At 67.8% G+C, this 56849-nt stretch carries 48 protein-coding genes (1 of these 48 running past the window's edge); 16 read left to right on the top strand and 32 right to left on the bottom strand.

Annotated elements, in window-relative coordinates:
* Positions 1-344, top strand: the final stretch of a protein-coding gene (locus LGR64_RS00240) for a TRAP transporter large permease (protein ID WP_013800418.1). It extends 943 nt beyond the left edge of the window; 344 of the gene's 1287 nt are visible here — the last part of the coding sequence; the start codon falls outside the window, past its left edge; its stop codon occupies positions 342-344.
* A 136-nt stretch (positions 345-480) separates the two neighbouring features.
* Here LGR64_RS00240 and LGR64_RS00235 read toward each other — a convergent pair whose 3' ends face one another.
* On the bottom strand, positions 481-1281 hold the full coding sequence (locus tag LGR64_RS00235) for an IclR family transcriptional regulator (RefSeq protein ID WP_097205597.1): 801 nt from the start codon (positions 1279-1281) through the stop codon (positions 481-483).
* Positions 1282-1446: 165 nt separating this feature from the next.
* On the opposite strand from LGR64_RS00235, the gene LGR64_RS00230 reads away from it, so the two are divergent.
* From LGR64_RS00230 to LGR64_RS00220, 3 genes are all read left to right on the top strand, one after another.
* Entirely contained in the window at positions 1447-3099 is a 1653-nt protein-coding gene (locus LGR64_RS00230; RefSeq protein ID WP_141829003.1) for a GMC family oxidoreductase, read from the top strand.
* Between the two features lie 48 nt (positions 3100-3147).
* Positions 3148-4476: an MFS transporter gene (locus LGR64_RS00225; RefSeq protein WP_016450054.1), complete on the top strand. Its 1329-nt coding sequence runs from the start codon at positions 3148-3150 to the stop codon at positions 4474-4476.
* Between the two features lie 181 nt (positions 4477-4657).
* Positions 4658-5518 carry a hypothetical protein gene (locus LGR64_RS00220; RefSeq protein ID WP_141829005.1) on the top strand — a complete coding sequence of 287 codons (861 nt, stop codon included), beginning with the start codon at positions 4658-4660 and terminating at the stop codon, positions 5516-5518.
* 22 nt (positions 5519-5540) lie between these two features.
* Here the strand turns inward: LGR64_RS00220 and LGR64_RS00215 are convergent, their stop codons facing one another.
* Complete coding sequence (locus tag LGR64_RS00215; RefSeq protein ID WP_141829008.1) at positions 5541-6506, bottom strand: LysR family transcriptional regulator; 966 nt, start codon at positions 6504-6506, stop codon at positions 5541-5543.
* Positions 6507-6635: 129 nt separating this feature from the next.
* Here LGR64_RS00215 and LGR64_RS00210 point away from each other — a divergent pair, with 129 nt between their 5' ends.
* Complete coding sequence (locus LGR64_RS00210; protein WP_043820249.1) at positions 6636-7814, top strand: MFS transporter; 1179 nt, start codon at positions 6636-6638, stop codon at positions 7812-7814.
* A 3-nt stretch (positions 7815-7817) separates the two neighbouring features.
* Here LGR64_RS00210 and uvrA read toward each other — a convergent pair whose 3' ends face one another.
* The 3 genes from uvrA to LGR64_RS00195 all read right to left on the bottom strand — a co-directional run bounded on the left by uvrA (position 7818) and on the right by LGR64_RS00195 (position 17286).
* Positions 7818-13775, bottom strand: coding sequence for an excinuclease ABC subunit UvrA (gene uvrA, locus LGR64_RS00205; protein WP_141829010.1), 5958 nt, complete (start codon positions 13773-13775; stop codon positions 7818-7820).
* Between the two features lie 433 nt (positions 13776-14208).
* Complete coding sequence (locus LGR64_RS00200; RefSeq protein WP_141829012.1) at positions 14209-15198, bottom strand: porin; 990 nt, start codon at positions 15196-15198, stop codon at positions 14209-14211.
* A gap of 405 nt (positions 15199-15603) precedes the next feature.
* Entirely contained in the window at positions 15604-17286 is a 1683-nt protein-coding gene (locus LGR64_RS00195) for an MFS transporter (protein WP_034397371.1), read from the bottom strand.
* Positions 17287-17589: 303 nt separating this feature from the next.
* Between LGR64_RS00195 and LGR64_RS00190 the strand changes: the two genes are divergently transcribed.
* From LGR64_RS00190 to LGR64_RS00180, 3 genes are all read left to right on the top strand, one after another.
* Positions 17590-17898, top strand: coding sequence for a DUF485 domain-containing protein (locus LGR64_RS00190; RefSeq protein ID WP_013800408.1), 309 nt, complete (start codon positions 17590-17592; stop codon positions 17896-17898).
* On the top strand, positions 17895-19628 hold the full coding sequence (locus LGR64_RS00185) for a cation acetate symporter (protein WP_012207754.1): 1734 nt from the start codon (positions 17895-17897) through the stop codon (positions 19626-19628). Before LGR64_RS00190 ends, LGR64_RS00185 begins: the two co-directional genes overlap by 4 nt.
* A gap of 217 nt (positions 19629-19845) precedes the next feature.
* Positions 19846-20481 (top strand): YbhB/YbcL family Raf kinase inhibitor-like protein, encoded by a 636-nt coding sequence (locus tag LGR64_RS00180; RefSeq protein ID WP_141829014.1) that lies wholly within the window; start codon positions 19846-19848, stop codon positions 20479-20481.
* 21 nt (positions 20482-20502) lie between these two features.
* On the opposite strand, the gene LGR64_RS00175 is transcribed toward LGR64_RS00180, so the two are convergent.
* The 7 genes from LGR64_RS00175 to LGR64_RS00145 form a co-directional block, all read right to left on the bottom strand.
* Complete coding sequence (locus tag LGR64_RS00175) at positions 20503-21156, bottom strand: 3'-5' exonuclease (protein WP_141829016.1); 654 nt, start codon at positions 21154-21156, stop codon at positions 20503-20505.
* Positions 21153-23006, bottom strand: a complete 1854-nt coding sequence (locus tag LGR64_RS00170) for a DUF294 nucleotidyltransferase-like domain-containing protein (protein WP_034397377.1) — start codon at positions 23004-23006, stop codon at positions 21153-21155. The genes LGR64_RS00175 and LGR64_RS00170 overlap by 4 nt, the downstream gene beginning before the upstream one ends.
* The gene (locus LGR64_RS00165) at positions 23007-23642 is read right to left on the bottom strand and encodes a DsbA family protein (RefSeq protein ID WP_141829018.1); all 636 of its coding nucleotides are present in this window, start codon (positions 23640-23642) and stop codon (positions 23007-23009) included. It lies immediately after the preceding gene.
* A gap of 23 nt (positions 23643-23665) precedes the next feature.
* Complete coding sequence (locus LGR64_RS00160) at positions 23666-23917, bottom strand: DUF1289 domain-containing protein (RefSeq protein WP_230356140.1); 252 nt, start codon at positions 23915-23917, stop codon at positions 23666-23668.
* Complete coding sequence (locus tag LGR64_RS00155; RefSeq protein WP_013800403.1) at positions 23917-24420, bottom strand: YbaK/EbsC family protein; 504 nt, start codon at positions 24418-24420, stop codon at positions 23917-23919. The genes LGR64_RS00160 and LGR64_RS00155 overlap by 1 nt, the downstream gene beginning before the upstream one ends.
* Before the next feature lie 2 nt (positions 24421-24422).
* A complete protein-coding gene (locus tag LGR64_RS00150) occupies positions 24423-25364 on the bottom strand; it encodes a hydroxymethylglutaryl-CoA lyase (RefSeq protein ID WP_043820259.1) in 942 nt (313 codons plus the stop codon).
* A gap of 109 nt (positions 25365-25473) precedes the next feature.
* Positions 25474-26382, bottom strand: a complete 909-nt coding sequence (locus LGR64_RS00145) for a LysR family transcriptional regulator (protein WP_012207762.1) — start codon at positions 26380-26382, stop codon at positions 25474-25476.
* 91 nt (positions 26383-26473) lie between these two features.
* Here LGR64_RS00145 and LGR64_RS00140 point away from each other — a divergent pair, with 91 nt between their 5' ends.
* The 3 genes from LGR64_RS00140 (at position 26474) to LGR64_RS00130 (ending at position 29457) form a co-directional block, all read left to right on the top strand.
* On the top strand, positions 26474-27436 hold the full coding sequence (locus tag LGR64_RS00140) for a 3-hydroxyacyl-CoA dehydrogenase family protein (protein WP_141829022.1): 963 nt from the start codon (positions 26474-26476) through the stop codon (positions 27434-27436).
* The gene (locus tag LGR64_RS00135; protein ID WP_141829024.1) at positions 27433-28314 is read left to right on the top strand and encodes a 3-keto-5-aminohexanoate cleavage protein; all 882 of its coding nucleotides are present in this window, start codon (positions 27433-27435) and stop codon (positions 28312-28314) included. The genes LGR64_RS00140 and LGR64_RS00135 overlap by 4 nt, the downstream gene beginning before the upstream one ends.
* A gap of 108 nt (positions 28315-28422) precedes the next feature.
* The gene (locus LGR64_RS00130) at positions 28423-29457 is read left to right on the top strand and encodes a Bug family tripartite tricarboxylate transporter substrate binding protein (protein ID WP_141829026.1); all 1035 of its coding nucleotides are present in this window, start codon (positions 28423-28425) and stop codon (positions 29455-29457) included.
* Between the two features lie 9 nt (positions 29458-29466).
* Here the strand turns inward: LGR64_RS00130 and LGR64_RS00125 are convergent, their stop codons facing one another.
* The 5 genes from LGR64_RS00125 to LGR64_RS00105 form a co-directional block, all read right to left on the bottom strand.
* Positions 29467-30387 carry a 2-hydroxyacid dehydrogenase gene (locus LGR64_RS00125; RefSeq protein WP_141829028.1) on the bottom strand — a complete coding sequence of 307 codons (921 nt, stop codon included), beginning with the start codon at positions 30385-30387 and terminating at the stop codon, positions 29467-29469.
* A gap of 70 nt (positions 30388-30457) precedes the next feature.
* Positions 30458-32476: an acetyl/propionyl/methylcrotonyl-CoA carboxylase subunit alpha gene (locus LGR64_RS00120; protein WP_065346949.1), complete on the bottom strand. Its 2019-nt coding sequence runs from the start codon at positions 32474-32476 to the stop codon at positions 30458-30460.
* Positions 32477-32527: 51 nt separating this feature from the next.
* Complete coding sequence (locus LGR64_RS00115; RefSeq protein ID WP_043820273.1) at positions 32528-33277, bottom strand: DUF4126 domain-containing protein; 750 nt, start codon at positions 33275-33277, stop codon at positions 32528-32530.
* A 66-nt stretch (positions 33278-33343) separates the two neighbouring features.
* Positions 33344-34129, bottom strand: a complete 786-nt coding sequence (locus LGR64_RS00110) for an enoyl-CoA hydratase/isomerase family protein (RefSeq protein WP_141829030.1) — start codon at positions 34127-34129, stop codon at positions 33344-33346.
* 34 nt (positions 34130-34163) lie between these two features.
* Positions 34164-35771 (bottom strand): carboxyl transferase domain-containing protein, encoded by a 1608-nt coding sequence (locus tag LGR64_RS00105; protein ID WP_047327945.1) that lies wholly within the window; start codon positions 35769-35771, stop codon positions 34164-34166.
* Positions 35772-35863: 92 nt separating this feature from the next.
* Here LGR64_RS00105 and LGR64_RS00100 point away from each other — a divergent pair, with 92 nt between their 5' ends.
* Positions 35864-37597, top strand: a complete 1734-nt coding sequence (locus LGR64_RS00100) for a Na+/H+ antiporter (RefSeq protein ID WP_013800394.1) — start codon at positions 35864-35866, stop codon at positions 37595-37597.
* 44 nt (positions 37598-37641) lie between these two features.
* On the opposite strand, the gene LGR64_RS00095 is transcribed toward LGR64_RS00100, so the two are convergent.
* Positions 37642-39360: an AMP-binding protein gene (locus tag LGR64_RS00095; RefSeq protein WP_141829032.1), complete on the bottom strand. Its 1719-nt coding sequence runs from the start codon at positions 39358-39360 to the stop codon at positions 37642-37644.
* 136 nt (positions 39361-39496) lie between these two features.
* On the opposite strand from LGR64_RS00095, the gene LGR64_RS00090 reads away from it, so the two are divergent.
* Both LGR64_RS00090 and LGR64_RS00085 read left to right on the top strand, forming a co-directional pair.
* Positions 39497-40573, top strand: a complete 1077-nt coding sequence (locus tag LGR64_RS00090) for an AraC family transcriptional regulator (RefSeq protein WP_088165664.1) — start codon at positions 39497-39499, stop codon at positions 40571-40573.
* Between the two features lie 75 nt (positions 40574-40648).
* Positions 40649-41314 (top strand): glutathione S-transferase family protein, encoded by a 666-nt coding sequence (locus tag LGR64_RS00085; protein ID WP_013800391.1) that lies wholly within the window; start codon positions 40649-40651, stop codon positions 41312-41314.
* A gap of 19 nt (positions 41315-41333) precedes the next feature.
* On the opposite strand, the gene LGR64_RS00080 is transcribed toward LGR64_RS00085, so the two are convergent.
* Together LGR64_RS00080 and LGR64_RS00075 are read right to left on the bottom strand one after the other, a co-directional pair.
* The gene (locus tag LGR64_RS00080; protein WP_012207775.1) at positions 41334-42026 is read right to left on the bottom strand and encodes an HAD family hydrolase; all 693 of its coding nucleotides are present in this window, start codon (positions 42024-42026) and stop codon (positions 41334-41336) included.
* Between the two features lie 99 nt (positions 42027-42125).
* Positions 42126-43181, bottom strand: a complete 1056-nt coding sequence (locus LGR64_RS00075) for a hypothetical protein (protein ID WP_141829033.1) — start codon at positions 43179-43181, stop codon at positions 42126-42128.
* 187 nt (positions 43182-43368) lie between these two features.
* On the opposite strand from LGR64_RS00075, the gene LGR64_RS00070 reads away from it, so the two are divergent.
* Positions 43369-44106 carry a response regulator gene (locus LGR64_RS00070; protein WP_141829035.1) on the top strand — a complete coding sequence of 246 codons (738 nt, stop codon included), beginning with the start codon at positions 43369-43371 and terminating at the stop codon, positions 44104-44106.
* Here the strand turns inward: LGR64_RS00070 and LGR64_RS00065 are convergent.
* The gene (locus LGR64_RS00065) at positions 44076-45947 is read right to left on the bottom strand and encodes a hybrid sensor histidine kinase/response regulator (RefSeq protein WP_141829037.1); all 1872 of its coding nucleotides are present in this window, start codon (positions 45945-45947) and stop codon (positions 44076-44078) included. The two genes, LGR64_RS00070 and LGR64_RS00065, sit on opposite strands and share 31 nt — an antisense overlap.
* Positions 45931-46344 (bottom strand): YchJ family protein, encoded by a 414-nt coding sequence (locus LGR64_RS00060; protein WP_141829039.1) that lies wholly within the window; start codon positions 46342-46344, stop codon positions 45931-45933. Before LGR64_RS00060 ends, LGR64_RS00065 begins: the two co-directional genes overlap by 17 nt.
* Before the next feature lie 166 nt (positions 46345-46510).
* On the opposite strand from LGR64_RS00060, the gene LGR64_RS00055 reads away from it, so the two are divergent.
* Complete coding sequence (locus LGR64_RS00055) at positions 46511-47008, top strand: DUF421 domain-containing protein (protein ID WP_012207780.1); 498 nt, start codon at positions 46511-46513, stop codon at positions 47006-47008.
* A 21-nt stretch (positions 47009-47029) separates the two neighbouring features.
* On the opposite strand, the gene LGR64_RS00050 is transcribed toward LGR64_RS00055, so the two are convergent.
* From LGR64_RS00050 to LGR64_RS00005, 10 genes are all read right to left on the bottom strand, one after another.
* Positions 47030-47821 (bottom strand): alpha/beta fold hydrolase, encoded by a 792-nt coding sequence (locus tag LGR64_RS00050; RefSeq protein ID WP_141829041.1) that lies wholly within the window; start codon positions 47819-47821, stop codon positions 47030-47032.
* Positions 47822-47963: 142 nt separating this feature from the next.
* Positions 47964-49094, bottom strand: a complete 1131-nt coding sequence (locus LGR64_RS00045; protein ID WP_034397414.1) for an acyl-CoA dehydrogenase family protein — start codon at positions 49092-49094, stop codon at positions 47964-47966.
* A gap of 54 nt (positions 49095-49148) precedes the next feature.
* The gene (locus LGR64_RS00040; protein WP_034397416.1) at positions 49149-49811 is read right to left on the bottom strand and encodes an SDR family oxidoreductase; all 663 of its coding nucleotides are present in this window, start codon (positions 49809-49811) and stop codon (positions 49149-49151) included.
* A 28-nt stretch (positions 49812-49839) separates the two neighbouring features.
* On the bottom strand, positions 49840-50463 hold the full coding sequence (locus tag LGR64_RS00035; protein WP_034397418.1) for a pyridoxamine 5'-phosphate oxidase family protein: 624 nt from the start codon (positions 50461-50463) through the stop codon (positions 49840-49842).
* A gap of 165 nt (positions 50464-50628) precedes the next feature.
* Positions 50629-51816 carry an acetyl-CoA C-acyltransferase gene (locus tag LGR64_RS00030; protein WP_013800383.1) on the bottom strand — a complete coding sequence of 396 codons (1188 nt, stop codon included), beginning with the start codon at positions 51814-51816 and terminating at the stop codon, positions 50629-50631.
* Between the two features lie 46 nt (positions 51817-51862).
* A complete protein-coding gene (gene aceK, locus LGR64_RS00025) occupies positions 51863-53650 on the bottom strand; it encodes a bifunctional isocitrate dehydrogenase kinase/phosphatase (protein WP_141829044.1) in 1788 nt (595 codons plus the stop codon).
* Between the two features lie 33 nt (positions 53651-53683).
* Entirely contained in the window at positions 53684-54346 is a 663-nt protein-coding gene (can, locus tag LGR64_RS00020) for a carbonate dehydratase (protein WP_012207787.1), read from the bottom strand.
* Between the two features lie 55 nt (positions 54347-54401).
* The gene (locus LGR64_RS00015) at positions 54402-55589 is read right to left on the bottom strand and encodes an isovaleryl-CoA dehydrogenase (RefSeq protein ID WP_034397421.1); all 1188 of its coding nucleotides are present in this window, start codon (positions 55587-55589) and stop codon (positions 54402-54404) included.
* Positions 55590-55632: 43 nt separating this feature from the next.
* The gene (locus tag LGR64_RS00010) at positions 55633-56091 is read right to left on the bottom strand and encodes a PaaI family thioesterase (RefSeq protein ID WP_141829046.1); all 459 of its coding nucleotides are present in this window, start codon (positions 56089-56091) and stop codon (positions 55633-55635) included.
* A 36-nt stretch (positions 56092-56127) separates the two neighbouring features.
* The gene (locus tag LGR64_RS00005) at positions 56128-56529 is read right to left on the bottom strand and encodes a MerR family transcriptional regulator (RefSeq protein WP_013800379.1); all 402 of its coding nucleotides are present in this window, start codon (positions 56527-56529) and stop codon (positions 56128-56130) included.
* Positions 56530-56849 lie beyond the last annotated feature (320 nt).

Below are 56849 nucleotides of genomic sequence, written 5' to 3'. Positions count from 1 at the left end.
TGTTCCTGGTGGCGGTGAACATCCTGCTGCTGGTGTTCGGCATCTTCATGGAGCCGCTGCCCGGCGTGATGATCCTGGTGCCCATCCTGGCGCCCATTGCGTTCAGCCTGGGCATCGATCCCACGCACTTCGCCATGGTGGTGATCGTGAACCTGACGCTGGGCATGATCACGCCGCCCGTGGGCGGGCTGCTGTTCGTGACCTCGGTGGCCACGCGCGTATCCATCACCGATCTCACGCGCGAGATGCCGCTGTTCCTGCTGGCCCACTTCGTGGTGCTGTGCCTGCTGACCTTCATCCCCGCGCTGTCCACCTGGTTGCCGCATACGCTGGGCTTCCAGTGACGACAAGGGCCTCCGAGTGAGGCCCTTTTTTTTGCCGCCGGGCCGCCCCAAGGCAAAAAGCGGCCCCTGGGGGGGGGCAGCGGACCTTGCGCAGCAAGGGTAGCGTGGGGGCCTTTTTTCTGGGGTGCCCAGCGCCTCAGAAGAGCAGGCCGGCCATGCGCTGGGCCGTTTCCTTCAGGTGCGGCAGGCCCTCCAGCGCCTGCGCCAGCGGCATGCGCGCCTCGGGCGCATGCACGGCCAGCGTGGCGCGGCACTGGCCCTTGGCATCGCGCACGGGCACGGCCACGGCGATCATGCCGCGCATGAATTCCTCGCGATCGCAGGAGTGGCCTTCGCGCACGATGCGCGCGCATTCATCGGCCAGCGCCTCGGGCGTGGTCAGCGTGTTGGCCGTGCAGGCGGTGAGTTCCACGCTGTCCAGAATGGCGGCGCGCCGGGCCGCAGGCATATGGGCCAGGAACAGCTTGCCGCTGGCCGTGGCGTGGATGGGCACCATCGATCCGGCCTCCAGCTGGATGCGCAGCGGCCAGTGGGTCTCGACACGGTCCAGGTAGCGCACGCGCGTGCCGTCCAGCACGGTGAGGTTGCAGGTCTCGCCCAGCCGCGCCACCAGTTGGGACAGCAACTCATGGCGCAGGGCCTGGCGCGGATCGGCTTGCAGGGCGCGCACGGCCAGGCTCAGCAGCTTGGGGCCTGGCGAGAAGCTGCGGTCACCCTCATGGCGCAACAGCCACTGCCGCGCCTCCAGGTGGGAGCACAGGCGCGAAGCCGTGGCCTTGGGCAGGTTGAGCGCGGCTGCGATGTCCATGAGGCCCGGCGGGGCCTCGGCCTGGGTCACGAAATCGAGCACGGCCAGGGAGCGATCGGAGACCGAGTTCGCTTCGTCCTGCCGTGCAGGGGTGGGGTCCGGGGCAGCGCTGGCAAGGGATGGCGGCATGGGGCGGTGTCGTGTCGTGTGGAAGGCCGGAAACGCTTTCGATCATGCCTGATCGCCAGGAGGCGGCAAGGGTTTGCGCGGGGTTGCAGTCCACGGCGGCAACGAATAAGTTTCACTGAAAGGAACAAATAGTTCCTTTAAAAGAAACTCAAAAGGAGCCACCGCATGCCGGACCCCATCGACAGCTATGACTACGTGATCGTGGGAGCAGGCTCGGCAGGCTGCGTGCTGGCCGCGCGCCTGTCCGAGGACCCGGCCACGCGGGTGCTGCTGCTGGAGGCCGGCCCGCCGGACCGCTCGCCCTGGATCCACCTGCCCATCGGCTACGGCAAGACCATGTGGAGCCCCGTCTACAACTGGAAGTTCGAGACCGACCCGGACCCCAACATGAACGGCCGGCGCATCTACTGGCCGCGCGGCCGCACGCTGGGCGGCAGCAGTTCGATCAACGGCCTGATCTACGTGCGCGGCCAGCGCGAGGACTACGACCACTGGGCGGCGCTGGGCAATGCGGGCTGGTCGTATGAGGAGGTGCTGCCCTACTTTGTGAAGTCCGAAGGCAATGCGCGCGGCGCCTTCCCGGGCCATGGCGCGGACGGGCCGCTCAAGGTCTCGGACATCGGCGCACAGCATCCGCTGATCGAGGCCTTCATTGCCGGTGCAGGCCAGGTCGGCGTGCCCCGCACCGAGGACTTCAACGGCCGCGACCAGGAGGGCGCGGGCTACTACCAGCTCACCACCCACAAGGGCCTGCGCTGCAGCACGGCCAAGGCCTATCTGGGCGAGGCCCGGCGCCGCCCCAATCTGCGCATAGAGACCGATGCCATGGCCACGCAGCTGGTGCTGCGCGGCCGGCGCGCCGTCGGCATCCGCTACCGGCAAGGCGGGCAGGAGCGCCAGGCCCAGGCGCGGGCCGAGGTGATTCTGTCGGCAGGAGCCATCCAGTCGCCGCAGCTGCTGCAACTGTCGGGCATAGGCCCGGCCGCGCTGTCGCAGTCCCTGGGGATTCCCGTGGTGCACGATCTGCCGGGCGTGGGCGAGAACCTGCAGGACCATCTTCAGATCCGCCTGGGCTACGAATGCAGCCAGCCCATCACCACCAATGACCAGCTCAATTCCTGGGTGGGCAGGACAAAGCTGGGGCTGGAATGGCTGCTGTTCCGCTCGGGCGCGCTGGCCGTGGGCATCAACCAGGGCGGCTGCTTCATGCGTGCGCTCAGGGACGAGCAGGGCCGGCCCGTGGCGGACACGCCCGACATCCAGTTCCACGTCTCCACGCTTTCGGCCGACATGGCAGGGGGGCAGGTCCATCCGTACTCGGGCTTCACCATGTCGGTCTGCCAGCTGCGGCCCGAGTCACGCGGGCAGTTGCGCATCCGCTCGCGCGATGCCTTCGAGCCGCCTTCCATCCAGCCCAACTACCTGGCCACCGATCTGGACCGCAGCACCAACGTGGCGGCCGTGCGCGCGGCACGCGCCATTGCCGACACGCCGGCCATGCGCCCCTTTGTGAAGCGCGAGGTCAAGCCCGGCCCCGATGCGCACAGCGATGCGGAACTGCTGGAGTTCTGCCGCAACCACGGCGCCACCATCTTCCACCCCAGCGGCACCTGCCGCATGGGCAGCGACGCCCTGGCCGTGGTCGATGCGCGCCTGCGCGTGCACGGCATGGCCGGCCTGCGCGTGGTCGATTGCTCGGTCATGCCCACCCTGGTCTCGGGCAACACCAACGCGCCCGTGGTGATGATGGCCGAGAAGGCCGCCGACATGGTTCGCGAAGACAGGCACGGAGAGACAGGGCAGCTCAAGGTCGCATGACTGCCCGTTCCTGCATCCCGGCAATGCGACAGACAACCAGGAGACAGCATGACGACGGCAACCGATCCCAGGGTCATCCGCAAGGTGGTGACCTCCGCGCTCATCGGCGCAACCATAGAGTGGTATGACTTCTTCCTGTACGGCGTGGTCGCCGGCATCGTGTTCAGCAAGCTGTACTTTCCCAGCGATGATCCGCTGATCTCCACGCTGCTGGCCTACACCACCTTCGCCGTGGGCTTTGTCACGCGGCCGCTGGGCGGGGTGATCTTCGGGCACTTCGGCGACCGCGTGGGACGCAAGAGCATCCTGGTGGTCACGCTGATGATCATGGGCGTGTCCACCTTCCTGATCGGCCTGCTGCCCACGCATGCGCAGATCGGCGTGGCCGCGCCCATCCTGCTGCTGCTGTTGCGCGTGGCCCAGGGCATAGGCCTGGGCGGCGAATGGGGCGGTGCCGTGCTCATGGCCTACGAATACGCGCCCAAGGAAAAGCGGGGCTTCTACGCCTCCCTGCCCCAGGTGGGCCTGGCCATCGGCCTGTTCATGGCCTCGGGCGTGGTGGCCCTGCTGTCCTGGCTGTGTACGGAAGAGCAATTCATGGCCTGGGGCTGGCGCGTCGCGTTCCTGATCTCGGGCCTGATGGTGGCCGTGGGCATGTACATCCGCCTGCATGTGAAGGAGACGCCCGAATTCGCGGCCGTCAAGGCACGCAATGCCGAGACCGCGATTCCCTTCATGGACATGATGCGGCGCTACCCCGGCAATGTGCTCAAGGGCATGGGCGCACGCTATATCGATGGCGTTTTCTTCAATGTCTTCGGCGTGTTCTCGATCAGCTACCTGACCTCCACGCTGCAGATCAGCCGCACCGATGCATTGATCGGCGTGATGGTCGCCGCCGTGGTGATGTGCTTCACGATTCCGCTGTTCGGCCGCCTGTCCGACCGCCTGGGCCGCAGCCGCGTGTATCTGTGGGGATCGCTGATCACCGCAGTCTCGGCCTTCCCGGCCTTCTGGCTCATGGCCCACAGCGGCGGCAATGTGCTGCTGATATGGATTGCCATCGTCGTGCCCTTCGGCATTCTCTACGCGGCGGTCTACGGTCCCGAAGCCGCCCTCTTCTGCGACCTGTTCGACGCCAAGGTGCGCTACACCGGCATTTCCTTCGTCTACCAGTTCTCGGGCATTTTCGCGTCCGGCATCACGCCCATCATTGCGACGGCGCTGGTCAAGACAGCCGGTGGCAGTCCTTGGCTGGTGTGCCTGTATGTGGTGTTTGCGGGCGCGGTATCGGCCTGGTGTGCCTGGGCGATTGGGCGGGATGGGCAAGGTGCCCGTGCCTTTCGGCCCGTGGGCAATGCCAGGGCAGGCCTGTGAATGGATGGAATCCGGGCGCTTTCAAGAAAGTTGAATACGTACGCCGGAAAACACATTTCCGGCGTACGAACCCATTTCAGGGACTCCAGCAAAAAACCACTCAAAACCATCGCACTGTTTCTCTTTGTAAAGACGATGGCTAGAATGCCCATGCATTTTCTTAATCAGACAGAGAGGGACCATGTTCAAGAAAGCATTGGCAGCAGCCATCTTGCTGGGCTGCGGCCTGGCGCACGCATTCATGCCCAGCAATGGCACCTGGGTCGTGACTTCCGAACTCAACGGCAAGCCGGGTCGCGGACTCGCCCTTGATGCGCAGAACGGCACCCTGGTCATGCAGATGTATGCCTACGAGCCCAGCGGGCAGCCGAGCTTCTACATGACGTCGGGCGCCTTGACCAACAACCGTTTTTCAGCGCCGCTGATGCGCTATACGGGTGGCCGCTATCTGGGCAGCGGCCCTCTGTCGGGCACCGAAGACCGCAATATGGGCCAGGTCAGCATGCGCTTCACCAGCGGCGTTTCGGGATTCATCACGCTGCCCGGCGAGCAGGAAGTGGCGATTTCCCGTTTCAACTTCGGTTACCCCGCCGTGGCATCCAGCCTGCGCGGAATCTGGGCGCTGACTTCGTTCGGCAGCGAAGGCGTTTTCTCCGAAGTCGTGAATATGCAGCTGCAGACACCCGCCACGGCGAACGGAAATGGCCTGATGGAAACTGCAGACCGGCTGTTTGGCTGCGAACACCAGATCCGGGGCAATCTGGCGGGCGGCGTGCTGTGCGTGAAGATCACCAGCTCTGGCCAGTTGCTGCGTTCCTACTACTTCGTGTACAGCGTGAACGAGGGTGAAGGCAGTTCCCGCACCAATGGAACCCGCCCCGAACAGGTGATGGTTGTCAAGCGCCTGCTTGACCCGAAGGGCGTGGGCACAGGCATCGTCTACGCGGCCGATGCACCCGTGGACCCAGTGCCCACCGTGCTGCACGACATCATCGAGAACCTGTCCTTCAGCGCCGCACCTCTGCCAGCCGAGCAGGAGTGACGCCCCCGCTGCCGGCTCCCCATCAGGGCAGTGCCGGCAGCTGCTCTGCATGCCGCAGGTCCACATGCTGCTGCAGGAAGTCGAGCACGGCGCGCGTGCGCGGGGGCAGGCGGTCGGGCTTGCCCAGGTAGACGGCGTGTATGGGCTCCAGGTCGCCCGTGTTGAATTCCTCCAGCACGGGCACCAGCCGGCCGGCGAGCACGTCGGCCCAGGCGTGGTACAGCGACAGGCGGGCCAGGCCCGTGCCGTGCAGCGCCAGCTCGCGCATCACGTCGCCGTCGTTGACGCGCACCACCTCCCCGATATCGACGGCCACGCGCTGGCCGTCCACCAGAAATGGCCAGTGCGGTATGGCGCGCTGGTAGCTCCAGCCCAGGCGCACATGGTGGCCCAGCTCGTCTGGATGCAGCGGCCTGCCCATGCGGGCCAGGTACTCCGGTGAGGCCAGGATGACCTGCCGCGTGTGGCCCAGCAGGCGCGCGACCATGTCCGAGGGCGGAAGCTGGCCCCAGCGCACGGCGATGTCCGTGCCGGCCTCGACCAGGTCCACGATCTGGTCCGTGAAGCTCAGTTCCAGGCTCAGCCCGGGATGGCGCTGCAGCAATTGCGGCACCAGGGGCACAAGCAGCATTTTTCCGGTCGATGAGCTGGTGTTGATGCGCACCAGGCCGCGTGGTTCGCTGCGCACGGCCACGCAGGCCTCCAGTTCCTCCAGGTCGGCCAGCACGCGCTTGCCGCGCTCGAACAGCTGGCAGCCTTCGGGCGTGAGATGCAGGCGCCGCGTGCTGCGCTGCAGCAGCTGCACGCCCAGGCGCGCCTCCAGCCGCGACATGCTCTTGCTGACGGCCGAGGGCGAGATGCCCAGGTGGCGCGCAGCGGCCGAGAGGCTGCCGCGCTCGGCCACCAGGATCAGCATTTCCAGCTCGGCAAAGCGGTTGGCATCGGCGCTGCCTGTGTCGGTGGCCGTGAGTGAGGCAAGTGCGGGCATGGCGTCTCCTGAAAAGAGGTTATCTATTCCACACAGGAACAGATCCGTTTCCATTATTCCATCTACACAAAGGTATGTTGCAGTGCGACATTAATGGACATCACACCAAGGATCACAAGGAATCCGTCCATGCCTCTTTCCCTACTCGCCCTGGCGGCCGGTGCCTTTGGCATCGGCACCACGGAATTCATCATCATGGGCCTGCTGACACAGGTCAGCCAGGATCTTCACATCAGCATTCCCACGGCGGGCTCGCTGATTTCGGGCTACGCCATCGGCGTGGCCGTGGGCGCGCCCGTGCTCACGCTGCTGACGCGCCAATGGCCGCGCAAGCGCCTGCTGCTGGCGCTGATGCTGATCTTCATCGCCGGCAACCTGGCCGCCGCGTTCGCGCCCAGCTATGAATGGCTGATGTCGGCGCGCGTGCTGACCTCGCTGACCCACGGCACCTTCTTCGGCGTGGGCGCCGTGGTGGCCACGGGCCTGGTGCCGGTGGACAAGAAGGCGTCGGCGATTGCGCTGATGTTCTCGGGCCTGACCCTGGCCACCCTGCTGGGCGTGCCTGCCGGCGCCTGGATCGGCCAGATGTTCGGCTGGCGCAGCGCCTTCCTGGCCGTGGCCGCGATCGGCGTGCTGGCCTTTGCCATCCTGGCCGCCTTCGTGCCGCGCGACCAGGGCCGCCCCGAGGTCACGCCGCTGGCGCAGGAGCTGGCCGTGCTGGCCAACGGCCAGGTCTGGCTGGGCCTGGGCATCACGGCCTTCGGCTTTGCGGGCGTGTTTGCGCTCTACACCTATGTGGAGCCGCTGCTGACCCAGGTGACCCGCATGGGCGACAGCCTGGTGGCACTGACCCTGCTGCTGTTCGGCGCGGGCCTGGCCGCAGGCAATCTGCTGGGCGGCAAGCTGGCCGACCGGGGCGTGATGCGCGCACTGGTGTGGAGCATTGCCGCGCTGATGGTGGTGCTGGCGGCAGGCCGCTGGGCCTTCGGGAACCAGGCCGTGGCCATGGCCTATGTGATCGTGCTGGGCATCGTGGCTTTCGCCACGGTGGCACCCATGCAGATGCGCGTGCTGGACCAGGCCGGCCCCCAGGGTGCCAACCTGGTCTCCAGCCTGAACATTGCGGCCTTCAACCTGGGCAATGCCCTGGGTGCCTGGGTTGGCGGCCTGGCCCTGGCCGGTGGCCTGGGCCTGGTCAACCTGGGCTGGGCCGCCGCCGCGCTGACGGCCGTGGGCCTGGTGCTGGTCTTCTGGAGCAGCCGCCTGTCCGCAGGCTCCGCACGCAGCGCAGGCGTGGCCTGCGCCTGAGGCTCAACGGGCCAGCACGGGCTTGAGCGCCTTGCCCGTGTGCGTGCCCGCAGCCACCAGATCCTCGGGCGTGCCGGCCGCGATGATGCGGCCGCCGTCCTTGCCGCCTTCGGGGCCGAGGTCGATGATCCAGTCGGCCTCGGCGATCACGTCCAGGTCATGCTCGATGACGACCACGCTGTGGCCCGCATCGACCAGGCGATGCAGCACGCGGATGAGCTTGTCCACATCGGCCATGTGCAGGCCCACCGTGGGTTCGTCCAGCACATAGAGCGTGTGCGGCGCCTTGTTGCCGCGCCGGGTCACGTCGTCGCGCACCTTGGTCAGCTCGGTGACGAGCTTGATGCGCTGGGCTTCGCCGCCCGACAACGTGGGCGAGGGCTGGCCCAGCGTGAGATAGCCCAGTCCCACGTCCTTGAGCAGCTGCAGCGGGTGGGCGATGCTGGGCATGCTGGCGAAGAACTCGACGGCCTCGTCCACCTCCATCTGCAGCACGTCGCCAATGCTCTTGCCGCGCCAGGAGACGGCCAGGGTCTCGGGGTTGAAGCGCGCGCCGTGGCAGACCTCGCAGGGCACCTTCACGTCGGGCAGGAAGCTCATCTCGATGGTGCGCATGCCCTGGCCCTCGCAGGCCGGGCAGCGGCCTTCGCCGGTGTTGAACGAGAAGCGGCCGGCCGCGTAGCCGCGCGCCTTGGCCTCCAGCGTTTCGGCATAGAGCTTGCGGATAGTGTCCCAGAAGCCGATGTAGGTGGCCGGGCAGCTGCGCGGCGTCTTGCCGATGGGGGTCTGGTCCACTTCCAGCACGCGGTCAATGCCCTCGAAGCCCTGCAGGCCCTTGCAGCCGGACAGCGGCGGCGCCTTGCCGGCGTCCATGGCATCGCGCCCGGCCTTGGTGGCGCGCTGGCCCACCCAGGCGGCCACATTGGCCAGCATCACGTCGCGCGCCAGCGTGGACTTGCCCGAGCCGCTGACGCCGGTGACGGCCACCAGTCGCTTGAGCGGCACGCGCGCATCCACGTTCTGCAGGTTGTGCAAGTGGGCGCCGCGCACGGTCAGCCAGCCCAGTGCGTCGGAGGCGGGCTCGGCTTCGACAACGACATGCGCGGCCTTCTTTTTGGATTTGGATACCTTGACAGGCGCGGGTTCCGGCACCGGTTCGGCCACTGCTGCAAGCTCGGCGGCCGCCTGCGGCGGCTGGCCTTCGCCCACCCAGCGGCGCGGCTGGAACGGGTGGCGCATGGCGTGCAGCAGGTAGCGGCCCGTGATGGAGTCCTCGGCCGCCATGATGTCGGCCGCCGTGCCCTGGGCCACCAGGCGGCCGCCGCGTATGCCGGCGCTGGGGCCGATGTCGATGATGTGGTCGGCGCGGCGGATGGTGTCTTCGTCATGCTCGACCACGACTAGGGTGTTGCCCTTGTCGCCCAGCTTGTGCAGGGCGTTGAGCAGGATCTGGTTGTCGCGCGCATGCAGGCCGATGGTGGGTTCGTCCAGCACATAGCACACGCCCTGCAGGTTGCTGCCCAGTTGCGCGGCCAGGCGGATGCGCTGGGCCTCGCCGCCCGACAGCGTGGGCGCGCCACGGTCCAGCGTCAGGTAGCCCAGGCCCACTTCCTCGAGGAATTCGAGGCGGCTCTGGATCTCGGGGATGAGGTCGCGCGCAATGTCGGACTCGCGTCCGGACAGGGCCAGCGCCTGCACCCATTGGCGCACGTCGTTGACCGACAGCTGGGCGATCTCGGCAATGCCCACGCCGTGGAAGCGCACGGCGCGCGCCGTGGCGTTCAGGCGTGTGCCCTGGCAGGTGGGGCAGGTCACTTCGGCCAGGTCTTCGATTTCCTGGCCTTCGAACTTGACCTCGCGGCCCCGGTTGTCCTCGACCAGCAGGGTGTCGTCATAGACCTTGCGCTGGTCCTTGGTGAGCTTGACGCCCGTGCCCACGCAGTCGGGGCACCAGCCGTGCTTGCTGTTGTAGGAAAACAGGCGCGGGTCCAGCTCGGCATAGCTGGTGGCGCAGACCGGGCAGGCGCGCTGGGTGGAGAACACCTGCAGGCTGCCGATGCCGGCCGTGCTCCGGCCGCCGGCCATGGCATCGGCCAGGTTGTCCAGGCCGGACAGCACATGCAGCACGCCCTTGCCTGTTTCCAGCGCCTGCGCCAGGTGGCCGCGCAGTTCGCGCTCATTGGCCGCCGTGACGGTGACGCTGGCCACGGGCAGTTCGATGGTGTGCTCCTTGAAGCGGTCGATGCGCGGGAATCCCGTGGTGGGCAGGAATTCGCCGTCCACGCGCAGATGGGTGTAGCCGCGCGGCCGTGCCCAGTCGGCCAGCTCGGTGTAGACGCCCTTGCGGTTGACCACCAGCGGCGCCAGCAGGCCGATGGTCTGGCCCCTGAACTGCGTGAGCAATTGGGCCGCGATGCTTTCCGCCGTCTGCGGCTGCACGGCGGCGCCGTCGTGGATGCAGTGCTGCGTGCCCAGCTTGACGTACAGCAGGCGCAGGAAGTGCCAGACCTCGGTGGTCGTGCCCACGGTGGACTTGCGCCCGCCGCGCGACAGGCGCTGCTCGATGGCCACGGTGGGCGGAATGCCGTAGACCGCGTCCACCTCGGGCCGGCCCGCAGGCTGGACGATGGAGCGCGCATAGGCGTTGAGCGACTCCAGATAGCGGCGCTGCCCTTCGTTGAACAGGATGTCGAAGGCCAGCGTGGACTTGCCCGAGCCCGAGACACCCGTCACCACGTTGAACTTGCCACGCGGGATCTCCACCGACAGCTGCTTGAGGTTGTGCTCCTTGGCGTTGACGATCTCGATGGCATTCCTGGCCGCGGCGCCCGACATGGCATGCGCCTTGCGCTGGCTCTTGTAGAGCATGGGAGCGACCTCGCGCACGGCCTCGCCGCCCACGCCCATGGCCAGGTCGTACTCGCGCAGCGCCTGGGCCGTGTGCGAGCCGGGAATCTGGCGCACTTCCTCGGGCGTGCCCTGGGCCACGATGGCGCCGCCGCCGTCGCCGCCTTCGGGGCCGAGGTCGATCAGCCAGTCGCTGGCACGGATCACGTCGAGGTTGTGCTCGATGACGATCAGCGAGTGCCCGGCCTCCAGCAGCTTGCGCAGCGCGCGCATGAGCTTGGCGATGTCGTCGAAGTGCAGGCCCGTGGTGGGCTCGTCGAACAGGAACAATGTGCCCTTCTTGGCCAGCGCCTGCTTCGACTTGGCCTGGGACTTGGCCGCCTCGGCCAGAAAGCCCGCGAGCTTGAGGCGCTGGGCCTCGCCGCCCGACAGCGTGGGCACGGGCTGGCCCAGCTTCACGTATTCAAGGCCCACATCGACGATGGGCTGCAGGGCGCGGATGACCTCGCGGTCCTGCGCGAACAGCAGGGCCGCCTCGGCCACGGTGAGTTCCAGCACATCGGCCACGTTGAGCTTGCGCGGCTGCAGCTCGCCGGCCGCGTGGCGCTCGATCGTGACTTCCAGGATCTCGGGGCGGTAGCGCGTGCCGTTGCAGTCGGGGCAGCGCAGGTAGACATCGGAGAGGAACTGCATCTCCACATGCTCGAAGCCCGAGCCGCCGCAGGTGGGGCAGCGGCCGTCGCCGCTGTTGAAGCTGAACTTGGCGGCCGTGTAGCCGCGCTGGCGCGACAGCGGCGCAATGGCGAACAGCTCGCGAATGGAGTCCCAGGCGCCCACGTAGCTGGCCGGGTTGGAGCGCGCCGTCTTGCCGATGGGCGACTGGTCCACGAACATCACGTCGCTCAGGTGGTCGGCGCCCAGCAGGCGCTCGAAGGCGCCGGCCGCATCCGTGGGCTTGCCGAAGTGGCGCATCAGCGCGGGCACCAGCACGTCCTGGATCAGCGTGGACTTGCCCGAGCCACTGACGCCGGTGATGGTGACCAGGCGCTGCAGCGGAAAGTCCACGTCGATGCTGCGCAGGTTGTGCTCGCGCGCGCCTTCGAGGATGAGCCGCGGCGTGGACTCGGTCACCATGCGCTTGAGGCCGAAGCCCACCTGCTTGCGGCCGCCCAGGTAGGCGCCGGTCAGCGTGTCGGCATGGCGCAGGTCCTCGGGCGTGCCGTCGAACACGATCTGGCCGCCGCGCGCGCCGGGGCCGGGGCCCATGTCGATCATGCGGTCGGCCGCGAACATCACGGCCGGGTCGTGCTCGACCACGACCAGGGTGTTGCCCGCATCGCGCAGGCGCTGCATGGCCTCGGTGATGCGTTCCATGTCGCGCGGGTGCAGGCCGATGCTGGGCTCGTCGAGCACGAACAGGGTGTTGACCAGCGAGGTGCCCAGGGCCGTGGTCAGGTTGATGCGCTGCACCTCGCCGCCCGACAGCGTGCGGCTCTGGCGGTCCAGCGTGAGGTAGCCGATGCCCACGTCGCACAGGTACTGCACGCGCGCCATGATTTCGGCGTGCAGCATCTTGAGCGCCTGGGCCTCGCCGTCATGCAATGGGGCGTCGGCAGCCGGCGCCAGCTGCTGGAAGAAGTCGCGCAGCCGCACCAGGGGCAGCTGCATCAGGTCGTGCAGACACAGGCCCGGCAGCGCGTCCAGCTGCTCACGGCTCCAGGCCACGCCCTTCGGCATGAAGCGGCGGTAGCGGCCTTCGTCGCCGGGCGGCAGCACGGCATCGGCGGCCTGCTTGCCGCCCAGGCGCCACAGCAGGCTTTCGGTCTTCAGGCGCGCGCCGCCGCAGGTGGGGCATTCGGTATAGCTGCGGTACTTGGACAGCAGCACCCGGATGTGCATCTTGTAGGCCTTGCTCTCCAGGTATTCGAAGAAGCGCTTGATGCCGTACCAGGTCTGGGTCCACTTGCCGTTCCAGTTGGGCGAGCCGTCCAGCACCCAGCTTTTCTGCGCGTCGGTGAGCTTGGCCCAGGCCGTGTCGCGCGGAATGCCTTCGGCCTCGGCATGGCGCATCAGGTCGTCCTGGATCTCCTTCCAGGCCGGTGTCTGCACGGGCTTGATGGCGCCCGTGCGCAGCGTGAGCTTGTCGTTGGGGATGACCAGCCCCCAGTCCACGCCGATCACGCGGCCAAAGCCACGGCAGGCCTCGCAGGCGCCCACGGCGGAGTTGAAGGAGAACAGCGAGGGAATCGGCTCCTGGTAGCTCAGGCCGCTTTCGGGGCAGTGCAGGCCCAGCGAGAACTTCCACAGCTGGGGTTCAGTGGGCTGGGCACCTGCAGCTTCCACGGCGGACTCAGGCAGCACATAGACCGTCATGTGGCCGCTGCCGCGCTTGAGTGCGACCTCGATGGCCTCGTAGACCCGGGCCCGCTCCACATTGCCCAGGCGGAAGCGGTCGGCCACCACGTCCAGCATCTTGACCTTGAGCGGCGCCGCCGCCTTGGCCTTCTTGCCCTTGGCGTCTGCAGCAGGCTCCACGGCGCCGGCCTTCTCGGCCTCGCGCTCGGCCTGGACCTTGGTGAAGCCGCTGGCCGACAGCCATTGCTCCACCTCGGCGGCCGTGGTGTTGGCGGGCAGCTCGACGGGGAAGGTGATGGCGATGCGCGGATCACCGGCCTGCCGGCAACGCTCGGCCAGCTCCTCCAGCACGCTGTCGGGCGTGTCGTGGCGCACGGGCACGGCGGTGTCGCGGTCGAACAGCTGGGCTGCGCGCGCAAACAGCAGCTTCAGGTGATCGTTGAGCTCGGTCATCGTGCCCACGGTGGAGCGCGAGTTGCGGACGGGGTTGGTCTGGTCGATGGCGATGGCCGGTGGCACCCCCTCCACACGGTCCACGGCCGGCTTGTCCATGCGGTCCAGGAACTGGCGCGCATAGGCCGAGAAGGTCTCGACATAGCGGCGCTGGCCTTCGGCATACAGGGTATCGAACACCAGGCTGGACTTGCCCGAGCCGCTGGGCCCCGTGACCACGGTCAGCTCGCCGGTACGGATGTCGAGATCCAGGTTCTGGAGATTGTGCTGGCGTGCGCCGCGAATTCGAATCAGACCGTGCGTCATGGGTGTTCTGTGGTCAGTGGGAGCCAAACATTCTAGGCAGTCCATGCGTCAGGCATCAGACGCTTCTCAATACCTGTATTTTCATACAGGTTAAACAAAAAGATACCCCCTCAACGCATCCGCGCGACCATAAAAAAACCCCGGAACCAGTCCGGGGCTCGTGCCTCTTGCCGAGGGCTTACTTGGCCATCTGCACGGAGGCAGGCATGGCCTGCTCACCCGGCACACCCTTCACCTGGGTGACGGCCAGCAGCGACACGACAACAAAGGCCAGACAACCGGCCGCGATGATCCTCATGGTTTTTTCCTTGATCAGGCTTTGAAAAGACGAGCCCAGACAAAAAGGCCCCGCACCTTTCGGTACGAGGCCTGATGGCAGGCAGGTGCTGATTGGAACAGACCTGCTTTGCTCGCGGCTTACGCCGCGCGGCGATCAGAATGCGTGGCGCACGCCGACGGCGAAGGACGAGAAGTCCGCGCCCTTCACACCGGTCATGTAGTTGGCGCCGGCCTTGTTGTCCACCTTGGTGTAGTAGCCGTAGACCTTGGTGCGCTTGCTCAGGTTGTAGTTGTAGCCCAGGGTCCACTGGTTGGCGCCGGAGTCGGCAATGTTGCTCCACTTGTTGGCGTGGCCCAGGTTCACGTGGAACTCGGAAGCGCCCAGGGTGTACATGCCCGACAGACGGAAGTTGTTGCGCGTGCCGCGGATTTCTTCGTCGTTGCGCTGGTAGTAGCCGCCCAGCACGAACTGGCCGAGAGTGTAGGCAGCGCGGAAGGCCAGCTGCTTGTCTTCGTCGAACTGGCTGTAGCCGGCGCCCAGGGCCAGGGGGCCCACGTTGTAGTTGGCAGCCAGGTCGTAGCCGTTCTTCTTCTTGGACAGGGCGGTGGCCTTCTCGTGCATGGAGACCGAGCCTTCCACCGTAAGGCCGCCGAAGTTGGGCGTGGTGTAGGAGATCTTGTTGGCGGTGCCCAGGCCGCTGGCGAACCAGACGGGATCGAAGTACAGCGCGTCGGAGGACGAACCCGTGTCATGGTTGTGCATGCTCACGTAGTCGGCCGTGGCGAAGTACGAGCCGGGGAAGAAGTTGCCCAGGCGCAGCATACCGAAGTTGCCCGACAGGTTCACTTCGCTCTGGCGGCCGAAGGTCAGCGCGCCGGTGGAGGAGGAGCCCATGCCGGTGTCGGAAGCGAAACCGCTTTCCAGCACGAAGCCGGCCTTCAGGCCGCCGCCCAGATCTTCGACACCGCGCATGCCCCAACGCGAGGAGTTGTTCTCCATCTTGCTGACGCTTTCGTCACCGATCTTCTGGCGCTCGATCGTGGTGTTGATACGGCCATAGATCGTGACGCTGCTTTGCGCCATCACGGTGGTGGAACCCAGCACGGCCAGCACGGCCAGGGCAACGCGGTTCATCTTGATCATCTCGGCATCTCCTTGGGATTGTTGAGTGGGTATTCTTGAAATCTCAGGGCCGACTCCGGCTCTAGATCAGTGCCATTTGCGGCTGCTGCGGATTCTAGGTGCGGGCATGTCAAAAAATGTATGCCCGCCTCTGAAAATGCGCCATCTGATGCTTTGCTGCCACAGGCATGACATGGAAAACCATTAGAAGCACCCAAAGAAAAAGCCCACGGCAAACCGCCATGGGCTTTCATCAATGCAGAGCAAAAAACTCCGGCCGATAACACGCACATCGCATGAACCCGGCGCGGCCCAAAGCCAGGGACACCAAGCAAGGGCCGCCCCGCCGCGAGGGTGTCGTCCCCCTCCCTTGCGAAGCAAGCAGAGAGGGGGAAGCGGCGTAAGCCGCTCAGGGGGTGCCTTCACTCAATCATTAGCGTAGATATCCACATCCTTGGTCTCGCGCAGGAACAGCGTGCCGATGATGGCCGTGGCGCCTGCAATGACGATGGGATACCAGAGGCCGCTGTACATGTTGCCGGTCTGGGCCACGATGGCGAAGGACATGGTGGGCAGCAGGCCGCCGAACCATCCATTGCCGATGTGATACGGCAGGCTCATCGAGGTATAGCGGATGCGCGTGGGGAACAGTTCCACCAGCATGGCGGCGATGGGCCCGTAGACCATGGTCACGAGGATGACCAGGTAGGTCAGGATGGCGACCATCATCACCTTGTTCATCTTCGCGGGGTCGGCCTTGGTGGGGTAGCCGTCCTCGGCCAGCACCTTGGCCACGGTCTTCTTGAACTCGGCGTCCTTGGCCTTGGCTTCCTCGGGGCTCAGGCCCTTGATGGAGAACGAGGGGATCTCGGTGCTGCCGATGCGGATGAAGGCCGTCTTGCCGGGCGCTGCGTCCTCGGAGTCATAGCTGACCGAGCCTGCGGCCAGCAACTGCTTGGCCACGTCGCAGGAACTGGTGAACTTGGAGGTGCCCGTGGGATTGAACTGGAACGAGCATTCCTTGGGATCGGCGACGATGACCACCTTGCTCTTGGCCTGTGCCGCAGCCAGGTCGGGGTTGGCCGCTTCGGTCAGCGCCTTGAACACGGGGAAGTAGGTCACCACGGCCAGCACGCAGCCCAGCATGATGATGGGCTTGCGGCCTATCTTGTCGGACAGCGAGCCGAAGATCACGAAGAACGGCGTGCCGATGATCAGCGCCGCCGCGATCAGCAGATTGGCCGTCACCGCATCGACCTTGAGCTGCTGCGTCAGGAAGAACAGCGCATAGAACTGCCCCGTGTACCAGACCACGGCCTGGCCGGCGGTCAGGCCGATCAGCGCCAGGATCACGATCTTGAGGTTGCGCCATTGGCCGAAGGACTCGGTCAGCGGGGACTTGGAGACCTTGCCCTCGGCCTTCATCTTCTGGAAGGCCGGCGACTCGGACAGCGTCATGCGGATCCACACCGAGATGCCCAGCAGCACGATGGACAGCAGGAAGGGAATGCGCCAGCCCCAGTCCGCAAAGGCCTGCTCGCCGATGGAGGTGCGCACGCCCAGGATCACCAGCAGCGACAGGAACAGGCCCAGCGTTGCCGTGGTCTGGATCCACGAGGTGTAGGCGCCGCGCTTGCCGTGCGGCGCATGCTCGGCCACGTAGGTGGCCGCACCGCCGTACTCGCCGCCCAGGGCCAGGCCCTGCAGCATGCGCAGGCCGATGAGGATCACCGGCGCCGCCACGCCGATGCTGGCGTAGGTGGGCAGGATGCCGACGATGAAGGTCGACAGGCCCATGATCAGGATGGTCACGAGGAAGGTGTACTTGCGCCCGATCATGTCGCCCAGCCGCCCGAACACCAGTGCGCCGAAGGGCCGCACGATGAAGCCGGCCGCGAAGGCCAGCAGCGCGAAGATGAAGGCCGATCCCGCATCGAGCCCGCTGAAGAATTGCTTGGCGATGATGGCCGCCAGCGATCCGTAGAGATAGAAGTCGTACCACTCGAAAACCGTGCCTAGCGACGAGGCAAAGATCACCTTGCGTTCTTCCGGAGTCATGGGCCGCGGGGTCGCCTTGACCCCCGCGCCTTGCGATGCGTTGATAGCCATGTCTGTCTCCTTGATTTATTGAATTTGCAGCGGGTTTGACATTGGCCCGCCAATTCACTATCCGCCTGCCTGCTGACGCGAATCTGACTCACCTCTTACAGAAATTGACGGCGAACTGAACGATTTCTTACTAACTCAGCAGCAACCCTGATGCCGTCTTTTTCCATGTGAAAAGCACCGTAAAAACCCTGCCAAACCATGCTGCACTGCGTAAGCACTCGGTCAGAAGCGCTTTCCAGAATGCGCCGCAAGGCTGCAGATCCATGGGGCTGCCGCCGCGATTCCAACTTCAGGAGACAAACCATGACCGATCCGGTGGTAGACAAAATACAGCGCCATCCCAAATACCAGGAGTTGCGATCCAGACGCAATCGCCTGGGCCTTTTTCTGACGCTGCTGATGCTGGTCGTGTATTACGGCTATATCGCGCTGATTGCCTTCGACAAATCATTTCTGGCCCAGCCCATTGGCGCGGGCGTTACCTCGCTGGGCATCCCGATCGCCATGGGCGTGATCGTCTTCTCGGTGATCATCACCGGCCTCTACGTGCGCCGCGCCAATGGCGAGTACGACAAGCTCACCCAGGACATCCTGAAGGACGCCACGAAATGAAGAATTCCGCACAACGCATGCTGCTGGCGCCCGCCGTGGCGCTGGCCCTGACGGGGCCCGTGCTGGCCGCCGGCGGCGATGTCGGCGTGGCCGCCAAGCAGGCCACCAACTGGACCGCCATCATTCTCTTCACGGCCTTCGTCGTGGCCACGCTGTGGATCACCAAGTGGGCTGCAGGCCGCACCAAGTCGGCCGCCGACTTCTATACGGCCGGTGGCGGCATCACGGGCTTTCAGAACGGCCTGGCGATTGCGGGCGACTACATGTCGGCCGCCTCCTTCCTGGGCATCTCGGCCTCGGTCATGGCCAGCGGCTATGACGGCCTGATCTACTCCATCGGCTTCCTGGTGGGCTGGCCCATCCTGACCTTCCTGCTGGCCGAGCGCCTGCGCAACCTGGGCAAGTTCACCTTCGCCGACGTGGCAGGCTACCGCTTCTCCCAGACGCCGTTCCGCGCCTTCGCGGCCAGCGGCACGCTGGTGGTGGTGGCCTTCTACCTGATCGCGCAGATGGTGGGCGCGGGCCAGCTGATCAAGCTGCTGTTCGGCCTGGACTACTGGATCGCCGTGGTGCTGGTGGGCGGCCTGATGATGATCTATGTGCTGTTCGGCGGCATGACGGCCACGACCTGGGTGCAGATCATCAAGGCCTGCATGCTGCTGGCCGGCGTGACCTTCATGGGCTTCATGGTGCTGGCCAAGTACGGCTTCAGCCCCGAGGCGCTGTTCGCAGAAGGCGTGCGCGTGCGCTCCGAGATCGCTGCCAACAACGGCGCCGACCCCTCGGCCGCCGCCAAGGCGGGCCTGGCCATCATGGGCCCGGGCGGCTTCATCAAGGACCCGATCTCGGCCATCAGCTTCGGCATGGCGCTGATGTTCGGCACGCTGGGCCTGCCCCACATCCTGATGCGCTTCTTCACCGTGCCCGACGCCAAGGAAGCACGCAAGAGCGTGTTCTGGGCCACGACCTGGATCGGCTACTTCTACGTGCTGATCTTCATCATCGGCTTCGGCGCCATCACCCTGGTGCTGACCAATCCCGAGATGGCCGATACGGTCAAGGGCGTGATCCACGGCGGCGCGGGCACGGCCAACATGGCGGCCGTGCTGGTGGCCAAGAGCGTGGGCGGCGACGTTTTCTACGGCTTCATCTCGGCCGTGGCCTTCGCCACCATCCTGGCCGTGGTCGCAGGCCTGACGCTGTCGGGCGCCTCGGCCGTGTCGCATGACCTGTACGCCACCGTGATCAAGAAGGGCAAGGCCGACAGCGCCGCCGAGCTGCGCGTCTCGCGCATCACCACGCTGACGCTGGGCGCCATCGCCGTGCTGCTGGGCATCGTGTTCGAGAAGCAGAACATCGCCTTCATGGTGTCGCTGGCCTTCGCGGTCGCGGCCTCGGCCAACTTCCCCCCGCTGCTGCTGTCGGTGCTGTGGAAGGATTGCACCACCAAGGGCGCGGTGATCGGCGGCTTCATGGGCCTGATCTCCTCCGTGGGCCTGACCGTGGTCTCGCCCCCGGTGTGGGAGGCCACGCTGGGCAACCCCGCAGGCTCGGCCTGGTTCCCCTACGCCTCGCCCGCGCTGTTCTCCATGACCATCGGCTTCGTGGGCGTGTGGCTGTTCTCGGTGCTCGACAAGAGCGCCCAGGCCGCCAAGGAACGCGCCATCTTCCCCGCGCAGCAGGTGCGCTCGGAAACAGGCCTTGGCGCCTCGGGTGCTTCGGGCCACTGAGCCACCGAGCCCCTCAGGCACCCACCATGAAAAGCCGGGCCCAGCGCCCGGCTTTTTCGTTGGCGTGGCAGCAGCCGCCCTCAGATTGATCGGCTGGAGAAGGCGCGCGATCGGATCTGCGATGGCCGGCGCCGTCCAGGCCTCTAGACTTGCGGGGTCTGCGCAGCTTCGCGTGTGCAGCACCGCTTCCCTCTTCAACGCACAGGACAGATCCGACATGCAACTCATCAGCCAAAGCTTCCAGGACGGCCAGGCGATTCCCGGCGAATTCGCGTTCGCGGTGCCCGATGCGGCCTCGCACGTAGCGCTGTCGTTCAACCGCAACCCGCACCTGGCCTGGAGCGGCGCGCCCGCAGGCACGCAGTCCTTCGTCGTGGTCTGCCATGACCCCGACGTGCCCAGCCGCGGCGACGATGTGAACCAGGAAGGCCGCGAAGTGCCGGCCAGCCTGCCGCGCGTGGATTTCTTCCACTGGCTGCTGCTGGACATTCCGGCCGCCACCACCGAGATCGCGGCAGGCGCCCAGTCCGACGGCGTCACGCCGCGCGGCAAGAGCGGCCCGGCCGCCCCCGGCGGCCTGCGCCACGGCATCAACGACTACACGGGCTGGTTCGCGGGCGACGAGCAGATGAAGGGCGACTACTTCGGCTACGACGGCCCCTGCCCTCCGTGGAACGACAGCATCGTCCACCACTACATCTTCACCGTCTATGCGCTGGCCACGCCCACGCTGGCGGTCTCCGGCGAGCTGACCGGCGCCAATGTGCGCGCGGCGCTGCAAGCCGGCCAGGTGCTGGGCAAGGCCAGCATCACCGGCCTGTACAGCCTGAACCCGTCAGTCTCCGCCGCTTGAGCGAACGCCTTTCCGGGCGCCCTACGTCGCGCCGGCCAGCCTGCGCAGCTTGATGAAGGCCAGCGCCGCCATCACGGCGTCGTTGAGCGCGTCGTGGGCCTCGCGTTGCGGCAGGCCCAGGTCGGCCATCAGCGTGGCAAAGCGCAGGTCGATCTCGGGCGCCTGCTGCTGCCAGGGCAGCAGTTGCCGGAAGCGGTGGTCGTAGTACAGGGCCGAGACCTCGATGCGCTCGTTGGGCAGGCCCGTGCCCAGCCAGGGGCGCAGCACGCGCTCGATCATGGCCACGTCGAATTCCAGGTAGTAGCCGACCAGCGGGCGGCTGCCGATGAAGCGCAGCAGCTGCGCCAGCGCGTCCTCGATGGCCAGGCCCCGGGCCAGGTCCCGCTCGCGCAGGCGGTGGATGCGCACGCTGTCGCCGGGCACGCTGCGCGAGGGGCGCACCAGCAGTTCCAGGCGTTCGCTGGACAGGATGCGCTCGCCCACGATGCGCACGGCGCCGATGGAGATGATCTCGTCGCAGCGCACATCCAGGCCCGTGGTCTCGCAGTCCAGCGCCACCCATTCGCCGGGCGGCGGCGCGTCGAAGAGAAAGGCATAGGAGGGGTCCGCCAGCCTGCGCCGCTGCCAGTTGCGCCGCAGGCCCGCCACCCAGCGCTGCAAGGGCGCCGCGCTCATACCGCGTCCAGCCGCAGGCGCTGGCGCAGCAGTTCGCGGAAGCGCCGCACCACGGCCAGCGTGTCCTTGAGCAGGTCGCGCTCCAGGCTGCTCAGGCGAGCCGGGTCCACATGGCCGGTGACGGGGCGGCCCAGGTCGATCTCGGCCAGTCCCGCCTGCAGGCGCAGGCCCATGAGGAAATGCAGGCCCTGGAGCAGCTCCTGCCCCTGGGCGCCGTCGAGCACGCCCTTGTCCACCAGCGCCGCGATGCGCTCGGCCGTGCCGGTGGCGGCGATGCGCTGGGACAGCGCCAGGCTGCGCACGCCATGCACGATGGGGAAAATGCCGGCCTTCTTGAGGTGCACGGGCGCGCCCTCGCCGCCGCGCCCCAGCAGCCGCTCCCACCAGCTGCCCGGCTCGTGCGCGAAGGCGTCGACGGCCGAGGCGAAGCGCGCCACCTGGGCATCGCTGTCCAGGGCCAGCGCCATCAGGTCGCGCCGCACCGTGGCCAGCAGCGCGGCATCGCCGGCCACGGCATGGGCGTCCAGGAAGATCGCCAGGTGCATGAGGCCCTCGGGGCCGGGCAGGATCAGCCATTCGCGCACCTGCCTGCCGAAGCTGGCCACCGTGCCGCGCCATTGCGGATTGCTGAGCATGATGCCGCCCGGGCATTCGGGGTAGCCGAAGCGCTGCAGCTGCGCGGAAAAGCGCGCGCAGATGGCATCGAGGTCCTGGGGCGGCGCATAGCCGTCGCGCAGCAGCAGGCCGTTGTCCTGGTCGGTCTTGAGCAATTGCTCGCCGCGCCCCTCGCTGCCCATGACGAAGAGGCAGCTGTGGGCCACCAGGTCCGGCGGCGCCAGCATCTGCCAGGCACGCTCGAACAGGCGCGCATTGAGCTGCTGCACCAGCCGCGCCATCAGTGCCACCCGCGTGCCGCCCCGGTGCAGGGCGGCCACCAGGCGCGTGATCTGGGCGGCGGCCTGCTCCAGCGCCTGCAGGTCGGCGGCCTGCTCGATCTGCACGGTGATGAGATGGGAGTGGTTGGCCAGAAAGCTGAACAGGTCCAGTGCCTCCAGGATGCCCAGCACCTGGCCCTGTGCATCCAGCACGGCCAGCCGGTGCACGCGGGCGCGCAGCAGCACGACCAGGGCATCGCCCAGCTGGTCGTCGGCGCGCACGGTGAACACGGGCTGGCTGGCGAATTCGCCCACGGCCAGCCGCTCCAGCGGGCGGCCGTCAAGGATGGCGCGCTGCAGCGTGGTGCCCGTGAAGATGCCCAGGCCGCCCTGCGGCAGTCCCGAGACCAGCACGCAGGTTGTGCGCTCGGCATGGAACAGGCGCACCACGGAGACGATGTCGGTGGCCGCATCCACCACATGGGCGGCACGCAGATAGGCCTGGTCCACGCGCGCCAGCGTCAGCGACTGCAATTCGTGCCGGTCGGCGCGCTGGGCCAATGTGCCCAGCTTGTGGCCCAGGTCGGAGAACAGCAGTGCGCCAAAGGCGGTGTTGCGCGCGATCAGCTCGCCCACGGTTTCGCGCGCAAGCTGGTAGGCGATGAGCTCCTCGGCCACGGTGAAGCGGCTGCCCGTGCGGCCGGCCACCAGGGCGCGGCCGTCGAAGCTGTCGTCGGGGCCGTAGCTGGCCAGCACCTCGTCGCCCTCGGTCTGCACCACATGGCCCTTGATGATGACGAACAGGTGGGTGGGCGCAGAGCCGGCGTCCAGCACCACGGCGCCCTCGGGAAAGTAGGCGATGTCCACGCCATCGCGCACCAGCGCCTGCTCGTCGGGCGTGAGGCAGTCGAAGGGAGAGGCGGCGAAGTTGAAGGCGTTGGGCATGGGGCGGGGCCGTTGTTCCAGCCCCGCCATTCAAACCTTCAGGCCTTGCTCCACGCTTGCAGCCGCATCCCAGCCGCTGTCGAACCAGCTGTCGCCTTCCAGGTAGGCGCGCAGCATGGGCAGGCTGTCCAGGCCCCAGAAGAGGCGGCCGTCGACCTCCCACGCCGGCACGCCGAACAGGCCTTGCGCGGCGGCGGCGTCGGTGTTCTCGCGCAGCAGGCGCTTGGCGTTGTCCGCCGCATCCGTGCGCAGCTGCGGCGCCAGCGTGGCGCGCAGTGCATCGAGCCGCGCGGGGTGCAGCGCGTCGGCGCCGCCCAGCCAGACATGGCGCAGCACGGCGTCCGCCACAAAGCGGTTGATGCTGCCGTCGTCGCTGCACTCCAGCGCCAGGCGCAGCAGCGGCAGCGGGTTGAACGGATGGCGGGCCGGCATGTCCAGCCCCACGCCCGTGGCATGGCCCAGCCAGCTCACATGGCGGTAGGTCCATTCGCGCTTGCCCGCGATGCCGGCCGGTCCCGGGTTGGCGTGGCGCTGCAGCAGCGCGCCCAGCAGCACGGGGCGGTACTGCATGTGGTGGCTGATGCCCTGCAGCGCCTGCGGCAGTTGCGCGAACGCCAGCCAGGCATAGGGCGAGATGAAGTCGAGATGGAAGGTGATCTGCTTCATGGCTGGTGCGTCGTGATGGGGATCTAGGGTGCGGTGGGTGCGGTGGCCGCGATGCCTGCGCGCTCCAGCAGCGCGTTCCAGATGGCCAGGCGCTGCGGCGCATCGGACTTGGACCAGGCGCGGATCTCGTCGATGGTGCGAAAGCACCCTTCGCAATGGCTGCGGTCGGGCGTCATGCGGCAGACCGAGATGCAGGGCGAGAGCACGGGCTCCTCTTCGGCACGCGCAGCGTATGCGGCGCGGGCCTTCTGGGCCAGCATTTCCTTGGGGCCCATCATGCCGCCACCTCCTGCACCACGTCGGCCCAGGGCGCACCGGCCAGCAGTTGCAGCGCGGCCGGTGTGGCCGCGAACACCGCATGCGGATGGCCGGCGGCAGCCCAGACCGTGTCGAAACGCTGCAGCTCCCGGTCCACCAGGGTCACGGGCGTGTTGGCATGGGCCACGGGGCTGACGCCGCCGATGGAAAAGCCCGTCTGCGCCTTGACGAAGTCGGCATCGGCACGGCCCACCGGGCCGACCAGGGCGGCGACCTTCTTCTCGTCCACACGGCGGTCGCCCGAGGCCACGACCAGCACGGCCACGCCGTCGCTGCGGCGGCGGAAGATGATGCTCTTGGCCACCTGGCCCACGAGGATGCCCAGCTGGTCGGCCGCTTCCTGGGCCGTGCGCGCCGCGCCGTCCAGCATGCGCGGTCCGTCGCCGTGGCCGGCCTGCTGCAGGAAGGCCGCCACGCGCTGCACGCCTTCGGGAAGATGGTGGAGTTCAGATCCGCACATGCTCACACCGCCTCGCATGCAGCCGCGCTGGCGCGCTTGGTGAGCAGTGCCTTGGCCACGCGCGACTGCGTGGGGCGGCCCAGGTGGTCGCTGATGAACTGGCCGGCGTCAATCAGCTTGTCCAGGTCGATGCCGGTCTCGATGCCCATGCCCTGCAGCATGTAGACCACGTCCTCTGTGGCCACATTGCCCGTGGCGCCCTTGGCGTAGGGGCAGCCGCCCAGGCCCGCCACCGAGGTGTCGAACTGCCACACGCCCAGCGACAGCGCGGCCAGCGTGTTGGACACGGCCTGGCCGTAGGTGTCGTGGAAGTGGCCCGAGACATCGTCGATGGCGAAGTGCTGCAGCGTGGCCTCGATGGCCTTGCGCACCTTGACGGGCGTGCCCACGCCGATGGTGTCGGCCACGCCCACATGCTGCACGCCGATGCCCTTCATGAGGCCGGCCAGGTAGGCCACGCGCTCGGGGGCGATCTCGCCTTCGTAGGGGCAGCCCACGGTGCAGCTCATGGCGCCGCGCACGTAGATGCCCTGGGCGCGCGCGGCTTCGGCCACGGGGGCGAAGCGCTCGATGCTTTCGGCAATGGAGCAGTTGATGTTCTTCTGGCTGAAGGCCTCGCTGGCTGCGCCGAAGACCACGATCTCGTCGGGCCACAGTTCACGCGGCGCCGACAGCGCGGCCTCCAGGCCCTTCATGTTGGGCGTGAGCACGCTGTAGCGCACGCCGGGGCGGCGGACGATGCCGGCCATGACTTCGGCGTTGTCGGCCATCTGCGGCACCCATTTGGGGCTGACGTAGCTGGTGACCTCGATTTCCTTGAGGCCGGCTTCCTGCAGGCGGTGCACCAGCTCGATCTTGACGGCGGCGGGCACGGGCTGTTTTTCATTCTGCAGGCCGTCGCGGGGGCCTACATCGACGAGTTTGACGCGGGAAGGAATGCTCATGGGGTGTTCTCACCGGGATGACGGGTACGGCCCCTATTGTCCAGGCTTGCAGGCCCGGGCACCACCCCATATCCTGCCGGGCCATGCACAACGGCTGCCAGCGCCCCCTTCAGCCCGGCAGGGCCGCCATTTCCTCGCGCAGCATCTCCACCATGCGCGCGGCAGCCGGCGACAGGCGGCGGCCGCTCAGGCGCACCAGGCCGATGGGGCGGCGCAGCACCGGCCGTGCCAGCGGGCGCGCCACCACTTCCGGCCGCTGCACCACCTGCGCGGCCAGCAGCGGCAGCGCGCTCACGCCCAGATCGGCGGCCACCATGGCCGCGATGGTGGCCAGGTGCTCCACGGCGTACTGGGGCGCAAAGCGTATGCCGTGGGTCAGCAGGGCCTCGTCGGCGTACTGCCGCACGCTGGTGCCGGCCGGCATGGAGATGTGGGGCAGATGGGCCACGTCGGCCCAGCCCAGATCGCCGCGCCCGCGCGCCAGCGCATGGCCGCGGCCCAGCAGCAGCACGAAGCGGTCGGAGGCCAGGGGCAGGTAGTCCAGGTCGGCATAGGCGGGGTTGGCCGCCGTGAGCGCAAAGTCCACGCGGCCTGCGCGCACCATGTCGAAGGCCGGCCCGGCCAGGCTGTCGAACAGCTCCAGATGCACGCCCGGATGCTCGGCCGCGAAGCGCGCCAGCACGCGGGGCAGCAGGCCCGCGGCCAGCGAAGGCAGGGCCGCCAGCGCCAGCCGGCCCACCTGCACCTGGGCCACCTCCTGCACGCGGCGCACGGTCTCGTCCATCTGGTGGCGCAGGATGCGCGCCTGCTCGGCGAAGACCTCGCCGGCCTGTGTCAGTTCCACGGCGCGCGTGGTGCGCTCGAACAGGCGCGCGCCCAGCATCTCTTCCAGCCGCGCCAGCGTGCCCGAGACGGCCGACTGCGACAGGTGCATCTGCAGCGCCGTGCGCCGAAAGCTCAGCGAATCGGCCAGCGCCAGAAAGACATCGACCTCGCGGGCCGACCAATTGATCTTCATAGCCGATCAGTTTATCGAAAAATGCGTCTTTACCGTTCAATGACGGCTGCCTAGACTGCGCCTCAAATCCATGAAATCAGCAGGAGACAGCATGCACAGCAGTTCGCCGCGCAACGCGCGCACGGTGGTCGTCGGGGGAGGCACCATGGGTGCCGATGTGGCCGTGGTCCTGGCCCGGGGCGGCGCCCTGGTGACCGTGGTCGACCCCGGCGCGGCACGGCGCGAGCTGCTGCTGCAGCACATTGCCATCGAGCTGGCCACGGCCGGCTTTGCCCGGTGCGCGTCCCAGGTCTCGGTCTGCGCGGCGCTGGAGGATGTGGCCTGGGACGGCGTCGCCCTGGTGGTGGAATGCATCACCGAGCGGCTGGATGCCAAGCAGGCACTGTTCGCCGAACTGCAGGCGCATGCGCCGGCCGACGCCGTGCTGGCCAGCAACAGCTCGGGCTTTCCCATCAGCGCCATCGCCAGCGGCCTGTCCACGGCGCAGCGCATGCTGGGCCTGCACTTCTTCATGCCCGCCCATTTGGTGCCACTGGTGGAAGTGGTGCTGGGAGAGCGCAGCGACCCGGCCCTGGGCCAGTGGCTGCACGGCTTCATGCGCGGCTGCGGCAGCGTGCCCGTGCTGGTGAAGAAGGACAAGCCCGGCTTTCTGGCCAACCGCATGCAGCATGCGCTGTCGCGCGAGGCCTTCGCCCTCATCGACGAGGGCATTGCCTCGCCCGAGGACGTGGATGCCGCCGTGCGCTTCGGCTTCGGCTTCCGCTTCCTGGCAGCCGGCCCCGTGCTGCAGCGCGACCATGCAGGCATCGAGGTGCACTGCGCGGCCGCCGCCACCATGTACCCCACGCTGTCCAACACCGATGTGCCGGCCCAGGCCCTGCGCGATCGCGTGGCGCGCGGCGATCTGGGCATGAAGACCGGCAAGGGCTTCTTCGACTGGCCCGAGGACCGCCGCCTGGCCGAGCGTGCCCGCTACGACGCGCTGCTGCGCCAGGGCCTGGCCCTGCTGGCCAGCGAGCTGCCGGTGCCGGAGCAGGCACAGGACACGCCATGAGCACGCCGGTCCCCACGTCAACCGCGTCGCCCACATCGCCCACGTCAACCACGTCGCAGTGGAGCGACCCGCTGATCATCACCGTGGCCCCCAACGGCGCCTACAAGCAGCCGGCCGACCACCGAGCCCTGCCGATCACACCGCAGACGCTGGCTGCCACGGCACGCGCCTGCCTGGATGCCGGCGCGGCCATGATCCACATGCACATCCGCGACGCCCAGGGACGCCACAGCCTGGATGTGGACTGCTACCGCGAAGCCTGGCGCGTGGTGCGCGAGGCCGTGGGCACGGACATGGTGGTGCAGATCACCAGCGAGGCGGCCGGCGTCTACCGCGCGCCCGAGCAGATCGCCATGGTGCAGGCGCTGCGGCCCGAGGCCGTCTCCATCGGCCTGCGCGAGATCGACCAGCCCGAGATCGGCGATGCGGGACTGGCGCACTTTTTCACGGGCCTGGTGCGCGACCAGGTCATGGTGCAGGTCATCCTCTACGACGTGGCCGACCTGCGCCGCTGGCAGGCGCTGCGCGCCCAGGGCGTGGTGCCCGAGGCGCCCTGGTTCCTGCTCTTCGTCCTGGGCCGCTACAGCGCGGGCCAGACCTCGCGGCCGCAGGACCTGCTGCCCTTTCTTGCGGCACATGACGGCGGCGAGCCCTGGGCCGTGTGCGCCTTCGGCGCCACGGAAAACACCTGCATCGCGGCAGCCGCCGCCTTCGGAGGCCATGCGCGCGTGGGCTTCGAGAACAACCTGCTGACGCGGGACGGCCACACCGCGCCCGACAACGCCGCCCTGGTCCGCCAGGCCGTGGTGTCCGCCCAGGCGCTGGGCCGCTCCCTGGCCACGGCCGACGACATACGCCGGCGCTTCACACCGGGCTGAGCACCAGGCGCCTTACAGGCCGATAAGCCGTTAAGCCGTTAAGCCGATAGGCCCATGAGCCCGCACAAGACGGGCCTTCCATTCCAACCACAGGCAGGAGACACAACCATGCAACAGCCCACCCACGGCACGCGGCGTGACGCCATCGCCAAAATCAAGGCAGCCACCGCATTCACGGCGCTTCCCCTGGCCTTCATGGCCCTGGGCCTGGCGGGCCAGGCCTCGGCCCAGACCCCGTCGCCGGCATTCCCCAGCAAGACCATCCGCTTCGTCGTGCCCTATCCGCCCGGCGGCCCCACCGACCTGATGGCACGCATGCTGCAGCCCGAGCTGCAGCAGCGCCTGGGTGTGACCGTCATCGTGGAGAACAAGAGCGGCGCGGGCGGCAACCTGGGCAGCGCCGAGGTGGCCCGCCAGGCACCGGCCGACGGCCACACCCTGCTGCTGGCCGCCAGCGGCCCCATGGCCGTGAATTCCTCGCTGTACAAGAGCATGCCCTTCAACCCGCTCAAGGACCTGGAGCCCGTGGTGCAGCTGTCGGCCTTCCCGCTGGTGCTGGAAGTGCATCCCTCGCTGGGCGTCAAGACCGTGGCCGAGCTGCTGGCCCTGGCCAAAACGGGCAAGACACTGAGCTTTGCCTCGGCCGGCAACGGCACGCCCCAGCACCTGGCGGGCGAGCTGTTCAACTCCATGGAGCAAGTCAAGCTGGGCCATGTGCCCTACCGGGGTGCGGGACCGGCACTCAACGACCTGATCGGCGGCCAGGTAGGCGTGATGTTCGACATCGTGGGCAGCTCGCTGCAGCACATCCAGGGCGGGCGCCTGATCCCGCTGGCCGTCACCTCGGCCGAGCGCAGCAAGGTGCTGCCCGATGTGCCCACCATGGCCCAGGCCGGCGTGCCCGGCTACCAGATCACGGGCTGGCATGGCATTGCCGTGCGCGCGGGGACGCCGCCCGCCGCCATCGACAAACTCAATGCCACGGTCAACGCCATCTTCAAGGACCCGACCTTCCGCACGCGCTGGGAGGCCATCGGCACGCCGGCCGTGGGCGGCACGGCGGCCGAATTCGGCGCCTTGATCAGGAGCGACTCCCAGCGCCTGGGCGCGCTGGTGCGCAGCACCGGCGTGACGCTGGACTGAGCGCGCCCGTCAGTAGCCGCGCTGCAGGTCCACGCGGCCGCTCACGGCCTCGCCCCGGCTCAGCGCCGCGACCTTGCCCACGATCTGCTCCACGCTGTCGCGCGCCAGGGTGCGGGCCGAGGTGTGGGGCGTGAGCGTGATGCGCGGATGCCGCCAGAAGGCATGGCCGTCGGGCAGCGGCTCGGTGCGGAACACGTCGAGCAACGCGCCGGACACATGGCCCCCGTCGATGGCGGCGATGAGGTCCTCGTCCGCCACATGGCCGCCGCGTCCCACGTTGATGACATAGGCGCCCGGCTGCAGCAGGGCCAGGCTGCGCGCGTCGATGATGCTGTCGGTCTCGGGCGTCAGCGGCAGCAGGTTGACGAGGATGCGGGTGGCGCGCAGAAAGGCGTCGAAGTCCTGCGGGCCGCAGAAGCCACGCACGCCGTCGATGGCATGCGGCGTACGGCTCCAACCGTTGACGGGGAAATCGAACACCGTCAGCGCGCGCGCCACGCGCTCGCCCATGCGGCCCAGCCCCATGACGCCCACGGGGAAGTCCACGCGCCGAGGATTGGGCCGGTGCTGCCACAGGCCGGCGGCCATGTCGGCCTCGTAGCCGTCCACGCCCCGGAAGAAGCGGATCACGGCCTGGCAGACATATTCGGCCATCTGCACGGCCATGCCGGCGTCCTCCAGGCGGTAGACGGGAAGGTCGGCCGGCAGGCGCAGCGGCAGCAGCGCATCGACGCCCGCGCCGATGTTGAACAGGGCCTTGAGTCCCGGCTGCTCGTCGATGAAGCGCTGGGGCGGCGCCCAGACCAGGGCGTAGTCGGCCTGCGGCGCGCCCGGCGACCAGATGTCCACCTCGGCGCCCGGCAGGGCCGCGCGCAGTCCTTGCAGCCAGGCGTCGGGCCTGGTGTCTTCGCAGCAGAAAGTCACTCGCATAGGTGGCCAAGCCTAACGGCCTGGCGACGCCCACGCGCGACTTTTGCGCAAAACTGTCTTGCCTGCGGGCTCAGCTTTCCAGGCGCAGCAGCTCGGAGCCTTCGGTCACCTGGTCGCCGGGCGCATACAGCAGCTCGGCCACCACGCCGTCGCCGGGCGCGGCGATGGTGTGCTCCATCTTCATGGCCTCCATCACGGCCAGCGGCTGGCCCTTGCTGACCTTGTCGCCGGCCTTGACGGCAAAGGAGACCACCTTGCCCGGCATGGGCGCCGTCAGGCGGCCGCCTTCGGACTGCACCTCGCCCGCATGGGCCAGCGGATCGGCCAGGCCCAGCACGGCCGCGCCCTGGGGAGCGAACACATGGCATTGCTCGCCCAGCACATGGACCTGGGCGCGCAGGCGCTGGCCCGCGAACTGCACGTCGAAGGCGCCGTCCCCGGCCTGTTGCCAGGACAGAAGGCCCTCGGCGAGGGACTCGCCCTCGCCCACGGCCAGTTGCAGCGCGCCGTCATGCAGGTAGCGCAGGCGCGCGGGCACGGCGGCCTCGCCCTGGCGGAAGTCCCAGCGCCGCTCGGCCACGCCGTGCGAGCGCCAGCCGTCGCGGCGGCTGAAGGGATCGGCGGTTTCCTGTGCGCGCTCGGCCTGCAGCACCTGGGCCACGGCGGCGGCCACGGCCTGTGCCTGCGGCAGGCGCTGCTGGTGGAACAGATGCTGCTTCTCGCGCTCGATCAGCGCCGTGTCCAGCTTGGCGGTTGCAAAGGCATCGCTGGCGATGACCAGGCGCAGGAACTGCACATTGGTGGCCAGGCCCACGATGCGTGTCTCGGCCAGGGCGGCATCGAGCCGCGCCAGCGCCTGTTCGCGCGTGTCGCCATGCACGATGAGCTTGGCGATCATGGAGTCGTAGAAGGGGCTGATGGCATCGCCCTCGCGCACACCATCGTCCACGCGCACGTCGCCGACACGGAAGCTGGCGCAGTCGGGCTTGCGGTAGACATGCAGGGTGCCGGTGGCGGGCAGGAAGCCGTTGTCGGGGTTTTCTGCGCAGATGCGTGCCTCGATGGCATGGCCGGTGATGCGCAGCTCGTCCTGGCGCTTGGGCAGGGGCAGGCCGCTGGCCACGCGCAGCTGCCAGTCCACCAGGTCCTCGCCCGTGATGGCCTCGGTCACGGGATGCTCGACCTGCAGGCGGGTGTTCATTTCCATGAAGTAGAACTTCATGGCCTCGGGCTGGTCGTAGCCGCCGGGCTGCTCGACGATGAATTCCACCGTGCCCGCGCCCACGTAGTTCACGGCCTGGGCGGCGGCCACGGCGGCCTCGCCCATCTTCTGGCGCAGCGCAGGCGTCATGCCGGGCGCGGGGGACTCCTCCAGCACCTTCTGGTGGCGGCGCTGCACCGAGCAGTCGCGCTCGAACAGGTAGACGCAGTTGCCCTGGGTGTCGCCAAAGACCTGGATCTCGATATGGCGCGGGCGCAGCACGTATTTCTCGACCAGCACGGCGTCATCGCCGAAGCTGTTGATGGCCTCGCGCTGGCAGCTGGCCAGGGCGGCGGCAAAGTCCTCGCTGCGCTCGACCAGGCGCATGCCCTTGCCGCCGCCGCCGGCGCTGGCCTTGATCAGCACCGGGTAGCCGATGCGGTCGGCCTCGCGCTGCAGCAACTGCGGGTCCTGGTCGGCTCCGTGGTAGCCGGGCACCAGGGGCACGCCGGCCTTTTCCATGAGCTGCTTGGAGGCCGCCTTCAGGCCCATGGCGCGAATGGCCGAGGGCGGTGGGCCGATGAAGACCAGGCCGGCATCGGCGCAGGCCTGGGCGAATTCCTCGTTCTCGCTGAGAAAGCCGTAGCCGGGGTGGATGGCCTGGGCGCCCGTGGCCTTGGCGGCCTCCAGGATGCGTTCCCAGCGCAGATAGCTGTCCTTGGGGGCGCTGCCGCCGATGTGCACGGCCTCGTCGCAGGCCTGCACATGCTTGGCGCGGGCATCGGCGTCCGAGTACACGGCCACGGTGCGCACGCCCATGCGGCGGGCGGAAGCCGCGACGCGGCAGGCGATTTCACCGCGGTTGGCGATCAGGATCTTCTTGAACATGCGTTATCTCCAGTGTTTTCTCTGCAGCCCCGGTCATTCGGCGACCGGCGGCTATGGTTTTTGATTCATCGCGGGAGACCCGCCCAACAGCGAGCGCAGGCGCTGCACCACGGCCTTGAGAAAGCGCCACAGCGCCCAGGTCAGCAGCCACAGGGCGATGACCACGACCAGCAGCACGGCGGCGAAGGCCAGCGGATGCGTGAGCGCCAGCCAGATCGCGCCCACCGAGGCACCGTCCTCCACCAGGCTCGCGCCCACGTTGGAAAACGGCTCAGGCGAGGTGTTGATGGCCGCGCGCGCCGTGCTCTTGGCCACCTGGCTGGACAGGGCCAGCGAGCCGCCCATCAGGGCCGCCATGGTGGCCATGGTCGCGCTGTCCGCACCGAAGACGCCGGCCGCCAGCGCCGCGCCCGCCGGGATGCGGATCACGCTTTGCAGCAGGTCCCAGACCGAGTCCACGCCGGGGATCTTGTCGGCGAAGAACTCCACGAACAGCAGCGCGCCGCTGGCGAACAGCAGGGCCGGATGCTCCAGCACATGCAGCCCGCCCGGCAGCGCCACCCAGCCCAGCGCCCCCAGCAGCCCGGTCACGAAGACCACGGCGTAGAGCCTAAAGCCGCTGGCCCAGCCCAGTGCGGCGGCCAGCGCCAGCAGGCCGGCCATGTCCATGCCGCTGGTGGCCTGGCCCACGCGCTCGGCCACCTCGCCAGCCGCCTCGCTGACCGTGTGGTGCACGGCCGGGCCCGGGTACAGGCCCACGGACTGCAGCCACTGGACGAGGGAGTCGGTCAGGGTGCTCATGGTGTTGGCTCGGCGTTGGCTCGACGTTGCTCGGTGGTGGCGCGATGAATGGGCAGCCCGCGCGTGTCAGGCCAGCCAGGCCGGCTTGCGCTTTTGCAGGAAGGCCTGCACGCCCTCCTTGCCCTCGGCGCTGGCGCGGATGTCGGCGATGCCTTCGACGGTGGCGGCGATCAGCTGCTCGTTGATCTCGCGCTCGGCCACATCGATCACCAGGCGCTTGCAGGCGCGGGCGGCGGCGGGACCGGCGCTGACCAGGTGCTTGAGCAGGCCGTCCACGGCGTTGTCCAGCTCGTCTGCCGCCACCACGCGGTGCACGAAGCCGATGCGCAGCGCCTCGGCCGCGTCGAAGCGTTCACCGCTCAGGAAGTAGCGGTGGGCCGCGCGCGCACCCATGGCGCGGATCACGTAGGGGCTGATGGTGGCGGGGATCAGGCCGATCTTCACCTCGGACAGGCAAAAGCCCGCGCCCTCGGCGGCCACGGCCATGTCGCAGGCAGCGACCAGGCCCATGCCGCCCGCATAGACATCGCCCTGCACGCGCGCGATGGTGGGCTGCGGGCATTCGTAGATCACGCGCAGCATTTCGGCCAGCAGGCCGGCGTCCTCGCGGTTCTCGTCGCGCGAGTAGTCGGCCATGCGGCGCATCCAGTTGAGGTTGGCGCCCGCGCAAAAGGCCGGGCCCTCGGCGGCCAGCACCACGGCGCGCACGTCGCTGCGCTTGCCCACGGAGTGGAAGGCCTGGGTGATGTCGGCGATGACCTCGTCGCTGAAGGCATTGCGCACTTCGGGCTGGGTCAGCGTGATGGTGGCCAGGGGGCCCTGGAATTCGAGGGTCAGTGCGGTGGTTTTCATGAAGTACCTCGCTGCAAGGAAAGAGGGGCCGCCGTCACATGCGGAACACGCCGAAGCGCGTGTCCTCTATGGGTGCGTTGCGCGTGGCCGCCAGGCCCAGCGCCAGCACGCGGCGCGTGTCGGCAGGGTCGATGACGCCATCGTCCCACAGGCGCGCCGTCGCGTAATAGGGGTGGCCCTGATCCTCGTACTGCTGGCGGATGGGGGCCTTGAAGGCCTCTTCCTCCTCGGCCGTCCACTGGCCGCCCTTGGCCTCGATGCCGTCGCGCTTGACGGTGGCCAGCACGCTGGCCGCCTGCTCGCCGCCCATGACCGAGATGCGCGCGTTGGGCCACATCCACAGGAAGCGCGGCGAGTAGGCGCGGCCGCACATGCCGTAGTTGCCCGCGCCGAAGGAGCCGCCGATGATGATGGTGAACTTCGGCACGGCCGCCGTGGCCACGGCCGTCACCAGCTTGGCGCCATGGCGGGCAATGCCTTCGTTCTCGTACTTGCGGCCCACCATGAAGCCCGTGATGTTCTGCAGGAAGACCAGCGGGATCTTGCGCTGGCAGCACAGCTCGATGAAGTGCGCGCCCTTGACCGCCGATTCGCTGAACAGGATGCCGTTATTGGCGATGATGCCCACCTGCATGCCCTCGATGCGCGCAAAGCCGCAGACCAGGGTGGCGCCGAAGCGCGCCTTGAACTCGTCGAAGCGGCTGCCGTCCACCACGCGGGCGATGATCTCGCGCACATCGAAGGGCTTGCGCGTGTCCACGGGGATCACGCCGTACAGCTCGCCGCCGTCGAACAGCGGCGCCTCGGGGGGCAGGTCGCCAGCCGAAGGCTGCTTGGCATGGTTGAGGTTGGCCACGGCCTGGCGCGCCAGCGCCAGCGCGTGGGTGTCGTTGTGGGCCAGGTGGTCGGCCACGCCCGACAGGCGCGTGTGCACGTCGCCGCCGCCCAGGTCCTCGGCGCTGACCACCTCGCCCGTGGCGGCCTTCACCAGCGGCGGGCCGCCCAGGAAGATGGTGCCCTGGTTCTTGACGATGATGGACTCGTCGCTCATGGCTGGCACATAGGCGCCGCCGGCCGTGCACGAGCCCATGACCACGGCGATCTGGGCAATGCCCTCGGCGCTCATGTTGGCCTGGTTGAAGAAGATGCGGCCGAAGTGCTCGCGGTCGGGAAACACATCGTCCTGGTTGGGCAGGTTGGCGCCGCCCGAGTCCACCAGGTAGATGCAGGGCAGGCGGTTCTGCGCGGCGATCTCCTGGGCGCGCAGGTGCTTCTTCACCGTCATCGGGTAGTAGGTGCCGCCCTTCACCGTGGCGTCGTTGCACACGATCATGCAGTCCACGCCGCTGACGCGGCCGATGCCGGCGATCAGGCCCGCGCCTGGCGCATCGTTGCGGTACATGTTGAGCGCGGCCAGCGGCGCGATCTCCAGGAAGGGCGTGCCCGGGTCCAGCAGCATGGCCACGCGATCGCGCGGCAGCAGCTTGCCGCGCGCCACGTGCTTGGCGCGCGCGGCCTCGCCGCCGCCCTCGGCGACCTTGGCCACCTGGGCCTGCAGGTCTTCGACCACGGCGCGCATGGCGGCGGCATTGGCCAGGAAGTCCGCCGAACGCGGATTGAGTTGGGTGCCCAGAATGCTCATGTGTGGCCTCTTCTTGTGTTTGCCCGATGCGGGCGCTTGGTTTTTTCGAATGTGCTGCAAAGAACGGCGGCCCGGGCTGGGGAAAATGCCGTATGCACACCGTTGAAATCGTCTTGCTCGTTTTGCTGCTGGGGGCACTGACCGGCATTGCCGCGCGCTATGTGCGCGCCATCCCGCTGCCGCTGATACAGATCGCCCTGGGAGCGCTGATCGCCTGGCCGCAAAAGGGCCTGCACATCGCCTTCGATCCCGAGCTGTTCCTGCTGCTGTTCATCCCGCCGCTGCTGTTTGCCGACGGCTGGCGCATCCCCAAGCGCGAGTTCTTCTCGCTGTACCGCCCCATCCTGCGCCTGGCGCTGGGCCTGGTGCTGTTCACGGTGGTGGGGCTGGGCTGGCTGATCCACTGGCTGGTGCCCGGCATGCCGCTGACCGTGGCCTTTGCGCTGGCCGCCGTGGTCTCGCCCACCGATGCCGTGGCCGTCTCGGCCATCACGCGCAACCTGGGCATGCCGGAGAAGACCATGCACATCCTCGAAGGCGAGTCCCTGCTCAACGATGCCTCGGGCCTGGTGGCGCTGAAGTTCGCCATTGCCGCCACGCTGACCGGCCTGTTCTCGTGGACCGAGGTGGCCAAGGAATTCATGTGGATGGCCCTGGGCGGCCTGGGCGTGGGCACGCTGATCGGCTGGGGCTTTTCCTATGCGCGCAGCACCATCACGCGCCGCCTGGGCGACGTGGCGGCCACGCAGATGGTGCTGCTGCTGATCCTGCTGCCCTTCGCCGCCTACATCGTGGGCGAAAAGATCGGCGTGTCGGGCATCCTGTCGGCCGTGGCCGCGGGCATTGCCACCAACTTCGCCGACCTGGAGCGCAGCAGCTACATCAGCGAGCGGCTGCAGACCGAGGGCACCTGGAGCATGGTGGAAGCCTCGTTCAACGGCGCCATCTTCCTGCTGCTGGGCCTGCAGCTGCCCTCCATCATCGGCGTGACGCTGCACGATGCGGGCAGCGAATGGTGGGTGCTGGTGGGCTATGTGGTGATCATCTCCAGCGCGCTGCTGCTGATGCGCTGGATCTGGCTGACCCTGGGCGTGCAGCGCAGCCTGGCTCGCGCCCACTTCCAGGGAAAGATGGCAGAGCGCCCCTCGCACCTGCTGAACCTGGCCACCACCATGGCCGGCATACGCGGCGCCGTGACGCTGGCCGGCGCGCTGTCCGTGCCCATGCTGCTGAACAACGGCCAGCCCTTTCCGGGCCGCGAGATGCTGATCTTCCTGGCCACGGGCACCATCTTGTTCACCCTGGTGCTGGGCAGCATCGCGCTGCCGCTGATCCTGCGCCGCATGCCCCAGCCCGGCGAATCGCCCACGGTGCGCGAGGAACGCCTGGCGCGCGTGGCCGCCTGCCAGTCCGCCATTGGCGGGCTGACGCTGAGCGAGGAAGAGATCCAGGGCCACACGCCCGAATGGGTGGCCATGCACCAGGAGGTCATGGGCCACCTGACGCAGGAGTACCGCAACCGCGTCCAGCTGCTGGACGACGGCAGCGGCACGGCCTCCAGCATCGAGATCCAGCGCGAGGCGCCCGAAGTCGTGCGCCAGCGCAAGCTGCGCTACCTGCTGGAGATCGAGCTGCGCCTGCGCTGCATCCACCAGGAGCGCGACGCGCTCTACGCCGAGCGCCAGGCCCACCGCATCAACGACGAGTCGCTGCGCCGCCTGGTCAGCGAGCTGGACATGCAGGAGATCTCGCTGCGCAAGCGCCTGGTCGTGGCGCGCCGCGCTGCAGCCTCGGCCGTGGCCGCGCCCGAGGGCGGCACGCACTAGGCGGCACGCAGTGGACAGCTGGCGGCAGCGCATGAAAGCAGCCCTCAGGCGGTCCTGGCCGGGCGCAGATCCAGCATGGCGATCATCTCGTCGCGGATCTTGAATTTCTGGATCTTGCCGGTCACCGTCATCGGGAAGGCCTCGACGAAGCGGATGTAGCGCGGCACCTTGTAGTGGGCGATCTGGCCCTTGCAGAAGTCGCGCACGCCGTCTTCGGTCAGCGCCTGGCCGGGCTTGACGATGATCCAGGCGCACAGCTCCTCGCCGTAGCGCGCGTCGGGCACGCCGACGACCTGCACGTCCTGCACCTGCGGGTGGCGGTAGAGGAATTCCTCGATCTCGCGCGGGTAGATGTTCTCGCCGCCGCGGATCACCATGTCCTTGATGCGGCCGACGATGTTCACGTAGCCCTGCTCGTCCATGGTGGCCAGGTCGCCGGTGTGCATCCAGGCCTCGTCGTCGATGGCCTCGCGCGTGCGGGCCTCGTCCCCCCAGTAGCCATGCATGACCGAGTAGCCGCGCGTGCACAGCTCGCCCGAGACGCCGGGCGCCACCACCTCGCCCGTGGCCGGGTCGACGATCTTCACCTCCAGGTGCGGCTGCACCTTGCCCACGGTGGACACGCGGCGCTCCAGCGGCGTGTCGGCATCGCTCTGGCAACTGACGGGGCTGGTCTCGGTCATGCCGTAGGCGATGGTGATCTCGGACAGGTGCATGTCGCTGACCACGCGCTTCATCACTTCGATGGGGCAGGGCGAGCCGGCCATGATGCCGGTGCGCAGCGTGCTCAGGTCGAACTCCTTGAAGCGCGGGTGGTCCAGCTCGGCGATGAACATCGTGGGCACGCCGTGCAGGCCCGTGCAGCGCTCGGCCTGCACGGTCTCCAGCACCAGCAGCGGATCGAATCCGTCATTCGGGTAGACGATGGCCGAGCCATGCGTGAAACAGGCCAGGTTGCCCAGCACCATGCCGAAGCAATGGTACAGCGGCACGGGAATGCACAGCCGGTCCTCGGGCGTCAGCCGCATGCACTCGCCGATGAAAAAGCCGTTGTTCAGAATGTTGCGGTGGGTCAGCGTGGCGCCCTTGGGAAAGCCCGTCGTGCCGCTGGTGAACTGGATGTTGATGGGGTCGGTGTTCTTGAGCGTGGCGGCCACGGTGTCGATGCGCGCATCCTGCGCATCACCGCGCGCCAGCAGGCTGGAAAAGCGCAGCATGCCGGGCTGCTCTTCGCCCTGGCCTGCGACGTCGATCCAGACCACGCTGCGCAGCTGGGGCAGGCGCGCGCAATGCAGGCGGCCGGGCTCGGCCGTGGCCAGCTCGGGGGCCAGTTCGCGCAGCATGCCCAGGTAGTCGCTGGTCTTGAACTGCGCCATGGTCACCAGCGCCTTGCAGCCGACCTTGTTGAGCGCGTACTCCACCTCGGAGGTGCGGTAGGCCGGATTGATGTTGACCAGCACCAGGCCGACCTGGGCCGTGGCCAGCTGCATCAGCACCCATTCGGCGTTGTTGTGCGACCAGATGCCGACGCGATCGCCCTTGTCCAGCCCCAGGCCCAGCAGCGCGCTGGCCAGGCGGCGCGCCTCGGTATGCAGGTCGGCATAGCTGTAGCGCAGGCCCTGGTGGCGGCTGACCAGGGCCTCGCGATCGGGCTGGCGGGCCGCCATGTCGGCAAAGAAATCGCCGATGGTCTGCTCGATCAGCGGCACATCGGTGCGGCCTTGGGCATGGCTGGAAGCGAGCGGGGCGTTCTGGGCGGGCATGCGTTGTCTCCTGTGTCGTCGGCGGCGCCTGGGACGGGCAAATGCAGTGGCCTGCCCCGTCACGGCAGCTATTGCGTGGCAGCATAAGGGCCAACCCCGAGCAGAACAGGCCACGAAGGTTGCAATAATTGCCAGCATGTTCACCCCCTCGCTGGTCAAGACCCCCCTGCCCCAGGCGGCCGCCACCATGGCCTCGGCACACCCTGCAGTCACGCCCATGGCCTTTGTGCAGGCCATTATGCTGGCCTACGAACGCCGGGGCATCAGCGCCCTGTCCGCCCTGGAGAAGGCACAAATCGCGCCAGACTCCGTCAAAGAGCGCAACGAGTGCATCACGGCGCTGCAGATGGAGGCACTGTCCGATGCCGCCATGCGCGAACTCGACGACGAGGCCCTGGGCTGGTTCTCCCGGCGCCTGCCCTGGGGCAGCTACGGCATGCTGGCACGCGCCAGCATGGGCAGCGAGCAGCTGGGCCTGGCGCTGGCGCGCTGGTGCCGCCACCATGGCCTGCTGGCCGACGACATCCGCCTCACGCTGACGCAGGAAGACGGCTTGGCCACGCTGGCCATCGAGGAGCTTTCCACGCTGGGCGCCATGCGCGAGTTCTGCCTGCTGTCGGTGCTGCGCAATATCCACGGCCTGGCCAGCTGGTTCATCGATGAGCCCCTGCCGCTGCGGCGCGCCTGCTTTCCCTTCGATCCCCCGCCGCATGCGGGCGTGTATGCGCTGCTGTTCCCGCCGGGCGAGGTGGAGTTTGGCGCGGCCCGGGCCTGCCTCCAGTTCGACGCACGTTTTCTGGATATGCCGCTGACGCGCGACGAGCCTGCGCTGCAGCGCATGCTGCAGCGCGCCCTGCCGCTGCAGGTGCGCCCCTACCGGCGCGAGCGCCAGCTGGTACAGCGCGTGCGCCAGCTGCTGGCGGCCGACGCCGAATGCCTGCAGACCGCCGACACGCTGGCGCGCCAGCTGCACCTGTCCCAGCGCAGCCTGCATCGCCAGCTCAAGGAAGAAGGCGCCTCGCTGCAGGCGCTCAAGGACGAGGTGCGGCGCGAGCGTGCCGTGGCCCTGCTGCTGCGCACCAGCCGGCCCATCAAGCGCATCGCCCAGTCCTGCGGCTTTCTCAACGACAAGAGCTTCATCCGCGCCTTCCGGCTGTGGACGGGGCTGTCGCCTTCCGAATTCCGCAAGAGCGCGCGAGTCCGGCCCGAGTGAGGGCCGCGCGCATCCTGGCGCGATTTGCATCCTGCGCGACTGCCGCCGTCCGCGCATCTGGCCTAGGCTTTGCGCATGCACCATCTCCACCATTGCGTCAGCGCGCGCTCCTTCCGCGCGCTGTGGATGCTCGAAGAACTGCAGCTTCCCTACACGCTGCACATGCTGCCGTTTCCGCCGCGCGTGCTGCAGCGCAGCTACCTGGAGCTCAACCCGCTGGGCACGGTGCCGCTGCTGCGCCACGGCGAGGCCAGGCTGACCGAGTCAGCCGCCATCTGCGAATACCTGGCCGCCCTGCACCCCGGGGCGGGCCTGTCCGTGCAGCCGCAGGAGGCGGGCTTCGCGGCCTACCTCAACTGGCTGCACATGAGCGATGCCACGCTGACCTTCCCGCAGACCCTGGTGCTGCGCTATGCGCACTTCGAGCCAGCCGAACGGCGCCAGCCCCAGGTGGCCCAGGACTACCAGCGCTGGTTCCTCGCGCGGCTGCGCGCCGTGGAGCAGGCCGTGGAACAGCGCGACTGGCTCACGGCAGACCGCTTCACCGCTGCCGACGTGGCCGTGGGCTATGCGCTGATGCTGTCGGCGCACCTGGAGATGGAGCCGCAATGGGGGCCTGCCACCCAGGCCTACTGGCAGCGCCTGCAGCAGCGGCCCGCCTTCCAGCGGGCGCTGCAGGCCGAGCAGCAGGCTGCGCGTGCGCAGGCCGTGGACGAGACGCCTTCGCCGCGGCTGCGCTAGGGCCGGCTCAGGCCCAAGCTCAGGCGCTGGCGCTGGCCTGCCCGATGGCGCGCAGCATGGCCGGCAGCTCGCCCATGTCGCCGAACACGCAGCTGGCGCCGGCTTCGAGCAGTTGCTCGGCCGAGGCATGGCCCTGGTCGGCCGGGAAGTAGCCCCAGACCGTGGCGCCTGCGGCCACGCCGGCGGTGACGCCGGTCACCGTGTCCTCGATGACCAGGCAGCGCGCCGGCTCCACGCCCAGGGCTGCGGCGGCTGCCAGGTACACATCGGGAAAGGGCTTGCTGCGCGGCAGCTCATGGCCGCTGAAGACGCGGCCCTCGAAATACGGGGCCATGCCGACCTGGGCCAGCTGCATCTCCACCTTGGCGCGGTCCGCGCCCGAGGCGCAGGCGATGCGGCCAGCGCACAGCGCATGGGATTCGCTGACGGCGGACAGCGCGCCGTCAATGGCCACCAGCTCGGCGCGCAGCGCGGCGTTGCGGCGCTCGTAGAAGGCAGCCATCCATGCGTCGGTCAGCGGCTTGCCGGTGCGCGCCTCGATCAGCGCGGCCTGGCTGCGCACGGTCTTGCCGATGAACTCGCGCAGGCATTCCTCGGTGCTGATGGGCCAGCCCGATTCATTGAGCATGGTGCACAGCACGCGGTTGGTGATGGATTCACTGTCGACGAGCACGCCGTCACAGTCGAAGAGCACGGCCTCGAAAGCAGTCATGGATGGATTCTCGAAACAAACTGAGCAAGGGCGCCCTGGGGCGCCCTTGCTGCGGAAAATGGCCGGATTATGCGCCGGCCGCGCATGCCTGTGCCCTGCTCAGGGGAAGGAGGCACCGGCCAGCGGATGGACCATGCGCTTGACGTTGCGCACCGAGATGGAATGGAACTGGCCATCGTCGGTGACCACATCGCCGAAGGCGAAAAAGCCTTCGGCCGCGTTGCGGTTGAACTGCTCCAGGCGCTGCGCGAGGCTGGCGTTGTTGGACACGGATTCGAGGCGGTACTCGATGGCGCCCTGCTGGTCGCCGCTCTTTTCGTACAGCTGCACGCCTTCGGTATTGCCGCGCAGCACCAGGGCGCCGCGCAGCAGGTGGCCCTTGGCACCCATCTCGTCCAGGCGCTGCTTCAGCGCCGTGCCGTTGGCCATGCCGAAGGGCGCGGCCAGGGCGAACACCGCGTACTCGAAGGCCGGTGCCTTGGAGTCCTTGACGTAGAGGTTGAACATCTCGTCGCCCGAGATCAGCGGGCCCATGTAGCGGAAACCCCGGCCGCTCATCTCGGCCAGTTGCTGCGTGAAGCCGGACGTGTCCAGCGCACCCACGGCGGGGCGCGTCTCGTAGCTGTAGGTGGCGGCGGCGCTGCTGCTGCGCACATAGAGGTTGCGCAAGTCCTGCGTGCTGCTCGGGAACGCCATGCCCGACTTGTACAGGTAGCCCTGGGCACCCTGCGCATTGAGCTGGGCCACCAGGGCCGAGACGCCCGCCACGTCGGGCACCATGCGGTAGTCCAGGCGCGTGCCGGTGTGGGCCGTGTCGGTGACGTAGAAGTCACCGATGGGAATGGGGAAGGTCGTGCCGCCCGAGGCCAGGCTGTAGGTGAAGGCATAGCCTTGCGCCCCCAGCGTGTTCATGGCGGACAGGGCCGCGTCGAAGTTTTCGGCAGCCGTCTCCATGCGGTACTGGCCGGTCACCGGGGTCGTTGTGCCGCCGCCGGGGTTGCCGGGCGTGCCGGGGTTGCCAGGATTTCCGCCATTGCCGGGATCTCCGCCGCCCGGTTCTCCCAATCCACCACCACCGCCGCCGCCGCCACAGGCGGCCAGGGTTCCCAGAAGCATCAATGCCGCACTGCGGCGCGTGAGCTGTACCATCTTCATGACTATCTCCCCTTCTCGTTGAATACGTGCCCGTTCCATGCGGAATCTCAGGGCATCGGCGGCGATTTTGGGGAGTTGGCCGACATCCGGTCACCCCCCGGCCGGGGGGTAATCGTTACGATGTGCGCAAGGTGTATCCGGGCGCGCCCTGGCGCTCCAGCCCTTTCGACATGCCTTTGCGCGGACCATGCACAGCCATCCCCTCCTGACCGATTCCTCCTGTCTCCAATCGGGGCGCTATGCCCTGGTGATCGACGACCACCCGCTGACGGCCATGGGCGTGTCCGAGTTCCTGAAACAATTCGGCCTGTCCGAAGTCCATGCCGTGGCCGATGCGGGCGAAGGCCTGCAGTGCATGGCCGGCAGGGGATCGCCGCATCTGGCCATCGTGGATTTCTGGCTGGGTGCCAGCGCGGGCACGGACGTGGTGCGCGAAATCCGCACGCTGGCGCCCGCCTGCCGCGTGCTCATGACCAGCGGCGACACGCATGGCGCGATTGCCCTGAAGGCACGCGCGGCGGGGGCCCATGGCTTTGTGCTCAAGTCCCAGCCGCCGCAGGTGCTGGAGCAGGCCCTGGCGGCCCTGCTGCGCGGCGAGACCTGGTTCCCCGCCGCCCCGCTGGCGCCACAGGCGCCCGGCGGCGCACATGCCATCCGCATGACGGCGACCGAGCTGGGCCTTACCCCGCGCCAGGCCCAGGTGCTGGACCTGGTGCTGCGCGGCCTGCCCAATCCCAGCATTGCGCAGTTGCTGCACCTGTCGCCCCACACGGTCAAGGAGCATGTGGCGGGCGCCCTGCAGCGCCTGGGCGTGCACAGCCGCATCGACGCCATCACGCGCATGCAGGGCATCGCGCTGGAGCTGCCGCCCTCCGTACCGCCGACCGATACGGTTCAGGCGCCGGCCAAGGCCAGTCTGCGCTGAAGCAGGGCCAGCAGCACCAGCGGGTCCACGGGCTTGCGCAGCAGCAGATAGCCCAGTTCCTGCGCCTCCTGCTCCAGCGCCGGTGACGGCTCGCCACTGAGCAGGGCGCCCGCCGCCTGCGGCGCTTGCGCCAGCACGTTCTGCAGCAGCGCAAAGCCGTTCTCGCCCTGGGCCAGATGGTGGTCGCACAGCACGAAATCGGGATGCTGCCCCGCCGCCAGCCAGTCGGCCACCTCGCGGCCCGTAGCGGCCACATCCACCTGCAGCCCCCAATCGCGCAGCAGGCCAGCCAGGGCCCGCGCCACCTGCGCATCGTCATCGACCACCCAGCACCGGCCCTGGAGCAGGGGCGGCCGGGCCTGCGCCTGCGCCTGTGCCTGCGCCTGTGGTCCCTCGGACGGTCCCTCGGACTGCGGCAAGGCCGCCTGCACATTCAGGCTGGACGGCAGTTGCAGCCAGAAGCAGGACCCCCGCCCTGGCGTGGACAGCAGGCCGTGCTCCACGCCCATGCGCCGCGCGGCTGCGGCCACGACAGCCAGGCCCAGGCCCTGGCTGCTCACGCCGGGCAGGTGGTCGGCCGCAGGCTGGGCCGCGCGCCGGGCCGCCTGGCCTGAGCGCGCGCGAAAGTGCGGTGCAAAGACATGGGGCCGGTCTTCGGCAGCAATGCCCAGGCCCGTGTCCCAGACCTCGATGCGCCAGCCCCCGCCGTGCACGCGGGCGGCCAGCAGCACCCCGCCGCGCTGGGTGTAGCGCAGGGCGTTGTGCAGCAGGTTGAACACCATCTGGCGCAGCAGGGCCTCGTCGGCACGCACCAGGCTGTCCATGCCGCGCGCCACGCGCCAGCGCAGCACCAGCCCGCGCTGGCGCGCCTCGGCCGCGAACAGGCGCGTGGCATCGCCCAGCAGAATGCGCAGGTCCATCACCTGGGCGCGCAGCTCCCAGGTGCCGTTCTCCAGCCGCGACAGGTCCAGCAGGTCGTTGCACATGGTGCCCAGCGACTGGGCACAGGCCTGGGCATCGTCAAGCACGCCTGCCAGTGCGCCGTCGGCATTGCGCTGGCGGGCGGTTTCCACCAGCAGGCCCAGGGCATGCAGGGGCTGGCGCAGGTCATGGCTGGCGGCCGACAGGAAGCGGCTCTTGGCCTCCAGCGCCTGTTCGGCCTGCTCCTTGGCGGCCAGGTAGCGCTCGGCCAGCAGCTGGCGGTCGCGCTCCTGCGCCCATTGCTGCAGCATGAGCTGGCGCGCCCCCCAGGCATGGCGCGCGATGGTGGCGCCATACAGCATGAGCAGCGGCAGCAGGTACAGGCCCCTGTTCGGGAAGTACCAGACCACGGCCAGCAGCATGGCGCCGTACAGCACGCCGAAGAAGCGCTTGAACACGGCAGCCGCCGGCGCCAGGAAGGTGGCGGCCGAGGCCACGACGCCGCACAGCACCAGGTAGATGAAAAGCCGGAATTCATGGCCGCTGCCATGGGTCAGCGGTATCGCCAGCGCCCAGGAACCGGCGTTGAGCAGGGCCATGCGGCCCATCACGCGCTCCCAGCGCTGCAGCCGCGCTGGCAACTCGGCCGAGGGCACGGCGGCACCCAGGTCCCGACGCAACTGGCGTCGCAACCCGACAAAGACGCAGGCCATGAAAGCCATGCCCAGCCACCACAGCAGCAGCGGCACCTGGAAGGCGCCCGTTTCGTGCCGCTGCAGCCAGACCACGATGCCGGGGATGATGAGGGCCGCCGCCTCGGACGAGCCCCGCGATGCGATGGACAGCAGCAGCCGCTGGCGCTGCTGCAGTTTCCACAGCGGCTCGGCAGGGCCGCCGCCGTGTTCAGAACTGGTCGCCATCCACGTAGAGCCAGCGCCCGGCTTCGCGCACGAAACGGCTGCGCTCATGCAGGCGCACGGCGCGGCCGCCCACGCGGTAGCGCGCGACGAATTCCACCTCGGCGCTGTCCTCGCCGGTGCTGCGGAAGTCCTTGACCGCCAGCCCCAGCCAGCGTGCTGAAGGCTCGAAGTCCAGCGAGGCGGGCCGCTGGCTGGCGTGCCAGGTGGCCAGCAGATAGGCGGCGTCCTCGCGCACGAAGGCGCTGTAGCGCGAGCGCATCAAGGCCTGGGCATCGGGCGCGGGGCAGTCGTCGAAATGGTCCAGGTAGCGGCCGCAGCAGGCATCGAAGGCCAGGGGACGGCCCTTGGCATCCTGAAGACCGCAGGGACAGGCTGGGGAGGTGGCGGCAGCGCTCATAGCGGCTGGCCCTGCGGAACTTGGGGAACTTGCGGAACTTGGGGGAGGACGGCGCGGGAGCAGGAATGCATGTCAGTCACGGCCGCCTTGCTGCGACCGGGTTCTTGATGGAGGACAGGCGGGCCATGATACTGACCGCGGGCCCTCGGGCCTGTAAGGAGAGCCCATGTTTTCAATGTCGGTCCCGTGGTGGGAGTTCGTGGTGCGCGGCGTGGCCGTCTACCTGTTCTTGCTGGTGTTCCTTCGGCTGACGGGGCGGCGCCAGACGGGGCAGTACGCGCCGTTCGACCTGGTACTGCTGCTCATCCTGTCGAATGCGGTGCAGAACTCCATGAATGCCGGGGACAACTCGCTGATCGGTGGCATGGTCTCGGCGTCCACGCTGATCCTGTGCCATCTGCTGCTGTCCTGGCTGACCTTTCGCTTTCCCGCGCTGGAGCGGCTCATCGACGGCAAGGCCAAGGCCCTGATCAGGGACGGACACCTGAACAAGGACCTGATGCGCGAGGAACGCATCACGCGCGACGATATCGAGGCCGCGCTGCGTGCGGGCGGCTGCCTGCACCTCAGAGAGGTGGAACGCGCCACGCTGGAGACCGACGGCAGCATCACCGTCGTCCTGCGCCGCCGCGACAGCGAGAACGACGGCGATCCGCCGGTCTGACCCCCTGCTCGGCGGCCACTGTCAGTCGAGCTGCTCCAGGAAGCGCTCGATGGCCAGGTTCACGGGCTGCGGATGCGTGAGGTTGGCCGCATGGCCGGCACCTGGCACCTCCACCCACTGCGCCCTGGGCAAGGCCTTGGCCATGGCGCGTGCACGGTCGGGCGCGATGGCGGTGTCGTCCGTGCCATGGATGACCAGGGCCGGCACATGGATGTCGGGCAGGCGTGGGCTGATGTCATCGCGCTGGGCCAGCGCCAGAAAGCTCTGCCCCAGGTTGATGGGCGTGGCCTTCCTCCATTTGGCACGCCAGGCCGCCGCGCCGCTCCAGCCGTGGCCCAGGATGGTGCGCTCCACCGTGGTCGCCATGTCGTCGCTGAGGCCATGCTCCATCCAGGCGCGCAGCAACGCTTCGTGGTGGGGCATCTGCTCGGGGTCTTCCAGCATGGCCTGGGTGTCGATCAGCACCAGCGCGCGCACGATCTCGGGGTGGATGAGCGCGCAGCGCAGCGACAAATATCCGCCCTGCGACATGCCGACCAGCACCGCGCGCTCCACGCCCAGGTGCTCGAGCAGGGCGGCCAGGTCGTCGGCCGAGTCGTAGTAGTCGAAGGGGGCGCAATGCGCGGGGTCTGCCGTCTGGCCATGGCCGCGCTCGTCCCAGCTGATGCAGCGAAAGCGCCCCTGCAGTGCCTGGACCTGGGGAGCGAACATGGTGTGGTCCATGAGCAGCCCGTGCGAAAACACCAGGACCGGGCCTCTCCCGCCCGTGTCCTCGTAGTACAGGTTCTGGCCGTTGACGGAAGCGATGGGCATGTCGGGATCTCCTGCGAAGGTGGTCACAAACCTGCCGGAAACGGCCGCCCGCCTCTCTCGGGCGCCGTGCCGGCGATGCTCCATGCTAAGCCCTGCGGGTGTCAGGGCCATCCGGCCCGACCCGCAGCGTGGGGGATTGACCTCAGGCCAGAGCGCGCTGGATGAGAATTTTCTGCACGTCGCTCGTGCCCTCGTAGATCTGGCAGACGCGCACGTCGCGGTAGATGCGTTCCACGGGGAAGTCGCTGACCACGCCATAGCCGCCCAGGGTCTGAATGGCGGCGCTGCACACGCGCTCGGCCATTTCGCTGGCGAATAGTTTGGCCATGGCCGCTTCCTTGAGGCAGGGCAGGCCGGCATCGCGCAGGCTGGCCGCATGCCAGATCAGCTGGCGAGCGGCTTCGATCTGCGTGGCGCAGTCGGCCAGGCGAAAGCCCACGGCCTGGTGGTTGAAGATGGGCTGGCCGAAGCTCTCGCGCTCCTTGGAGTACTGCAGCGCGCAATCGAAGGCCGCACGCGCCATGCCCACGCTTTGCGCGGCAATGCCGATGCGCCCGCCTTCCAGCGCCGACAGCGCAATCTTGTAGCCCTCGCCCTCGGCGCCGATGAGGTTGGCGGCGGGGATGCGGCAGCCCTCGAACTGGATCTGGGCCGTGTCCGAACTGTGCTGGCCCAGCTTGTCCTCCAGCCGCAGCACCTGGTAGCCGGGTGCGGAGGTCGGAACGATGAAGGCGCTCATGCCGCGCTTGCCAGCAGCCTTGTCGGTGACGGCGATGACGATGGCCACGTCGCCGTTCTTGCCGCTGGTGATGAATTGCTTGACGCCGTTGATCACGTAGTCGCTGCCGTCGCGCGTGGCCGTGGTGCGCAGTGCCGAGGCATCCGAGCCCACATGCGGCTCGGTCAGGCAGAAGGCGCCCAGCATCTCGCCGCGCGCCAGCGGCGCCAGCCATTGCTGCTTTTGCGCCTCGCTGCCATAGCGCATGAGGATGGCGTTGACGGGGCAGTTGGTCACGCTGATCACCGTGCTGGTGCCGCCGTCGCCGGCTGCGATCTCCTCCAGCACCAGGGCCAGGCTCAGGTAGTCAAGGCCGGCACCGCCGTATTCCTCGGGCACGCAGATGCCGTAGGCGCCCAGCGCCGCCAGGCCCTGGTGCACGTTCTTGGGAAAGTGGTGTTCCTTGTCCCAGCGTGCGGCATGGGGCGTGATTTCGGTGCGCACGAAGTCGCGCACCGCGTCACGGATCATTTCCTGGTCTGCGTTGAGCAGCATGTCTTGTCTCCTGATTCTTGTTTCGTTGTCCGTTGTCCGTTGCGCTGGTCGGATCTACCAGGCGATGCGCTGCCCGTCATGCCGCAGCATGCGGCCCCGGTCGGCCGGCGTGACGCCGGCCAGCGTGCGCACCAGGCCCTGCACGCTTTGCTCGACGGTGAAGGTGGCAGCCGCGCCACCCATGTCGGTCTGCACCCAGCCCGGGTCCAGCGCGACCACGGTGGCGCCCGGCCATTGCGGCTGGGCGCTGGCCACGACCATGTTGAGCGCAGCCTTGCTGACGCGGTAGAGCCAGGCGTCGGATTCGGCGTCGGCAAGCAGCGACATCTGGCTGGAGAACAGGCCGAACACGCCGCCCGCCGCCTCGACCAGCGGCGCCACCTGGGGCAGCACCTGCATGGCGCCCAGTACATTGGTGTGCATGACGCGGTCGAACTGCTCGCGCGTGGGCGGCGTGGCCGAGCTGTGGGCATCCCACACTCCGGCCACATACAGCGCCAGCTCGATCTTCTCGCCGTCGAGTTGCCAGGCCAGGCCGCTGACGCTGGCCGGGTCGGCCACATCCACCAGCAGCACCTTGGCGCCCGTGGCCTCGACGCGCTCGCGGTCGGCCTCGCTGCGCACCGTGGCGACCACGCTGCGGCCCCGGGCCGCATAGGCCTCTACCAAGGCAAAACCAAGCCCGCGCGAGGCTCCCAACACCAGAGTGACTGCCATGTCTTTCGACCTTTCAAATGGAATGCGGTCAGCGGCCCTGCTCGTCCGCGATCTGCTTTTCGTAGCGCTCGACCATGGCCTCCTGCGTCTCGGTGGGCGCAGGCAGGCCGATCTGCTGGTGGACCATCTGGTTCACCGAGGGCATGACGTTGCGCGACACCTGGGACTCTGGCTTCCAGAGCCGGGCGCGCATCAGGGCCTTGGCACAGTGCAGATAGGCCTCCTGCACCTGGATCTCCAGAACGATCTTGGGCCGGAAGCCTTCGCTGGCGAACAGCGCCGTGTAGTGGGCCTCGTCGCGCAGCTTGGCCACGCCGTTGACGCGCAGGGTCTCGTCGAAACCCGGCACCATGAACAGCAGGCCGATGCGCGGATCGGCGATCAGGTTGCTGAAGCTGTCCAGGCGGTTGTTGCCGCCCGAATCGGGAATCAGCAGCGTCTGGTTGTCAGGCGCCTTGATGAAGCCCGGCTTGCCGCCGCGCGGCGAGGCATCCATCATCGCGCCCGCCCCGCCCCCCGTGGCCACGATGCACAGCGGCGACAGCGCGATGAAGCGCAGGCAGTGCCGGTCCAGGTCCACCTGCTGCTTGAGCAAGGCCCTTTCGGCCGGCATGGCATACAGGCTGCGCAACTGTTCTTCGCTGGTAATCATGGTCGAGAGGTCAAAGTAATAGCGGATCGGCCGATCCAAGTCTAGCTCTCTGGACGTCTGTGGCGCTGCCCATAAAACTGGCGCAATGCAAATCAGAGACACCGAGGAAGGGCCGCCCCGCACCGAGGGTGTCGTCCCCCTTTCAGGGGGAGGGCGCGCAGCGCCTCAGGGGGTGACCATTTCTATCGCCATGGCTGTTCCCTCGCCGCCGCCTATGCACAGCGTGGCCAGGCCGCGCTTGCCGCCACGCGCCTGCAGGGCGTGCAGCAGCGTGACCAGGATGCGCGCACCGCTGGCGCCAATGGGGTGGCCCAGCGCACAGGCGCCGCCGTTGACGTTGACCTTGTCGCGCGGCACGCCCAGCTCGGCCATCAGGGCCATGGGCACGACGGCAAAGGCTTCGTTGACTTCCCACAGGTCCACGTCCGCCGCCGTCCAGCCGGCCTTCTTGAGGGCCTTCTGCGTGGCGCCCACGGGGGCCGTGGTGAACCATTCGGGCTCCTGGGCATGCGTGGCATGGGCGACGATGCGCGCCAGCGGCTTGCAGCCCAGCTCCTTGGCCGTGGACTCGCGCATCAGCACCAGGGCGGCGGCGCCGTCGTTGATGCTGGAGCTCGATGCGGCCGTGATCGTGCCGTCCTTCTTGAAGGCGGGCTTGAGGCTGGAAATCTTGTCCAGCTTGGCCTTGGCCGGGCCTTCGTCGATGCTGACGGTGACGTCGCCCTTGCGCGTGGAGACGGTGACGGGCGTGATCTCGGCGGCGAAGGCGCCGCTTTCAGTGGCCGCCTGGGCGCGCTTGACGCTTTCGATGGCGTAGGCGTCCTGCTGCTCGCGCGTGAAGTGGTATTTGGCGGCGCAGTCCTCGCCAAAAGTGCCCATGGAGCGGCCGGGCTCGTAGGCGTCCTCCAGGCCGTCGAGCATCATGTGGTCATAGACCTTGTCGTGGCCCATGCGGTAGCCGCCACGGCCCTTCTTGAGCAGGTAGGGCGCATTGGTCATGCTTTCCATGCCGCCGGAGACCACCACATCGCGGCTGCCTGCGACCAGCTGGTCGTGCGCCAGGATGGTGGCCTCCATGCCGGCGCCGCACATCTTGGACAGGGTCACGGCGCCCGTGCTGCGCGGCAGGCCGCCCTTGAAGCCGGCCTGGCGGGCGGGCGCCTGTCCCTGGCCCGCCATCAGGCAGTTGCCGAACAGCACTTCGTCCACTTTCTCGGGCGCCACGCCCGCGCGCTGCACGGCCGCCTTGATGGCGGCGCCGCCCAGATCATGGGCCGCGAGGTCGGCGAAGTCGCCCTGGAAGGCGCCCATGGGGGTGCGGGCTGCGCCGACGATGACGATGGGGTCTTGCATGCTTGTCTCCTGGGTTGTCGTGATGGTGAAAGAAAGGGAAAACGGGTCAGGCCAGCCAGCGGCTGCGCTCGTAGGGGAAGACATCGTGGACATGGCCTTCGCGGATGCGCTGCTGGTGCGCCTGCCAGAAGGCGGGGTCGAGCAGGTCGGCATGGTGGCGCATGAAGACTTCGCGCACGGCCGGGTTGCCCAGCAGAAAGGGCGCGAAGGTTTCCGGGAACACATCGCGCGGGCCCACGGGGTACCAGACCTCGCCGCTGAGCTCGTCCTCCTCGTTGCGCGGCGCGGGCACCTGGCGGAAGTGGCAGTCGGTCAGGTATTCGATCTCGTCGTAGTCGTAGAACACCACCTTGCCGCCGCGCGTGATGCCGAAGTTCTTCCACAGCATGTCGCCCGGAAAGATGTTGGCCGCGACCAGATCCTTGATGGCATTGCCGTACTCGATCACGGCGCTCTCCAGGCGCTGCCGCGGTGCCGGCAGGTCCAGCCCGTCATCGAAGCACTCCTGCAGCAGCATGTTCAGCGGCACCATGCGCCGCTCTATGTAGAGGTGGGAGATGATGACCTCCTGCCGGCCATCGCCGTCGCGGTCGCTGATCTCGACCTGGCTGGGCGCATGCTCCAGGATCTCTGCGATCAGCGCATCCGAAAAGCGCTCGCGCGGGAAGGCGACCAGGCTGTACTCCAGCGTGTCGGCCATGCGCCCCACGCGGTCGTGCTGCTTGACCAGCCGGTACTTGGCCTTGACCTGTTCGCGCGTGATCTCCTTGGGCGCGGCGAAGCGGTCCTTGATGAGCTTGAACACATAGGGAAAGCTGGGCAGATCGAACACCAGCATGACCATGCCCTTGATGCCGGGCGCGATGCGGAACTGGTCGCGCGAATGGCGCAGGTGGTGCAGAAAGTCGCGGTAGAACAGCGTCTTGCCCTGCTTGGCCAGGCCCAGGGCGTTGTACAGCTCGGCGCGCGGCTTGCGCGGCATGAGGCTGCGCAGGAACTGCACGTAGGCGCTGGGCACGTCGGTGTCGACCATGAAGTAGGCGCGCGCAAAGCTGAACAGGCCGTGGAAGTCCTTCTCGCCGAACAGGGCCGCATGCAGCACCAGCCGGCCGTTGTCGCCGTGCAGGATGGGCACGGCCCAGGAAAGCTCGGCAAAGCCGTTGATGATCTTGCCGACGATGTAGGCGCCCTTGTTGCGGAAAAAAAGGCTGGACAGCACCTGGATCTGGAAGTTGGCGTACAGGCGCATGGCCTGCAGCTGCGGCTCCAGGCGCTCGGCCAGGCGGGCGATGTCGCGCTCCAGATCCTCGAAGGGGCGCTGCAGCGCGAATTGCTCCACGACTTCGCGCAGCGTCTGCGGCAGCGTCTCGCGCGTGGGATAGAAGGCCAGGTAGGCCGGGCGCGCAGCCGGCTCCTGGTTCTCTATGTATTCCGTGCTGACGGCGGGCCGCACGAAGATGAAGTCGTTGTGGAAATGCGTGCGGTGCAGGATCTTGGTGGTGACCGAGTTGAAGAAGGTCTCGGCCAGCTCGGGCTGCAGGTGGTTGACCATGAGGCCGATGTAGTGGCGCTTGATCTGCTGCCAGACCGGCATGGGCTGGGTGCCCGCCGCAAATTCCTTTTCCAGCCGGCGCACGCATTCGCGCACACGCAGGTCGTAGAACTCGATGCGCTCGCGCTGGGCACGCTGCTGGCCCAGCCAGTCGGCGGTTTCGAAGCGGTGCTTGGCGCGGGCGGATTCGGCGCGGAACAGGCGGTAATGGCGGTTGAAGCCATCCATCATTGCCCGCGCGATGTCATGGGCAAGCAGGGTGTCCTGGGCAGGCATTGGCATGAAGTCTCCCGGGGTCCCGCCTGCCATGGCCGCTCAGTCGCGCTGGCGGCTGGCGACCAGCTCGACAGCCTCGGCATGGATGTTGGCGATGCCGCCGACACCGGGCACGGTCATCTGCAGATTGGTGATCAGGCCGTCCTTGAGGCCATAGCACCAGCCGTGCAGCGTGACCTTCTGGCCGCGCGCCCAGGCATCCTGCATCACCGTGCTCTGCGCCACATTGATGACCTGCTCGATGGCATTGAGTTCGCACAGCGCATCGTGGCGCCATTGCGGGGACAGGCTGGCCAGCAGCGCCTGGTGCTTGTCGCGCACATCCTTCACATGGCGGATCCAGTTGTCGGCCAGGCCCACTCGCACATCTTCCAGTGCCGCCAGCACGCCGCCGCAGCCATAGTGGCCCACGACCATCAGGTGCTCGACCTTGAGCTGGTCCACCGCGTACTGAATGGTGGACAGGCAGTTCAGATCGCTGGGCACGACCACGTTGGCCACGTTGCGGTGCACGAACACCTCGCCGGGCTCCAGGCCCGTGATCTGGTTCGCAGGGACGCGGCTGTCGGAACAGCCGATCCACATGTAGCGGGGTTTTTGCTGCGACAACAGCCCGGTGAAGAAACCGGGCCGGTCACGCTCCATCTGCTGGGCCCATTCGCGGTTGTGGACAAACAGTTCTTCGATGGAGGTTGTGCTCATAAGCAATCCTTTTGTTGGGTCAAACTCAAGAACGGCGCGGCAGGCGGGTGCGGGATCAGCAGGTCTCCGCGAACAGCTCGCGGCCGATCAGCATGCGACGGATCTCGCTGGTGCCGGCGCCGATCTCGTAGAGTTTCGCATCCCGCCAGAGGCGACCCAGTGGGTATTCGTTGATATACCCATTACCTCCATAGATTTGAACGCCTTCGCCGGCCATCCATGTCGCCTTCTCGGCGCACCACAGGATGACACTGGCGCAGTCCTTGCGGACCTGGCGAACATGCTCCGTTCCCAGCAGATCGAGGTTTTTGGCGACCGTATAGGCAAATGAGCGACCCGCTTGCAGCACGGTGTACATGTCCGCCACCTTGCCCTGGATGAGCTGGAACTCGCCAATGCTCTGGCCGAACTGCTTGCGGTCATGGATGTAGGGCACGACGTTGTCCATCACCGACTGCATGATGCCCAGCGGCCCGCCGGTCAGCACGGCACGCTCGTAGTCCAGGCCGCTCATCAGCACCTTGGCGCCGTTGTTCAGGCCGCCCAGCACGTTCTCGGCCGGCACCTCTACGTTCTCGAACACCAGTTCGCCCGTATGGCTGCCACGCATACCCAGCTTGTCCAGCTTCTGGGCAATGGAAAAGCCCTTCATGCCCTTTTCGATCAGGAAGGCAGTCACGCCGCGGGCGTTGAGCTCGGGCTCGGTCTTGGCGTAGACCACCAGGGTGTCGGCATCGGGACCATTGGTGATCCACATCTTGGTGCCGTTGAGCAGGAAGTAGCCGCCCTTGTCCTCGGCCTTGAGCTTCATGCTGATCACGTCCGAGCCGGCGCCGGGCTCGCTCATGGCCAGCGCGCCCACATGCTCGCCGCTGATCAGCTTGGGCAGGTACTTGGCCTTTTGCGCCTCGTTGCCGTTGCGGTTGATCTGGTTCACGCAAAGATTGCTGTGCGCGCCATAGGACAGGCCCACCGAGGCACTGGCACGCGAGATTTCCTCCATCGCCACCATGTGGGCCAGATAGCCCATGTTGGCGCCGCCGTACTGCTCGGACACGGTGATGCCCAGCACGCCCAGATCACCAAACTTGCGCCACAGGTCCATGGGGAACTGGTCGTCGCGGTCGATCTCGCCGGCGCGCGGTGCAATCTCGGCTTGTGCGAACTCGCGCACGGCATCGCGCAGCGCGTCGATGTCCTCACCCAGTTGGAAGTTCAGGCCCGGCAGGTTGGAAAGGCTCATCTCGTGTCTCCTGTGGAAATTTGGTGAAAGAACGCCGCCCGGCTCAGTCGGCCAGATCGCGGCCCTGCACGCACATCAGCGTGCAGCCCATGGTGGCAATCAGTTTTTCGCGGCCTTCGTCGATGGCATAGGCGCGCCCCTCGGTCACGATGATCGTGCGGCCCGGCTTGATCACCCGGCCTTCCATGCGAAAGCGCTGGCCCTTGGCGGGGGCCAGCAGATTGATCTTGAATTCGATGGTGAGCACGGCAGCGTCGGCCGGCATCAGGGTCAGCCCTGCATAGCCGCAGGCGGAATCCAGCGCCGTGGAAACCATGCCGGCATGCAAAAAGCCATGCTGCTGCGTCAGCCTGGGCGCCCAGGCCAGACAGACATCGACGGCGCCGGGCTCCAGCAGGGACAGCTCGGCGCCCAGGGTGTGCATCGCGCCCTGGCGTGCAAAACTGTCTCGCACACGGCGGGCAAAGTCGCTGTTGGCAGGTTCCAGGCGGAGCACGGTCAAGGCAAGCCTCACAAATTACGTTTACGTAAACGTCAATTATGAAGCATTTTTCCCATCCAGGTGTTTCAACAGAGTGCGGGCCTCGGATTCCTGCTCTCGCACCTCGGCCAGGTTGGCCTGCAGATCGGCCAGGCGGTCCTCGAGCTGGCGGCGATGCACAGCCAGCACTTCCAGGAATTTGCGCAGTTGCACGCCCGTGTCGCGGGGGCTGTCGTAGAGATCGATGATCTCCTTGGCTTCGTTCAGAGACAATCCCAGCCGCTTGGCGCGCAAGGTCAGGCGAAGACGCGTGCGATCACGCGCGCTGTAGACGCGATTGCGCCCGCCAGGCCCGGCGCGCTCGGGCTCAAGCAAGCCCATGTCTTCATAGAAGCGGATGGCCCGGGTCGTGAGATCGAACTCCTTGGCAAGATCGCTGATGGTGTAGGTGGTCGACATGGCTGGAGAGTCCGCCAGCATCCACAGCCGGCGGCCATGGGAATGCGACGTTGACGTTAACGTCAATGCTAGCGGAATTGGCCCCAGGAAACTGCGCCGGATGTTGCATCCGGGTGCGACGAAGAAGCCCGACAGGAATAAAAAGAGAGCGCGTCAGCGCTCTCTTTTTCTGGGATGTCCGTTTTGGATGTTCGTTTGGCTGTCCGTTTTGGCTGTTCAGCCTGTTTCCCCATTTTCCTACAGCCCAATGCAAAAAACCCCGTAGCTTTGGGCTACGGGGTTTCTTGGGCTGTAAGAGCCTGACGATGACCTACTTTCAC

Origin of the sequence: Delftia sp. Lp-1 (assembly GCF_020523835.1) — a bacterium.
In the GTDB taxonomy this organism is placed as follows: Bacteria; Pseudomonadota; Gammaproteobacteria; order Burkholderiales; family Burkholderiaceae_C; genus Comamonas; species Comamonas acidovorans.
Note: the sequence above shows the minus strand (reverse complement) of the source record. Positions and strands in the feature narration are given on the sequence as shown.

Coding starts and splice junctions, on each gene's coding strand:
- LGR64_RS00235 (WP_097205597.1), bottom strand. CDS start 1,281: ATGCCGCCATCCCTTGCCAGCGCTGCCCCGGACCCCACCCCTGCACGG.
- LGR64_RS00230 (WP_141829003.1), top strand. CDS start 1,447: ATGCCGGACCCCATCGACAGCTATGACTACGTGATCGTGGGAGCAGGC.
- LGR64_RS00225 (WP_016450054.1), top strand. CDS start 3,148: ATGACGACGGCAACCGATCCCAGGGTCATCCGCAAGGTGGTGACCTCC.
- LGR64_RS00220 (WP_141829005.1), top strand. CDS start 4,658: ATGTTCAAGAAAGCATTGGCAGCAGCCATCTTGCTGGGCTGCGGCCTG.
- LGR64_RS00215 (WP_141829008.1), bottom strand. CDS start 6,506: ATGCCCGCACTTGCCTCACTCACGGCCACCGACACAGGCAGCGCCGAT.
- LGR64_RS00210 (WP_043820249.1), top strand. CDS start 6,636: ATGCCTCTTTCCCTACTCGCCCTGGCGGCCGGTGCCTTTGGCATCGGC.
- uvrA (WP_141829010.1), bottom strand. CDS start 13,775: ATGACGCACGGTCTGATTCGAATTCGCGGCGCACGCCAGCACAATCTC.
- LGR64_RS00200 (WP_141829012.1), bottom strand. CDS start 15,198: ATGATCAAGATGAACCGCGTTGCCCTGGCCGTGCTGGCCGTGCTGGGT.
- LGR64_RS00195 (WP_034397371.1), bottom strand. CDS start 17,286: ATGGCTATCAACGCATCGCAAGGCGCGGGGGTCAAGGCGACCCCGCGG.
- LGR64_RS00190 (WP_013800408.1), top strand. CDS start 17,590: ATGACCGATCCGGTGGTAGACAAAATACAGCGCCATCCCAAATACCAG.
- LGR64_RS00185 (WP_012207754.1), top strand. CDS start 17,895: ATGAAGAATTCCGCACAACGCATGCTGCTGGCGCCCGCCGTGGCGCTG.
- LGR64_RS00180 (WP_141829014.1), top strand. CDS start 19,846: ATGCAACTCATCAGCCAAAGCTTCCAGGACGGCCAGGCGATTCCCGGC.
- LGR64_RS00175 (WP_141829016.1), bottom strand. CDS start 21,156: ATGAGCGCGGCGCCCTTGCAGCGCTGGGTGGCGGGCCTGCGGCGCAAC.
- LGR64_RS00170 (WP_034397377.1), bottom strand. CDS start 23,006: ATGGCGGGGCTGGAACAACGGCCCCGCCCCATGCCCAACGCCTTCAAC.
- LGR64_RS00165 (WP_141829018.1), bottom strand. CDS start 23,642: ATGAAGCAGATCACCTTCCATCTCGACTTCATCTCGCCCTATGCCTGG.
- LGR64_RS00160 (WP_230356140.1), bottom strand. CDS start 23,917: ATGGGCCCCAAGGAAATGCTGGCCCAGAAGGCCCGCGCCGCATACGCT.
- LGR64_RS00155 (WP_013800403.1), bottom strand. CDS start 24,420: ATGTGCGGATCTGAACTCCACCATCTTCCCGAAGGCGTGCAGCGCGTG.
- LGR64_RS00150 (WP_043820259.1), bottom strand. CDS start 25,364: ATGAGCATTCCTTCCCGCGTCAAACTCGTCGATGTAGGCCCCCGCGAC.
- LGR64_RS00145 (WP_012207762.1), bottom strand. CDS start 26,382: ATGAAGATCAATTGGTCGGCCCGCGAGGTCGATGTCTTTCTGGCGCTG.
- LGR64_RS00140 (WP_141829022.1), top strand. CDS start 26,474: ATGCACAGCAGTTCGCCGCGCAACGCGCGCACGGTGGTCGTCGGGGGA.
- LGR64_RS00135 (WP_141829024.1), top strand. CDS start 27,433: ATGAGCACGCCGGTCCCCACGTCAACCGCGTCGCCCACATCGCCCACG.
- LGR64_RS00130 (WP_141829026.1), top strand. CDS start 28,423: ATGCAACAGCCCACCCACGGCACGCGGCGTGACGCCATCGCCAAAATC.
- LGR64_RS00125 (WP_141829028.1), bottom strand. CDS start 30,387: ATGCGAGTGACTTTCTGCTGCGAAGACACCAGGCCCGACGCCTGGCTG.
- LGR64_RS00120 (WP_065346949.1), bottom strand. CDS start 32,476: ATGTTCAAGAAGATCCTGATCGCCAACCGCGGTGAAATCGCCTGCCGC.
- LGR64_RS00115 (WP_043820273.1), bottom strand. CDS start 33,277: ATGAGCACCCTGACCGACTCCCTCGTCCAGTGGCTGCAGTCCGTGGGC.
- LGR64_RS00110 (WP_141829030.1), bottom strand. CDS start 34,129: ATGAAAACCACCGCACTGACCCTCGAATTCCAGGGCCCCCTGGCCACC.
- LGR64_RS00105 (WP_047327945.1), bottom strand. CDS start 35,771: ATGAGCATTCTGGGCACCCAACTCAATCCGCGTTCGGCGGACTTCCTG.
- LGR64_RS00100 (WP_013800394.1), top strand. CDS start 35,864: ATGCACACCGTTGAAATCGTCTTGCTCGTTTTGCTGCTGGGGGCACTG.
- LGR64_RS00095 (WP_141829032.1), bottom strand. CDS start 39,360: ATGCCCGCCCAGAACGCCCCGCTCGCTTCCAGCCATGCCCAAGGCCGC.
- LGR64_RS00090 (WP_088165664.1), top strand. CDS start 39,497: ATGTTCACCCCCTCGCTGGTCAAGACCCCCCTGCCCCAGGCGGCCGCC.
- LGR64_RS00085 (WP_013800391.1), top strand. CDS start 40,649: ATGCACCATCTCCACCATTGCGTCAGCGCGCGCTCCTTCCGCGCGCTG.
- LGR64_RS00080 (WP_012207775.1), bottom strand. CDS start 42,026: ATGACTGCTTTCGAGGCCGTGCTCTTCGACTGTGACGGCGTGCTCGTC.
- LGR64_RS00075 (WP_141829033.1), bottom strand. CDS start 43,181: ATGAAGATGGTACAGCTCACGCGCCGCAGTGCGGCATTGATGCTTCTG.
- LGR64_RS00070 (WP_141829035.1), top strand. CDS start 43,369: ATGCACAGCCATCCCCTCCTGACCGATTCCTCCTGTCTCCAATCGGGG.
- LGR64_RS00065 (WP_141829037.1), bottom strand. CDS start 45,947: ATGGCGACCAGTTCTGAACACGGCGGCGGCCCTGCCGAGCCGCTGTGG.
- LGR64_RS00060 (WP_141829039.1), bottom strand. CDS start 46,344: ATGAGCGCTGCCGCCACCTCCCCAGCCTGTCCCTGCGGTCTTCAGGAT.
- LGR64_RS00055 (WP_012207780.1), top strand. CDS start 46,511: ATGTTTTCAATGTCGGTCCCGTGGTGGGAGTTCGTGGTGCGCGGCGTG.
- LGR64_RS00050 (WP_141829041.1), bottom strand. CDS start 47,821: ATGCCCATCGCTTCCGTCAACGGCCAGAACCTGTACTACGAGGACACG.
- LGR64_RS00045 (WP_034397414.1), bottom strand. CDS start 49,094: ATGCTGCTCAACGCAGACCAGGAAATGATCCGTGACGCGGTGCGCGAC.
- LGR64_RS00040 (WP_034397416.1), bottom strand. CDS start 49,811: ATGGCAGTCACTCTGGTGTTGGGAGCCTCGCGCGGGCTTGGTTTTGCC.
- LGR64_RS00035 (WP_034397418.1), bottom strand. CDS start 50,463: ATGATTACCAGCGAAGAACAGTTGCGCAGCCTGTATGCCATGCCGGCC.
- LGR64_RS00030 (WP_013800383.1), bottom strand. CDS start 51,816: ATGCAAGACCCCATCGTCATCGTCGGCGCAGCCCGCACCCCCATGGGC.
- aceK (WP_141829044.1), bottom strand. CDS start 53,650: ATGCCAATGCCTGCCCAGGACACCCTGCTTGCCCATGACATCGCGCGG.
- can (WP_012207787.1), bottom strand. CDS start 54,346: ATGAGCACAACCTCCATCGAAGAACTGTTTGTCCACAACCGCGAATGG.
- LGR64_RS00015 (WP_034397421.1), bottom strand. CDS start 55,589: ATGAGCCTTTCCAACCTGCCGGGCCTGAACTTCCAACTGGGTGAGGAC.
- LGR64_RS00005 (WP_013800379.1), bottom strand. CDS start 56,529: ATGTCGACCACCTACACCATCAGCGATCTTGCCAAGGAGTTCGATCTC.